The organism is Streptomyces sp. NPDC050546 (assembly GCF_044457425.1).
Classification (GTDB): Bacteria; Actinomycetota; Actinomycetes; order Streptomycetales; family Streptomycetaceae; genus Streptomyces.
This window is the reverse complement of record NZ_JBITGX010000002.1, coordinates 565,265-621,638: the sequence shown is the minus strand read 5'-3', so window position 1 is coordinate 621,638 and position 56,374 is coordinate 565,265. Positions and strand designations below refer to the sequence as shown.

50 protein-coding genes (2 of these 50 cut by a window edge) are annotated in these 56,374 nt (G+C 71.7%); 18 read left to right on the top strand and 32 right to left on the bottom strand.

Annotated features, from left to right (window positions below):
• Together ACIBK5_RS07480 and ACIBK5_RS07475 are read right to left on the bottom strand one after the other, a co-directional pair.
• Positions 1-1,039, bottom strand: the 5' portion of a protein-coding gene (locus ACIBK5_RS07480; protein ID WP_399017133.1) for a fumarate reductase/succinate dehydrogenase flavoprotein subunit. Its footprint begins 911 nt before the window's first position; 1,039 of the gene's 1,950 nt are visible here — the first part of the coding sequence; the start codon lies at positions 1,037-1,039; its stop codon lies beyond the left edge, outside the window.
• 1 nt (position 1,040) lies between these two features.
• Positions 1,041-1,712: a succinate dehydrogenase gene (locus ACIBK5_RS07475; protein ID WP_399017321.1), complete on the bottom strand. Its 672-nt coding sequence runs from the start codon at positions 1,710-1,712 to the stop codon at positions 1,041-1,043.
• 118 nt (positions 1,713-1,830) lie between these two features.
• On the opposite strand from ACIBK5_RS07475, the gene ACIBK5_RS07470 reads away from it, so the two are divergent.
• A complete protein-coding gene (locus ACIBK5_RS07470; RefSeq protein WP_399017131.1) occupies positions 1,831-2,715 on the top strand; it encodes a LysR family transcriptional regulator in 885 nt (294 codons plus the stop codon).
• A 101-nt stretch (positions 2,716-2,816) separates the two neighbouring features.
• Here ACIBK5_RS07470 and ACIBK5_RS07465 read toward each other — a convergent pair whose 3' ends face one another.
• The 3 genes from ACIBK5_RS07465 to ACIBK5_RS07455 all read right to left on the bottom strand — a co-directional run bounded on the left by ACIBK5_RS07465 (position 2,817) and on the right by ACIBK5_RS07455 (position 7,088).
• Positions 2,817-4,961: a putative bifunctional diguanylate cyclase/phosphodiesterase gene (locus ACIBK5_RS07465; RefSeq protein ID WP_399017129.1), complete on the bottom strand. Its 2,145-nt coding sequence runs from the start codon at positions 4,959-4,961 to the stop codon at positions 2,817-2,819.
• Positions 4,958-5,770: an SAM-dependent methyltransferase gene (locus ACIBK5_RS07460; RefSeq protein WP_399017128.1), complete on the bottom strand. Its 813-nt coding sequence runs from the start codon at positions 5,768-5,770 to the stop codon at positions 4,958-4,960. The genes ACIBK5_RS07465 and ACIBK5_RS07460 overlap by 4 nt, the downstream gene beginning before the upstream one ends.
• Positions 5,771-6,101: 331 nt before the next feature.
• Positions 6,102-7,088 carry an SCO0930 family lipoprotein gene (locus tag ACIBK5_RS07455; protein WP_399017127.1) on the bottom strand — a complete coding sequence of 329 codons (987 nt, stop codon included), beginning with the start codon at positions 7,086-7,088 and terminating at the stop codon, positions 6,102-6,104.
• 767 nt (positions 7,089-7,855) lie between these two features.
• Here ACIBK5_RS07455 and ACIBK5_RS07450 point away from each other — a divergent pair.
• From ACIBK5_RS07450 to ACIBK5_RS07440, 3 genes are all read left to right on the top strand, one after another.
• Entirely contained in the window at positions 7,856-7,984 is a 129-nt protein-coding gene (locus tag ACIBK5_RS07450; RefSeq protein WP_399017125.1) for a hypothetical protein, read from the top strand.
• Between the two features lie 54 nt (positions 7,985-8,038).
• Complete coding sequence (locus ACIBK5_RS07445) at positions 8,039-8,773, top strand: hypothetical protein (RefSeq protein ID WP_399017319.1); 735 nt, start codon at positions 8,039-8,041, stop codon at positions 8,771-8,773.
• 222 nt (positions 8,774-8,995) lie between these two features.
• Positions 8,996-9,556: a hypothetical protein gene (locus tag ACIBK5_RS07440; protein WP_399017318.1), complete on the top strand. Its 561-nt coding sequence runs from the start codon at positions 8,996-8,998 to the stop codon at positions 9,554-9,556.
• Between the two features lie 117 nt (positions 9,557-9,673).
• Here the strand turns inward: ACIBK5_RS07440 and ACIBK5_RS07435 are convergent, their stop codons facing one another.
• Positions 9,674-10,162, bottom strand: a complete 489-nt coding sequence (locus ACIBK5_RS07435; protein ID WP_399017123.1) for a hypothetical protein — start codon at positions 10,160-10,162, stop codon at positions 9,674-9,676.
• Between the two features lie 351 nt (positions 10,163-10,513).
• Between ACIBK5_RS07435 and ACIBK5_RS07430 the strand changes: the two genes are divergently transcribed.
• Positions 10,514-11,182 (top strand): class F sortase, encoded by a 669-nt coding sequence (locus ACIBK5_RS07430; RefSeq protein WP_399017121.1) that lies wholly within the window; start codon positions 10,514-10,516, stop codon positions 11,180-11,182.
• A gap of 39 nt (positions 11,183-11,221) precedes the next feature.
• On the opposite strand, the gene ACIBK5_RS07425 is transcribed toward ACIBK5_RS07430, so the two are convergent.
• On the bottom strand, positions 11,222-12,055 hold the full coding sequence (locus ACIBK5_RS07425; protein WP_399017119.1) for a polysaccharide deacetylase family protein: 834 nt from the start codon (positions 12,053-12,055) through the stop codon (positions 11,222-11,224).
• 89 nt (positions 12,056-12,144) lie between these two features.
• A complete protein-coding gene (gene lysX / locus ACIBK5_RS07420) occupies positions 12,145-15,435 on the bottom strand; it encodes a bifunctional lysylphosphatidylglycerol synthetase/lysine--tRNA ligase LysX (protein ID WP_399017117.1) in 3,291 nt (1,096 codons plus the stop codon).
• 89 nt (positions 15,436-15,524) lie between these two features.
• On the opposite strand from lysX, the gene ACIBK5_RS07415 reads away from it, so the two are divergent.
• Positions 15,525-15,986: a universal stress protein gene (locus ACIBK5_RS07415; RefSeq protein WP_399017116.1), complete on the top strand. Its 462-nt coding sequence runs from the start codon at positions 15,525-15,527 to the stop codon at positions 15,984-15,986.
• 237 nt (positions 15,987-16,223) lie between these two features.
• On the opposite strand, the gene ACIBK5_RS07410 is transcribed toward ACIBK5_RS07415, so the two are convergent.
• Entirely contained in the window at positions 16,224-17,381 is a 1,158-nt protein-coding gene (locus tag ACIBK5_RS07410; protein ID WP_399017114.1) for a CapA family protein, read from the bottom strand.
• A 223-nt stretch (positions 17,382-17,604) separates the two neighbouring features.
• Here ACIBK5_RS07410 and ACIBK5_RS07405 point away from each other — a divergent pair, with 223 nt between their 5' ends.
• The 4 genes from ACIBK5_RS07405 to ACIBK5_RS07390 all read left to right on the top strand — a co-directional run bounded on the left by ACIBK5_RS07405 (position 17,605) and on the right by ACIBK5_RS07390 (position 20,923).
• Positions 17,605-18,150 carry a sigma-70 family RNA polymerase sigma factor gene (locus tag ACIBK5_RS07405; protein ID WP_306960889.1) on the top strand — a complete coding sequence of 182 codons (546 nt, stop codon included), beginning with the start codon at positions 17,605-17,607 and terminating at the stop codon, positions 18,148-18,150.
• Positions 18,151-18,302: 152 nt separating this feature from the next.
• The gene (locus tag ACIBK5_RS07400) at positions 18,303-18,815 is read left to right on the top strand and encodes a hypothetical protein (protein ID WP_399017112.1); all 513 of its coding nucleotides are present in this window, start codon (positions 18,303-18,305) and stop codon (positions 18,813-18,815) included.
• 150 nt (positions 18,816-18,965) lie between these two features.
• Positions 18,966-19,625, top strand: a complete 660-nt coding sequence (locus ACIBK5_RS07395; protein ID WP_399017110.1) for a zf-HC2 domain-containing protein — start codon at positions 18,966-18,968, stop codon at positions 19,623-19,625.
• 116 nt (positions 19,626-19,741) lie between these two features.
• The gene (locus tag ACIBK5_RS07390; protein ID WP_399017108.1) at positions 19,742-20,923 is read left to right on the top strand and encodes a PP2C family protein-serine/threonine phosphatase; all 1,182 of its coding nucleotides are present in this window, start codon (positions 19,742-19,744) and stop codon (positions 20,921-20,923) included.
• Between the two features lie 7 nt (positions 20,924-20,930).
• Here ACIBK5_RS07390 and ACIBK5_RS07385 read toward each other — a convergent pair whose 3' ends face one another.
• From ACIBK5_RS07385 to ACIBK5_RS07375, 3 genes are all read right to left on the bottom strand, one after another.
• The gene (locus ACIBK5_RS07385; RefSeq protein ID WP_399017106.1) at positions 20,931-21,794 is read right to left on the bottom strand and encodes an Fpg/Nei family DNA glycosylase; all 864 of its coding nucleotides are present in this window, start codon (positions 21,792-21,794) and stop codon (positions 20,931-20,933) included.
• Positions 21,795-21,816: 22 nt separating this feature from the next.
• The gene (locus ACIBK5_RS07380; RefSeq protein WP_399017104.1) at positions 21,817-23,904 is read right to left on the bottom strand and encodes a SpoIIE family protein phosphatase; all 2,088 of its coding nucleotides are present in this window, start codon (positions 23,902-23,904) and stop codon (positions 21,817-21,819) included.
• A 76-nt stretch (positions 23,905-23,980) separates the two neighbouring features.
• The gene (locus tag ACIBK5_RS07375) at positions 23,981-25,099 is read right to left on the bottom strand and encodes a DUF6777 domain-containing protein (RefSeq protein WP_399017102.1); all 1,119 of its coding nucleotides are present in this window, start codon (positions 25,097-25,099) and stop codon (positions 23,981-23,983) included.
• Between the two features lie 132 nt (positions 25,100-25,231).
• Between ACIBK5_RS07375 and ACIBK5_RS07370 the strand changes: the two genes are divergently transcribed.
• Positions 25,232-26,653 carry a lipase maturation factor family protein gene (locus tag ACIBK5_RS07370; RefSeq protein ID WP_399017101.1) on the top strand — a complete coding sequence of 474 codons (1,422 nt, stop codon included), beginning with the start codon at positions 25,232-25,234 and terminating at the stop codon, positions 26,651-26,653.
• Here ACIBK5_RS07370 and ACIBK5_RS07365 read toward each other — a convergent pair.
• The 8 genes from ACIBK5_RS07365 to ACIBK5_RS07330 are packed head-to-tail and all read right to left on the bottom strand — an operon-like array spanning position 26,641 to position 34,513.
• Entirely contained in the window at positions 26,641-27,474 is an 834-nt protein-coding gene (locus tag ACIBK5_RS07365; protein WP_399017099.1) for an amidohydrolase family protein, read from the bottom strand. The genes ACIBK5_RS07370 and ACIBK5_RS07365 overlap by 13 nt on opposite strands.
• Positions 27,471-27,788 (bottom strand): L-rhamnose mutarotase, encoded by a 318-nt coding sequence (locus tag ACIBK5_RS07360; RefSeq protein ID WP_189722496.1) that lies wholly within the window; start codon positions 27,786-27,788, stop codon positions 27,471-27,473. The genes ACIBK5_RS07365 and ACIBK5_RS07360 overlap by 4 nt, the downstream gene beginning before the upstream one ends.
• The gene (locus ACIBK5_RS07355; protein ID WP_399017096.1) at positions 27,785-28,807 is read right to left on the bottom strand and encodes an aldo/keto reductase; all 1,023 of its coding nucleotides are present in this window, start codon (positions 28,805-28,807) and stop codon (positions 27,785-27,787) included. The genes ACIBK5_RS07360 and ACIBK5_RS07355 overlap by 4 nt, the downstream gene beginning before the upstream one ends.
• Positions 28,804-29,559 carry an SDR family NAD(P)-dependent oxidoreductase gene (locus ACIBK5_RS07350; RefSeq protein WP_399017094.1) on the bottom strand — a complete coding sequence of 252 codons (756 nt, stop codon included), beginning with the start codon at positions 29,557-29,559 and terminating at the stop codon, positions 28,804-28,806. Before ACIBK5_RS07350 ends, ACIBK5_RS07355 begins: the two co-directional genes overlap by 4 nt.
• Positions 29,556-30,899 carry an L-fuconate dehydratase gene (locus ACIBK5_RS07345; protein ID WP_399017093.1) on the bottom strand — a complete coding sequence of 448 codons (1,344 nt, stop codon included), beginning with the start codon at positions 30,897-30,899 and terminating at the stop codon, positions 29,556-29,558. The genes ACIBK5_RS07350 and ACIBK5_RS07345 overlap by 4 nt, the downstream gene beginning before the upstream one ends.
• A gap of 32 nt (positions 30,900-30,931) precedes the next feature.
• The gene (locus ACIBK5_RS07340) at positions 30,932-31,960 is read right to left on the bottom strand and encodes an ABC transporter permease (protein WP_399017091.1); all 1,029 of its coding nucleotides are present in this window, start codon (positions 31,958-31,960) and stop codon (positions 30,932-30,934) included.
• Positions 31,953-33,443 carry a sugar ABC transporter ATP-binding protein gene (locus tag ACIBK5_RS07335; protein WP_399017090.1) on the bottom strand — a complete coding sequence of 497 codons (1,491 nt, stop codon included), beginning with the start codon at positions 33,441-33,443 and terminating at the stop codon, positions 31,953-31,955. Before ACIBK5_RS07335 ends, ACIBK5_RS07340 begins: the two co-directional genes overlap by 8 nt.
• A complete protein-coding gene (locus ACIBK5_RS07330; protein WP_399017089.1) occupies positions 33,440-34,513 on the bottom strand; it encodes a sugar ABC transporter substrate-binding protein in 1,074 nt (357 codons plus the stop codon). Before ACIBK5_RS07330 ends, ACIBK5_RS07335 begins: the two co-directional genes overlap by 4 nt.
• A gap of 166 nt (positions 34,514-34,679) precedes the next feature.
• On the opposite strand from ACIBK5_RS07330, the gene ACIBK5_RS07325 reads away from it, so the two are divergent.
• Positions 34,680-35,384, top strand: coding sequence for a FadR/GntR family transcriptional regulator (locus ACIBK5_RS07325; RefSeq protein ID WP_399017087.1), 705 nt, complete (start codon positions 34,680-34,682; stop codon positions 35,382-35,384).
• Positions 35,385-35,412: 28 nt separating this feature from the next.
• Here the strand turns inward: ACIBK5_RS07325 and ACIBK5_RS07320 are convergent, their stop codons facing one another.
• The 7 genes from ACIBK5_RS07320 to ACIBK5_RS07290 all read right to left on the bottom strand — a co-directional run bounded on the left by ACIBK5_RS07320 (position 35,413) and on the right by ACIBK5_RS07290 (position 45,420).
• Complete coding sequence (locus tag ACIBK5_RS07320) at positions 35,413-35,886, bottom strand: carboxymuconolactone decarboxylase family protein (protein WP_399017086.1); 474 nt, start codon at positions 35,884-35,886, stop codon at positions 35,413-35,415.
• Between the two features lie 94 nt (positions 35,887-35,980).
• Positions 35,981-38,998, bottom strand: coding sequence for an alpha-mannosidase (locus tag ACIBK5_RS07315; RefSeq protein ID WP_399017085.1), 3,018 nt, complete (start codon positions 38,996-38,998; stop codon positions 35,981-35,983).
• Between the two features lie 23 nt (positions 38,999-39,021).
• On the bottom strand, positions 39,022-41,028 hold the full coding sequence (locus ACIBK5_RS07310; RefSeq protein WP_399017083.1) for an endo-beta-N-acetylglucosaminidase: 2,007 nt from the start codon (positions 41,026-41,028) through the stop codon (positions 39,022-39,024).
• Entirely contained in the window at positions 41,025-42,269 is a 1,245-nt protein-coding gene (locus ACIBK5_RS07305) for a glycosyl hydrolase (protein WP_399017316.1), read from the bottom strand. Before ACIBK5_RS07305 ends, ACIBK5_RS07310 begins: the two co-directional genes overlap by 4 nt.
• A gap of 60 nt (positions 42,270-42,329) precedes the next feature.
• The gene (locus ACIBK5_RS07300; RefSeq protein ID WP_399017081.1) at positions 42,330-43,235 is read right to left on the bottom strand and encodes a carbohydrate ABC transporter permease; all 906 of its coding nucleotides are present in this window, start codon (positions 43,233-43,235) and stop codon (positions 42,330-42,332) included.
• Positions 43,232-44,125 (bottom strand): carbohydrate ABC transporter permease, encoded by an 894-nt coding sequence (locus ACIBK5_RS07295; RefSeq protein ID WP_399017079.1) that lies wholly within the window; start codon positions 44,123-44,125, stop codon positions 43,232-43,234. Before ACIBK5_RS07295 ends, ACIBK5_RS07300 begins: the two co-directional genes overlap by 4 nt.
• A 5-nt stretch (positions 44,126-44,130) precedes the next feature.
• On the bottom strand, positions 44,131-45,420 hold the full coding sequence (locus ACIBK5_RS07290; protein WP_399017077.1) for an ABC transporter substrate-binding protein: 1,290 nt from the start codon (positions 45,418-45,420) through the stop codon (positions 44,131-44,133).
• 274 nt (positions 45,421-45,694) lie between these two features.
• Between ACIBK5_RS07290 and ACIBK5_RS07285 the strand changes: the two genes are divergently transcribed.
• Positions 45,695-46,705 carry a LacI family DNA-binding transcriptional regulator gene (locus ACIBK5_RS07285; RefSeq protein WP_399017313.1) on the top strand — a complete coding sequence of 337 codons (1,011 nt, stop codon included), beginning with the start codon at positions 45,695-45,697 and terminating at the stop codon, positions 46,703-46,705.
• Between the two features lie 64 nt (positions 46,706-46,769).
• Positions 46,770-47,813, top strand: coding sequence for an alpha/beta hydrolase family protein (locus tag ACIBK5_RS07280; RefSeq protein WP_399017075.1), 1,044 nt, complete (start codon positions 46,770-46,772; stop codon positions 47,811-47,813).
• Positions 47,814-47,819: 6 nt separating this feature from the next.
• Here ACIBK5_RS07280 and ACIBK5_RS07275 read toward each other — a convergent pair whose 3' ends face one another.
• A complete protein-coding gene (locus ACIBK5_RS07275; RefSeq protein WP_399017073.1) occupies positions 47,820-49,358 on the bottom strand; it encodes an alpha-L-fucosidase in 1,539 nt (512 codons plus the stop codon).
• A 12-nt stretch (positions 49,359-49,370) separates the two neighbouring features.
• Entirely contained in the window at positions 49,371-51,224 is a 1,854-nt protein-coding gene (locus ACIBK5_RS07270) for a family 20 glycosylhydrolase (RefSeq protein ID WP_399017071.1), read from the bottom strand.
• Between the two features lie 226 nt (positions 51,225-51,450).
• Between ACIBK5_RS07270 and ACIBK5_RS07265 the strand changes: the two genes are divergently transcribed.
• Both ACIBK5_RS07265 and ACIBK5_RS07260 read left to right on the top strand, forming a co-directional pair.
• The gene (locus ACIBK5_RS07265; RefSeq protein WP_399017311.1) at positions 51,451-52,794 is read left to right on the top strand and encodes an amidase; all 1,344 of its coding nucleotides are present in this window, start codon (positions 51,451-51,453) and stop codon (positions 52,792-52,794) included.
• Between the two features lie 208 nt (positions 52,795-53,002).
• Positions 53,003-53,425, top strand: a complete 423-nt coding sequence (locus ACIBK5_RS07260; protein WP_399017069.1) for a VOC family protein — start codon at positions 53,003-53,005, stop codon at positions 53,423-53,425.
• Positions 53,426-53,440: 15 nt separating this feature from the next.
• Here the strand turns inward: ACIBK5_RS07260 and ACIBK5_RS07255 are convergent, their stop codons facing one another.
• Both ACIBK5_RS07255 and ACIBK5_RS07250 read right to left on the bottom strand, forming a co-directional pair.
• Positions 53,441-53,923, bottom strand: coding sequence for a GNAT family N-acetyltransferase (locus tag ACIBK5_RS07255; RefSeq protein WP_399017067.1), 483 nt, complete (start codon positions 53,921-53,923; stop codon positions 53,441-53,443).
• A 57-nt stretch (positions 53,924-53,980) separates the two neighbouring features.
• Positions 53,981-54,154, bottom strand: a complete 174-nt coding sequence (locus tag ACIBK5_RS07250) for a hypothetical protein (protein ID WP_184587767.1) — start codon at positions 54,152-54,154, stop codon at positions 53,981-53,983.
• 453 nt (positions 54,155-54,607) lie between these two features.
• On the opposite strand from ACIBK5_RS07250, the gene ACIBK5_RS07245 reads away from it, so the two are divergent.
• Together ACIBK5_RS07245 and ACIBK5_RS07240 are read left to right on the top strand one after the other, a co-directional pair.
• Positions 54,608-55,057: a hypothetical protein gene (locus ACIBK5_RS07245; protein ID WP_399017065.1), complete on the top strand. Its 450-nt coding sequence runs from the start codon at positions 54,608-54,610 to the stop codon at positions 55,055-55,057.
• A gap of 25 nt (positions 55,058-55,082) precedes the next feature.
• Positions 55,083-55,919, top strand: a complete 837-nt coding sequence (locus tag ACIBK5_RS07240; RefSeq protein ID WP_399017064.1) for an SDR family oxidoreductase — start codon at positions 55,083-55,085, stop codon at positions 55,917-55,919.
• Here the strand turns inward: ACIBK5_RS07240 and ACIBK5_RS07235 are convergent.
• Positions 55,898-56,374: the 3' end of an SDR family NAD(P)-dependent oxidoreductase gene (locus ACIBK5_RS07235; RefSeq protein ID WP_399017062.1), read on the bottom strand. Its footprint extends 1,026 nt past the window's final position; 477 of the gene's 1,503 nt are visible here — the last part of the coding sequence; its start codon lies beyond the right edge, outside the window; its stop codon occupies positions 55,898-55,900. The genes ACIBK5_RS07240 and ACIBK5_RS07235 overlap by 22 nt on opposite strands.

Sequence of the window (56,374 nt, the reverse complement as noted above, 5' to 3'; positions counted from 1 at the left end):
CACGCGAGGCGATGTCACGCGGCACGAGATTGCCGAAGGACGGGTAGATGCGCTCCAGGTAGTAGTCGCGCTCGTCCTCGGGGATCTCGTTCGGGGGCCGCCGGTCCCCCTTCGCCTTCGGCACCCAGATACGCCCGTCGTTGCGCAGCGACTCGCTCATCAGCGTCAGCTTGGACTGGTGGTCGCCGGTGCGCGGGATGCACGTGGGGTGGATCTGCGTGAAACAGGGGTTGGCGAAGTAGGCGCCCCGCCGGTGGGCCCGCCAGATGGCGGTGGCGTTGGAGTTCATGGCGTTCGTCGACAGGTAGAAGACGTTGCCGTAGCCACCGCTCGCGAGTACGACGGCGTCCGCGAAGTAGGTGTCGATGCGGCCGGTGATGAGATCCCGGGCCACGATCCCGCGCGCCTTGCCGTCGATGACGATCAGGTCGAGCATCTCGGTCCGCGGGTGCATCTCGATGTTGCCGGCGGCGATCTGCCGGCTCAGGGCCTGGTAGGCGCCGAGGAGGAGCTGCTGGCCCGTCTGGCCGCGGGCGTAGAACGTGCGCGAGACCTGGACGCCGCCGAAGGAGCGCGTGTCGAGCAGCCCGCCGTACTCACGGGCGAAGGGCACGCCCTGGGCCACGCACTGGTCGATGATCTCGACGGAGATCTGCGCGAGCCGGTGGACGTTGGACTCACGGGCCCGGAAGTCGCCGCCCTTGACGGTGTCGTAGAACAGCCGGTGGATGGAGTCGCCGTCGTTGCGGTAGTTCTTCGCGGCGTTGATGCCGCCCTGCGCGGCGATGGAGTGGGCGCGGCGCGGGGAGTCCTGGTAGCAGAACTGAACGACGTGGTAGCCCTGTTCGGCGAGGGTGGCACCGGCTGAGCCGCCGGCCAGGCCCGTCCCCACCACGATCACCGTGTGCTTGCGCCGGTTGGCGGGGTTGACCAGCTTGGCCTCGAAGCGGCGCTTGTCCCAGCGCTCGCTCACGGGTCCGGCGGGGGCCTTGGTGTCGACGACCGGTTCGCCGGTCGTGTACTCGGCGTAGGTAGACATGTCAGCTCACCAATCCGGTCATGACGCCCACGGGTACGGCGATGAAGCCGACCGTGAGCAGCAGCGCGAGGATGTCGGCCGTGGCCTTCAGGGCGCGGTCGCGGCTGCGGCTGCCGGCGCCGAGGGTCTGGGCGGCGCTCCAGAAGCCGTGGCGGATGTGCAGGCCGAGGGCGAGCATCGCGACGATGTAGACGACGTTGCCGTACCAGGTGGAGAAGGTGTCCACGACGTTCTGGTACGGACGGCCCTCCTGGAAGCCACCGGGGTGCAGGGTGCCGGTCGTCAGGTCCAGGATGTGCCAGACGATGAACAGCCCGAGGATGATGCCGCCCCAGCGCATGGTGCGCGTGGCGTAGGAGGCCCGCGGCTTCTTGTGCACGTACTTGCTGGGCCGTGCCCTGATGTCGCGGCGGCTGAGCTGGTACGCCGAGGTGGCGTGCGCGACGACGGCGACGACCAGCACGATCCGGACGAGCCAGAGCGTCCACTCGTAGTGCATGAACGGCTCGCCGACGACCCGCAGCCAGTGCGCGTAGTCGTTGAACTCGCCGGCCCCGAAGAAGATCTTCAGGTTTCCGATCATGTGGACGACCAGGTACAGCAGCATGATCAGCCCGCTGACCGCCATCACGGTCTTCTTGCCGAGGGTGGAGTCCCACACGGTGCGTGCCAGGGACGGCCGTCGGTCCGTCCGCGTTGCCAGAGCCATGGCCAGAACGCTACGGACGCTCGACCGATCGGTCCAAGACATGGTCCGGCTTGATTCCATAGGCTGGGGCTATCGTACGAGTATGCAGTTCCAGCAGCTCCAGTACTTCGTGGCGGTCGCCGAGACCCGGCACTTCACCCGGGCCGCCGATCTGGTCCATGTCGCGCAGCCGTCGTTGTCACAGCAGATCAAGGCGCTGGAGCGGGAACTGGGCGCGGACCTGTTCCTGCGGGCGCGCGGCAACATCACGCTCACGGACGCCGGGGAGGCGCTGCTGCCCCTGGCCCGGCGGATCCTGGCCGACGCGGACACGGCGCGGCAGGAGGTGCAGGAGCTGGCGCAGCTGCGGCGGGGGCGGGTGCGGCTGGGGGCGACGCCGAGTGTGTGCACGGGTCTGCTGCCGGATGTGCTGCGCGCGTTCCATGACCGCTACCCGGGGATCCGGCTGCTGATCGAGGAGGGCGGCTCTCATGATCTGGTGCGGGAGCTGGCCCGTGGCGCGCTGGATCTGGCGCTGGTCGTGCTGCCGCTGCCGACGCCGTCACCGGCGCTGACCACGGTGGAGCTGCTGCGGGAGGATCTCGTGGTCGTCTCGTCCCCTGACGCACCGCGGCCCGGGCAGGGCAAACGGACCGTGCATGTAGCGGACCTGGAGGGTGAGCGCCTGGTGATGTTCCGGCACGGCTATGACCTGCGGGAACTGACCGTTGCGGCGTGCCGGGCCGAGGGGTTCGAACCCGACTTCGCCGTGGAGGGCGGGGAGATGGACGCGGTGCTGGGGTTTGTGCGGGCGGGGCTCGGGGTTGCCGTGGTGCCGCGGATGGTGGCGGCGAGGGCCGGGCGCGGGCTGCGGGTTACTCCGCTGGCCCGGCCCGGGCTTCATCGCACGATCGCGCTGGCTCACCGTAGTGATGTGGCTCCGCCTCGGGCCGCTCGGGAGCTGCAGCGGATGCTGCTTGAGCGGTGAGGCGGTTTGGGTCGGAGCGCCGTTTCGTGAGAGCTCCGTGGGGGTGTGCGGGAGCGTCGTGGTTGTTCGCGCAGTTCCCCGCGCCCCTAGGGCGTCACCCTCTAGCCCGTGGCGTCCACCAGGGCCAGTTCGTGCAGGCGCTCCGGGGGGCCCGGCCTCGCGTAGTACCAGCCCTGGGCCGTGTCGCAGCCCAGGATGCGGAGTTGCTCGGCCTGGGCGCCCGTTTCCACGCCCTCGACCGTGACCGCGAGGTCCAGGCTGTGGGCCAGGGAGACGATTCCCTCGACGATCTTGAGGTCGACGGGGTCGGCCGGGAACTGCTGCATGCTCTGGGTGAAGGAGCGGTCCAGTTTCAGGATGCTGACGGGCAGCCGGCGCAGGTTGGCGAGGTTGGAGTAACCCGTGCCGAAGTCGTCCAGGGCGATGTCTACGCCCATCTCCGCCAGCCGGCGCAACGGCTTCAGCAGGTCGTCGTCCGCGCCGATCAGCGCCGACTCCGTGACCTCCAGGCAGAGCGCGTCCGGTTCGATGCCCGTGCGTTCCAGGATGTCGACGGTGTCCTGCACCAGACCGGGGTGGGTCAGCTGGCAGGGCGAGAGGTTGACGTTGATCCGCAGCGGGCCCACGGCCTCGGCGCCGCCGTGCAGTTCCCGCCACTCGCGGGCCTGGCGCACCGACTGTTCCAGGACCCAGCGGCCCAGCGGCACGATCAGTCCGGTGTGCTCGGCGAGCGGGATGAAGCGGTCCGGGCCGAGCACGCCGTGCTGCGGGTGCAGCCAGCGCACCAGGGCCTCGGCTCCCCGGACGCTGCCGTCGCCGAGGTGGACCAGCGGCTGGTACTCGATGAAGAACTCGCCCCGCTCCAGCGCGGTGGGCAGGGCCGTGGTCAGTCCGTGCCGGGTGATGGCGCGGGCGTCGGCCTCGGGGTCGGCGAGTTCGAAGCGGTTGCCGCCCGCGGACTTGGCCCGGTACATGGTGATGTCGGCGCTGCGCAGCACCTCCGCCGGGCTGCGCTCCCCGGCCGGGCCCTCGACGATGCCGATGCTGCCGCGCACGGTCAGCTCCCGGCCGTCGACGCTGATCGGCGCGAGCAGCGCGTTCATGATGCGGCCGGCGAGCTCGTCGACCTCGTGCTGGGTGTCGGAGCCGGTGGTCAGCGCCACGAACTCGTCGCCGCCGAGCCGGGCGACCATCTCGCCGGGCGCGGTGGCGCAGGACTGCAGCCGGTCGGCGACCTCCACCAGCAGCCGGTCGCCGGCCGCGTGGCCCAGGCTGTCGTTGACGGTCTTGAAGCCGTCGAGGTCGAGGTAGCACAGCCCGAACCGCTGGCCTTCCCCGGCGCCCAGTGCCTTCTCCAGGCGCTCGAAGAAGAAGGTGCGGTTCGGCAGGCCGGTCAGCGCGTCGTGCGTGGCCTCGTAGCGCAGCCGCAGGTTGAGCAGCCGCCGCTCGGTGGTGTCCTCCATGAGGGCGAGCTGATACTGCGGGTCGCCGTCGGCGTCGCGCAGCAGGGAGACCGTCAGATTGGTCCACAGGACCGTTCCGTCGGGGCGGTAGAACGCCTTCTCCAGGTGGTAGTGCTCACGCTCGCCGCGTACGAGCTCGTCGTAGAGCCGCCAGGTCTGCGGCGCGTCGTCGGGGTGGGTCCACTCCATGACGTTGCGGCTGCGCAACGCCCCTTCGGAGATCCCGAACATGCGCAGCAGCGCGCCGTTGACCTGGAGGATGTTGCCCTCGAGGTCGGCCATGCCGATGCCTATGGCCGCGCCCTCGAAGACCGCCCGGAAGCGGGCCTCGCTCGCGTGCAGGGCCTGCGCCACCACGCCCTGCGCCTGGAGGGCCGCCTCGGCGATGGCCTCCTGTTCGGCCAGCGTCCGCTCGCGCAGCGCCCGGGCGAAGCCGGCGGACATCGCGTGCTGGAGCCGGGCGCAGCGCGCCCGCAGGTCCTCCTGGTCGCCGTCGCCACCGCAGTACAGCACCAGGTAGGCGTCCACGCAGTCCAGCGTGTGGCTGAGTGCCTCGGGGTCGGTGCAGTGCGCGTCCACGAGGGCGGCGCCCACGGCCCTGCCCTCGTCGGAGTCGAAGGCCCGGGCCACCAGGGCCTCGCTCAGCCGCCGGGCCAGCGGCAGCAGTTGCTCCTCGAACTCCGGGCGGGTCGACGACGTCGAGGTCACCGGGTACACCGCCCGGCTCCAGATCGTCGCGAATCTGCGCAGTCTGTCCTCCGGCCCGTCCGGTTCCGCGATCACGCCGTACGCCCCACGCCCGCGAAACCGGAGAACGCGTACGGATCCTCGTCCTCCGGTGCGGTGTCGGGCCGCCAGCGTGGCATCGCCACCAGTCCGGGTTCCACCATGTCGTACCCCTCGAAGAACCGCGCGATCTCCTCGCGCGAGCGCATGATCAGCGGGCTGCGGATCTCGTCGTACACGTCCACCGCACCCCCGGCCCGCTCCGGCGGCAGCGGGATCCCCTCGTAGGAGGCATGGGTGAGCACGAGCAGGCTGCCGGGCGCGAGCGCGTCCCGCAGCCCGGCCACCGCCCCGTACGGGTCGTCCTCGTCTTCCACGAAGTGAAGTATGGCAACGAGGAGCAGGGCCACTGGCTGATTCAGGTCGATCAGCCGCTCCACCTCGGGGCTGCTCAGGATGTCCTGGGGCTTGCGGAGATCCGCGGCGACGACACCCGCGTCGTCGTTGCCCTCCAGGACCGCCTGGCTGTGCGCCACGGCCACCGGGTCGTGGTCGACGTACACCACGCGCGCGCCCGGGCTGGCGGCCTGGGCCACCTCGTGCACATTGCCGAAGGTGGGGATGCCGGAGCCGATGTCCAGGAACTGGGTGATGCCCTCGGCGGCCGCGTGGCGCACGGCGCGGCGCATGAACGCCCGGTTCGCCTGCATGATCTTGGGGAGTCCCGGCAGGAACCCCATGGCCCTGCGGGCCGCTTCCCGGTCGACCTCGAAGTTGTGCGATCCGCCCAGATAGAAGTCGTACATCCGGGAAACGGAGGGCACCGAGATGTCGATGCTCCGTGGGGCCCAGGCGGGACGCTCCATCTATCTCTCCAAGGCGTAGGCGATCCGGTGTTCGAGCAGAGGCTACTGATCGCCCGCCAATGGAGCGACCCGAAACGGAAATTGACCATCCGTTCCCGGTCACTGCCTGCGGCACGTGCCGAATTGATACCCGCCCGCCTGCCCTTCGAACATATGACGAACCGTGTTCGAGGCATTCCGGAGAGTTCCGGTTCGGAAGGGGAAGAGTGTTGAGAATTCGATGAGTTCAGGTGAAGCACGGCAAAACGGTCCGTCCCTCCGTGGGGCACGGAGGGACGGACCGGGTCAACGCCGCAGGGTGGACGAGATGATCAACCCTGGGGAGGTTTCTCTACTTCTCCGACGAGCCGACCAGCTTTCCGTCGGGGCGCACGGCGAACCAAGTACCGCCCACACCCTGGCCGTTGGTGTCGCCCGGGGCCTTGTCGCCGGCGAAGGTGTAGATCGGCGAGCAGTTGATCGTCTGCTGCTTGCCCTTGCCGTCGGTCCGGTCGAAGATCATGTAGCCCTTCTCCTGGATGCCCTTGGTGTCGGCGAAGTCGACGGGCTCCACGAGCGGCCACTTCTTCAGGCACTCGCCGCTGCAGTTCGAGACGGGCTTGGGCCAGGCCTCGTCCTTCTTGAACCGGTAGACGGTCATGCCGTTCTTGTCGACGACGATCTCGCCGAGCTTGGGGTCTTCACGGGTGGACAGCCCCGCCTGCGCCTCGGCCCCGCCGCCGCCGGCGGCGCCCGCACCGCCCTCCTGGGCCTTCTTGCCGTCGGGGGCCAGCGCGTACCACTTGCCGCCCACGCCCTGGCCCTTGACGTCACCCGCGTTGACGTCCTTGGCGTAGCGGTAGGCCGGCCAGCCGCCGACGGTCAGCTGCTTGGTGCCGTCGGCCCGGGTGACCGAGCCGAGCAGCGCCTTGTCGATGCCCTCGCCCGCCTCGGCGTCGTCCGCGGGGACCGGCGGCCAGGTCTTGGCGCAGTCGCCGTCGCAGTTCGACTTGGGCGGCTGCTCGGTGTCCTGGTCGAACCGGTACAGGGTGAGGCCGAGGCTGTCGGTCACCACCTTGCCGATCTCGTCGGCGGTGGAGACGGACAGCTTGCCCGCGGGGTTGGACGGGCTGGAAGCGCTCGGCACGGCAGCCGGGCTGCTCGCGGTGCCGCCCGCACCGGCGGTCCCGGAGCCGATGTTTCCGTAATCCCCGGGTGCCGCCGTGGCACCCACGTTCTGGCTGGCCGCCGGTGGGCTGTCCTGACCGCACGCCGTCGTCAGCGCCAGGACCGCCGCGGCGCTCGCCACGAGTGAGGCGCTCCGCCAGGAGGTCTTCATCGTCAACTCCCCATAATCGCAAGGGTGTTGCAGCGCCCTGCTGCGCCGCCGCACGGTCATGAGTACGCATGGGAGCAGCGATTGTGTTCAACGACCGGCCAAATTTCTTTCCGGAAGCTGTGAGGAGCGCCGTCCACCGTCGTACGCATGTGCGTGCCGGGCTCCCTGCGGGCGACCGCTGATCAAACCGACGACACCCGGATATCCCTCTTTCGGGGCAATCCCCTTGCGCTCCGGCACATCCCGGCGGAACAGGGCTCATGATCTTCGTCGTGTATGGACCCCTCTCGATCCAACCCGCCGTCGCCGTACGGGCCTTGGCGGTGGCGGCGCTGACATGGGCGCTCGTCGGCGCACCGGGTTCAGTGGCGGTGGCCACCGCCTGCGCGTACGCCTCGACGGGGCCGGACGGCACGAAGGCGGTGGCGTACGCCGGGAGCAAGACCTGGCCGACCAAGCCGCCGTGCCCGACACCCACACCCACGCCCACGCCCACACCGACGCCCACGCCGACTCCGACTCCGACACCCCCGCCGCCGAAACCGACGCCGACGCCGAGTCCGTCTCCGGACCCGACTCCACCTCCTCCGAAGCCCACGCCCACGGCCAGGCCCGAGCCGCCGCCTCCGCCGCCTCCGCCGCCCGCTCCACGCCCGGCGGCGCCCCGGCCCGAGCCGACCCTCAGGCCCGTGCCACCGCCGCCCCCTCCCCCGGCTCCGGCACCGAAGCCGTCGGCCACACCCACCCCGCGTCCGTCCGCCTCGCCCGTGCACTACCCGCGGTATCGCACCGCGCCGCGGCCACGCCGGACCAGCAACGCGATGTCGCCGCTCACCTTCGTCCTGCTCGTCACGGTGCCCGCGGTGGTCGCCGTCGCCGCGCTGCGCGCGCGCTGATTCCCGAAGCCCTGGAGGTATCTCTTGCCGGAATGGCTTGTTCTCACCCTCGCGATGCTGGCCGCCTGCGCCGTGGTGGTCATCATCACCCTCGTACGCCACCGCACGGCGTCCGACGACGAGGACCCCAGTGAGACCCCGGACGTCATCGAGTACATGACGATGTGGATCGGCGTGGTGTACGCCATCGTGCTGGGCCTGGCGATCGCCGGTGTCTGGGAGGGGCGCAGCGCCGCCCAGGACCACGTCCAGGCCGAGGCCACCGCGCTGCACGAGATCTCGGAGCGGGTCCGGGTCTACCCGGCCGACGCGCGCGACCGGATCCGGGACGACATCGAGGCCTACGTGGGATACGTCGTCACCACCGAGTGGGACACCATGGCCGACGAGGGCCGGGTCACCGAGCGCGGTCACCGGCTCTTCGAGCGTGTCCGGCAGGACGTCACCGACTACGAGCCTAAGACGGACTTCCAGGCCCAGGCCTACCAGCCGCTCCTCGACCAGGTGACCGCGGCCAACCAGGCCCGGATCGCCCGCGCGGAGTCGACCGGGGAGACCATGCCGGGCGTGGTGTGGTTCGGGCTGATCGCGGGAGCCGTGGTCACGATCGGGATGATCTTCGCCCTGCAGATCCGCAGAACGACACGGGAAATGGTCCTCGCCGGGCTGTTCTCGGCGCTGATCGCCTTCCTGCTGTTCCTGATCTGGGACTTCGACTCGCCGTACAGCAGGGGCGTGACCGCGTCGGCGGACCCGTTCCTCAATCTCTTCCCGGGCGCCGGGGACTGACGGCGTTCGCACCACGGATCAGGGCCGGGGGGCGCGCGACACGCCGTCGCCGTCCCCCGGCCGCGGTACCGGAGTTCCCCCGGGCGGCCCACACGCGTGCCCCATTCGCGCTACTGCGATCGCGCCACAGCGCGCCCTTTCCTAGCGTTTCGGGCATCGAGGTGCATGTCTGACGTGAGCGGAACAGGTCCGCGGCTGCTCCTCGGGGACCCGGAGGTCACCATGCGCGCGATACGCGTCGCTTCGGCCGTACTGCTGGGCGCAGGCGCCCTCGCCTCCTGCATGCCGACCGCCTACGCGGCGGTCCGGACCGATTTCGGCTTCAGCGTCGAGCCCTCCACCGTCGCGGCGGGTGAACGGGTCACCCTGCGGGTGGTCCGCAACGCGGCGTGCCGTGGAGAGGCGGTGGTCTCCTCACGGGTCTTCGACCTGGTCGCCATCCCGCCCCGGGAGTCGTCGGCGCGGGCCGTGGTCGACTGGGACGCCAAGCCCGGCGCCGTGTACGACGTGGAGTTCGTCTGTGACGAGTCGAGCGGCACCGCGCGCCTGACCATCGCGGGCGGCCGTCCGACGCACCACCCCACCCACCAGCCGACGCACCACTCCCCGCACCACCCGGCGGACCACCACCGTCACCCGTCGAAGGGCGCGCACGCCGGAGAGGGCGGCACCCTCGCGGGCTTCGACCTCAAGGAGATCGGCCTCGGCGCCGCGCTGATCGCCGGCGCGCTGGGGACGACGTACCACATCGCACGCCGCCGCACCGACGAGGACACCGGCTGACCGGCCCGGAGCGGTTGCCGCCCGCGGGTCCGGTCCTCGCCCCGGGCCCTCAAGGGAACCGGGGCGAGGACCGTTTCAGGCGCGATGCGACGCGTCGTACGAGCCGGAAGCGAGGCGTCAGACGCGCCGCTCGGCCCGGCGGCGCATCCAGAACACGCCGCCGCCGACGGCCGCCGCGGTCACGAGGCCGCCGCCGATGGCCACGTCGGTCGGTGTCGCACCGGTGGTGCTGCTGCCGCCGATGCCGCCGCGGACACCACCGATGACGGTGAAGGCCTGCGGCTTGGTCAGGGTCCTGCCGTCGCACCTGACCGTGATGTCGTACGGACCCGGGCGGGCGTTGTTCCTGATCGTGGCGGTGCCCCTCGCCGTCTCGTTGGCGCCGCGGATGGGCGAGAGCGTCGCCGGCATCGTGAACGCGCTGGAGGTCGCCGTGCCGCCGCGGCGGCAGCCGTCGACCGTGATGGTCAGCTGACCGCCGCGGGCGATCACGCTGGGCAGGGCGACGATGTTGCTCGGTCTGTCCCACGCGACGGCCGCGGGGGCGGCGAGCCCGAGGGCGGCGACCGCCGCGCCGGCGACCGCCAGAGCACGAGTGTTACGCATGTGAACCTCCGCGGAAGACGCCCCGGGACCCGTCCCCGGTCGATCGGCGAGAAAGCGCCTCCCAGAAAGACAGTCAGTTGCCCTCCCCGGACCCGCATTTCGGGAATGGTCCGTCCTGGTGAGAGCGGATACCGCGGGAAAACCACGCAATCGGATATCGCCGCAGGTCACAGACCGTCAGAAATTTCCTCGCGGCGGCAACTCGGATGGCGCACCTGAAATACCCGGGCCATCGAACGCGGGCCCTGGCCACCCGTTCGCCCCCGTCCCGTCGCCGGTTCCGTGCGCGGCACTTAGCGTTCTGATATGCGCGAAAGACACGGCGACGGCCGCGTCGAGAGGGGATGGCGAATGTCTGCGTCCGAGCTGGCCCAGGCCGAAGAGGAGGCGCGGCCGAAGAAGCGCGCCCCGTGGGGCGTGATAGCGCTGGTTCTGCTGACCGGCCTCGCCCTCATCCGGAATGGTTCGGGGGAATTCGACGAGGGTCCGCCGCAGCCGGCGACGGCGGCCGCGACGGACGGCCGGGTGCCCGGCGCCACCTTCGCCGGGACCGTGCAGCCCCTGCCCTACTCGCTCCCGGACCGGGTCAGGATCCCGGCGATCCAGGTGGACACGCCGATCATTCCCGTGGGCCTTGACGCGGACGGCTGGGTCGGAGCGCCCCCGCCGGAGGACCCGAATCTGGCGGGCTGGTTCACCGGGGCCGTCACTCCCGGCGAGAAGGGCACCGCGGTCGTCGTCGGCCATGTCGACAACCAGCTGGGCCCCGCCGTGTTCTACGCGCTCGGCGCCCTGAAGAAGGGAAACCGAGTCGAGGTCGCCCGGCAGGACGGAAAGACCGTCGTGTTCGAGATCTACGGCGTCGAGGTGTTCGAGAAGGACAACTTCCCGGGCGACCGTGTGTACGCGTCCAAGGGCGCGGCGGAACTGCGGGTCATCACCTGCGGCGGCGGTTTCTCCCAGCAGAACGGCTACGCGGGCAACGTCGTGGCCTTCGCCCGCGCGGTCGAGGTGCGCTGAGCGTTCCCTTCCGGGCGGGCGAAAGCCTGACGGCTCCCTTCACGCGTAGTGCCGCCGGGGGACGGTGACGTGGTAGCCGGCGTCCAGCAGTTCGGGCAGATAGCGCCGCAGGGCCCGCACACTCTGCGAGCGGTCGCCCCCGGCGTCGTGGGAGAGCACCACGACGCCGGGGGCGGCGCCGTTCTCCACCCGGCGGACGATGGACCGGGTGCCGGGGGTGGTCCAGTCGAGGGTGTCGATCGTCCAGGCGAGGGGTTCCATACCGAGTTGGGCGCCGAGCCGGAACGCGGTGCGGTTCCAGGCGCCGTAGGGGGCGCGGAACCACTCGGGGCGCTCGCCGTAGCCGTCCTCGATGACGTCGCAGGTGCGTTCCATCTCGGAGCGGATCTCCCGGCGGGTGAGGCGGGTGAGCAGCGGGTGGGACCAGGTGTGGTTCCCGACGACGTGGCCCTCTTCGGCCATCCGCGCCAGCAGTTCCCTGTTGCCGGCGACCATGCCGCCGCACACGAAGAACATCGCGCGCACGTCGTACTTGGCGAGGGTGTCAAGGACGGCCGGGGTGTAGCGGGGGTCGGGGCCGTCGTCGAAGGTCAGCACCATGTGGCGGCCGCGTTCGGAGAAGCGCAGCAGCGGTGCGCGCCGTACCAGGGTCCGGCGGGGCGCGGCATGCGGCGGGCCGTATCCGGTCAGGGGCTGGAGCCGGTACGCGGAGGAGCTGATTGGGCGGCGGGCCTGGGGCCCGGCGGCCGGGACGGTCCCGGCGGAGCCGCCCCCGGTGACCCCCGCGAACACACCGGCCGTGGCGGCGACGCCCACGAAGCCGGAGCCGGCGAGCAACACCCGGCGACGGGTGAGCAACTGATCCTTCTTCATGACTCATGAGTCGCCCGGCGGGAGACCGGCGCACCTGAGCAACACCGGTGCGGCGGCGCGGTTTCACCCGGACGGCTCACGCAGACGGGTCAGCGGCGGCGCACCAGGGGGAAGGGCAGGGTCTCCCGGATCGTCAGGCCGGTGAGGAACATGACCAGCCGGTCGACGCCGATACCGAGGCCGCCGGTGGGCGGCATGGCGTACTCGAGGGCGTCGAGGAAGTCCTCGTCGAGTTCCATCGCCTCGGGGTCGCCGCCGGCGGCGAGCAGGGACTGGGCGGTGAGGCGGCGGCGCTGCTCGACGGGGTCGGTCAGCTCCGAGTAGGCGGTGCCCAGTTCGGTGCCGAAGGCGACGAGGTCCCAGCGTTCGGCGAGGCGCGGGTCGGTGCGGTGCTGCCGGGTCAGCGGGGAGACGTCGGTCGGGAAGTCCTTGTAGAAGGTGGGCAGCTGGGTCCGTTCCTCGACGAGCCGTTCGTACATCTCCAGGACGACGTCGCCGGGGCCGTCGTCGGCGGTGTACGGCACGCCCACGCGGTCGCACAGCCGGAGCAGCTCGGGCAGGCCGGTGCCGGCATGGATCTCCTCGCCGAGGGCCTCGCTGATGGCGCCGTGGACGGTCTTGACGGGCCACTGCCCGGAGATGTCGTACTCCTTGCCGTCCTTGTGGGCCACGGGGGTGCCGAACGCGGCGGTCGCGGCGCCCTGGATCAGTTCGCGGACGAGGTCGAGCATCACGTCGTAGTCGGCGAAGGCCTGGTAGGCCTCCAGCATCGTGAACTCGGGGTTGTGCTTGTAGGAGACGCCCTCGTTGCGGAAGGTGCGGCCCAGTTCGAAGACCTTCTCCAGGCCGCCGACGCACAGCCGCTTCAGGTACAGCTCGGGGGCGATGCGCAGATACAGGTCGAGGTCGTAGGCGTTGATGTGGGTGGTGAAGGGGCGGGCGTTGGCGCCGCCGTGGATCTGCTGGAGCATCGGCGTCTCGACCTCGAGGTAGCCGCGTTCCAGCAGGCCCTGGCGCAGGGCCTGGACGGCGGTGGAGCGGGCCCGGATCACCTCGCGGGCGTCGGGGCTGGCGACCAGGTCGAGATAGCGGCGGCGGACCTTGGCCTCCGGGTCGGCGAGGCCCCGGCGTTTGTCGGGCAGGGGGCGCAGGCACTTGCCGGTGAGCTGCCAGGAGGTGACGAACACGGTCGGCTCGCCCCGGTCGCTGACGCCCGCACGGCCGGTGGCGGTGATGTGGTCGCCGATGTCGGTGTCGGCGGTGAAGCGGTCGAGGGCGTCGCCGGAGCGGTCGCGGGTGAGGGCGAGCTGGTGGTCGCCCGACCAGTCGCGCAGCACGACGAAGACGATGCCGCCGAAGTCGCGGACCAGCATGATCCGGCCGGCGACGGTGACCTCCTCGCCCTTGGCGACCTCGGCGAGGGTGTGGGTGCGGGGCCGGAGGCCCACCGGGTAGGGGTCGGTGCCGGCGGCGCGCAGCCGGTCGAGCTTGCGGTGCCGGACACGGACCTGGTCGGAGAGGCCGGAGAGGGGGTCGGCGGGCCCGGTCCCGTCCCCTCCGGCGAGGCCGAGCGCCGCCAACGACGGCAGCCCCTCGGTGGTGACGGGCCGCTGTCCGCCCTTCGGGTGCCCTCTTCCCCACAACTTGCGCATCGACGGTACGGAGACGAAGCCCTCGGCGATGCCGGAGGCGAGACCGACCTTGGCGAGGGAGGCCGCCTCCGCGTAGCAGAGGAAGCGGGGGTACCACTCGGGGCGGTACTTGGCGTTGGACCGGTACAGGGCCTCCAGTTGCCACCACTTGGAGAAGAACAGCAGCAGACGGCGCCAGAGGCGGAGCACCGGTCCGGCGCCGATGCGGGCACCCTCCTCGAACACGGAGCGGAACACGGCGAAGTTCAGCGAGACCTTGCGCACGCCGAGTTTCGGGGCGGCGTGGCACAGTTCGGCGACCATGAACTCCATGACGCCGTTGGGGGCGGTGCGGTCACGGCGCATCAGGTCCAGGGAGACGCCGTCCTTGCCCCAGGGCACGAAGGACTGGATCGCGAGGAGCCGGCCGTCCTTGTCGTGGGCCTCGACGAGGAGGCAGTCGCCGTCGGCCGGGTCGCCGAGCCGGTCCAGGGCCATGGAGAAGCCGCGTTCGGTCTCGGTATCGCGCCAGGCGTCGGCCCGTTCGACGAGCTGCCGCATCTCCTCCTCGCTCAGGGTGGAGTGGCGGCGGACCCGGCAGCCGGCGCCGGTGCGGCGGACCCGGTTGACGGCCTGGCGGGTGACGCGCATGTCGCGGCCGTCGAGGTCGAAGTCGAGGACGTGCAGGATCGCCTCGTCGCCGAGCTGGAGCGCGCCGAGTCCGGCGCGCACGTACGCCCTGGCGCCTTCTTCGGAGGCGCCCATCACGGCCGGAATCCAGGCGTAGCGGCGGGCCACGTCCTGCCAGGCGGCGATCGCGTGCGGCCAGGCCTCCCGGTCGCCGACCGGGTCGCCGCTGGCCAGGCACACCCCGGCCTCGACGCGGTAGGTGACGGCGGCCTTGCCGCTGGGTGAGAAGACGACGGCCTTGTCGCGGCGGGTGGCGAAGTAGCCGAGGGAGTCCTGGTCGCCGTAGCGGCCGAGGAGGGCGCGGATGCGGGTCTCCTCGTCGTCGTGGAGGGCGGCTTCCAGGCGCTGGGAGCGGAAGAGGGTGGCGGTGGCGTTCAGCAGGGCGAGCGCGCCGAACAGACCGAGCAGGAAGTACAGGGCGTGCGGCGGGCGGCCGTCGAAGCTGCCCGCGGGCACCAGGCCGCCCAGGACCCGGTTCGCGGCCCAGGCCAGTCGCTGGTCGCCGGGCAGGGTGCCGGGGAAGGCCGCCACCAGGGCCCAGCCGGCCAGGATCGCCACGACCAGACCGGCCACCAGGACGGCGAGGGCACGGCGTACGGCGGCGCGGCGGGAGGCGGCGTAGAACTCTCCGCGGGCGACGATCAGCAGGGCGAGGGCGAGGCCGCACACCACGAAGGACGGGACGGACTCGGCGAACTGGCCCACGGCCATGCCGAGGATGTCGGACAGGACCAGCAGGCCCAGGTACACGACGACCAGCCACCAGGCGATCTTCTTGCGGGCTCCGGTCGCGGCGGCGAGCAGGAACAGGAAGACCGCGTAGGCGAGGTTGGCGCTGACGGGGACGAGCAGCAGGTCCAGGAAGCGGACGAGCGGGCGCAGTCCGGTGCGCAGTGGCGGGATGAGCGCCAGCAGGGCGCAGAGCAGGCCGAGGACGCCGAAGAAGACCGCGAAGCCCTCGGGTACCCGGCCCAGGAGCCCGTGGGCCCGGCCGCGGGGCGGCCGTATCGGACCTCCGGTGTCCTTCTCGGCCGTCCCGGTGTCCGCGATGGCACTCATGCTTTCGACTCTAGGAACACCCGCCTCTTCTCGCCCGTCGAGCGCTCCCGGCCGGCGGCCGGACCGGAGGGCTCCGATAGCCTCGCGGCGTGACGGAACAGCACGCCCATCAGTTCGAGCGGGGCACGGACGGGCCGAAGGTGATCGTGGTCGGAGTGGACGGCTCCGACTCCTCCCTGCGGGCCGCGGCCTACGCCGGTGGCCTGGCCCGGCGGCAGCACGCGCTGCTCGCCGTGGTGTACGTGCAGCCGGTACTGGCGGCGGGGGCTGCGCTGGGGGCGCCGGTGGCCGGGACGACCGACGAGATAGCCGAGGAGCTGGTGGCGCAGATCCGGGACGCGGCCGAGCGCCTCAAGGGGATCTTCGAGGTCCGCTGGGAGTTCCACACGTTCCCCGGCGATCCGTACAACGGCCTGGTGCAGGCGGCCGACGAACTCAAGGCGGACGCCGTGGTCGTGGGCGCGTCCGAGCAGGCCGGCCACCGGATCGTCGGCTCGGTGGCGGTACGGCTGGTGAAGGCCGGTCGGTGGCCGGTGACGGTGGTGCCGTAGGAGGACCCTGGTCCCTGGGCCCGCCTCCTCGACCGGGTGCGGGCCGGTCCCCGGGTCGCGCTGGTGGTGGACGAGTGCGCCCCGGCGACCGGTCTGGTCCGGCAGGTGACCGCCCGGGGACGGGCCGAGCGTTCACGCACCACCGGCTGCGGCCCGCGTCCCTCGTCGCGCACGACCTGAGTCACGCCGTCGCGCCCTGGGGCGGCCACGGGCGCACGGCCGGGCGGGTGCTCCGGGCTACTCCCCCATCACCAGTCCGTCCTTGGCCGCGCCCCTGCCGAGTACGACGTCCCGGATGCGGTCGCGGACGGCCTGTCCGTCGGCGCCCTGGGCGATGGCACGGTTGAGGTTCACGACGCGGCCGGCGTCGACGTCGAACAGCTGCGGCACGAACTCGGCCTTCGTCACCTCCCAGCGGCCGCCCGGCCGTGCGGGCGGGGCGAAGGTGAAGCGGCCGAGGGTGGACTGGTTGCCGCGCGGGTCCTTGGCGCCCTGGTGGTTGGTCATCTCTCCGGCGATCTGGTCGCCCATGCCGTAGATCACCCAGGTGCCGTTGACCTTCTCGTAGGCCTGCGGGACGTGCGCGTGGGTGCCGAGGATCAGGTCGATGTCGGGGCGTGAGCCGCTGCGCGCGGCGGTGAGGTTCCGGGACAGGCTCAGCTGCTGGTCGTCGGGCGCGTCCTGCCACTCGGTGCCCCAGTGCAGGGAGACGACGACCACGTCGGCGCCCGCCCGGCGTGCGGCCCGGGCGTCCGCGAGGATCGTGCCCTCGTCGATGAGGTTCACGGCCCAGGGCTGTCCGGCCGGGAGCGGGATGCCGTTGGTGTCGTAGGTGTAGGCGAGATGGGCGATCTTCGCCGAGCCCGCCTGGAGGACGGTCACCGCGCGCGCCTCCTCCTCGGCGCGTGCCGAGCCGGCGTGCCGTACGCCCGCGCGGTCGAGGGCGTCGAGGGTGCGCCGGATGCCGTCGGCGCCGTCGTCCAGGGTGTGGTTGGAGGCGGTGGAGCAGCCGTCGTAGCCGGTGACGGCGAGGGCCTGGGCCACCTCGGGCGGGGACTTGAAGGTGGGGTAGCCGGTGTAGGCGCCGTTCTCGCCGTAGACGGTCTCCATGTGGCACAGGGCCACGTCGGCGCGGGAGACGACGGGGCGGATCCCTTCGAACATCGGCCGGAAGTCGTAGCCGGTGCCGCCGGCGTCGAAGCGGGCCCGGTCGATGATCGAGCTGTGCGGGAGGACATCGCCGGAGGCGACGAGTGTGAAGCCGCGGAGCACTGCGGAGGACGGTGCCGGGCGTCCCGGGCCGCGCGGTTCATGGCTGCCGCGGGCCTGGCAGGCCGCGCCCGCGGCGAGGACGACGGTCAGGGCCAGGGCCACCTGTCGACTGCGAGCGATCATCCATTCACCCCTTTGTGGGCGTTGTGGTCGTATTTACGCACCATCAGGAAAGAAGGCTCGTGCCGTCCCACGCGGCTCCGACACGCTCATTAGCCCGTCCGGAACACACCGGTCCGGGCGCGGTGACCGTTCGTCGAACCGTTCGTCGACGCGATCGACCGTCCGCCGCACGGGCGGGTACGTGCCCTGTCCCCCCGGCTGCGCCCTGGGGTGGCATACGGCCATGACGGCCGGATCCACCCTCACGAACGGGACGACCGCCGAGCACGAGCTCGCCGCACTGCAGCGGGAGCACGGCCGGCCCCTCTTCGCGCTCCTGCTCCGGCTCTGCGACGGTGACCGGCAGCGCGCGGAGGACCTGGTGCAGGAGACGCTCGTACGCGCCTGGCAGCACCCCGAGGCCCTGCGCGCCGACGACTTCGACTCCGTACGGCCCTGGCTGATGACCGTCGGGCGGCGCCTCGCGATCGACGCCCGGCGGGCCCGGCAGGCGCGTCCGGCCGAGGTCGGCGACGCGGTGCTGGAGAACGCGCGGGTCATCTCCGACCACGCCGAGCGGGCCGCGGCGATGCTCGACGTCCGTCAGGCTGTGAAGACACTCACTCCGGAGCACCGTGAAGTCCTGGTGCTCGTGTACTTCCAGGGGGCGAGTGTGGCGGAAGCCGCGGCGACCCTCGGGATCCCGCCCGGTACCGTGAAGTCCCGCGCGTACTACGCGCTGCGCGCCCTGCGCCGGGTGCTTCCCGGATACGCCGCCGACCTGCGCTGAAACCAATGCTCGGGTCAAGCCTCCGTAAAGCGCCTTGCTGAACACCCCGGTTGAGTAATCGGCTGTTCTCATCCGTGTTCCGGAGAGGGCCGACAGCGCCCCCGGGGCCCGGTGTCGGGCTACGCGCACGTACCGGAGGAAGGCGGGAAGGGATGCTGCACAGAGGTGAAGAGAGCACGGACGGCGCCGGCGGGGAACTGACCGTCCCCATGGCGTGGTTGTACGCCGAGTACATCGCCGACGAGCTGCTGCGGACCGGCGATCTGATGCCGCCGACGTCCTTCGAGTTCCGGGCGGGGCGGGACGCCCTGGCGCTGACCATCTTCCTCTCGGACACCGACGGGGAGCTGTCCGGCATCCGGGTCGTCACCCAGCTGGAGACGTGGCTGTCACTGACCGCGTACGACCAGCCGTGGCAGGAGTGGGTGCGCGAGCGGCTCGCCGAGCTGGCCGTCGCGGCCGCGCGGGAGGGGCGGCCCGCCCCGGACCTGGACCTGGCGGACGAGGCCTGGCGCTGGCTGCAGGAGACGGAGCTGCTCGCGCCCGATCTGAACGCGGTGCCGGGCGGTGCACCGGTCGTCGGGGAGGACGAGGGGCCGAAGGTCTGGACGCCCGCCTGGCAGCTCGGACTGCCGCTGGGACACCTCGCGATCCATCTTTTTTAGATTTCTGCGCCCCCGACCAATCCGCCGGACGGAGGGCTCCGAATCCATAGGTTGCGATTGTGTCACCGCCTTGAGTGATTCCGCTGCCTGGTCCGTACCGGTGGGAGCAAGGAGTAACCCCACCCGCACCCAACGGCACGAGGATTCGGCATGAGGTCCCTGGAACGGCATCGCGACGTCGGCGCCTACGCGCTCGGCGTGCTGGACGAGGCGGAGGCCTTCCGCTTCGAGGACCACCTCATGGAGTGCCCTCGGTGCGCTGCAGAGGTGACGGAATTTGGCGCCACGACACGGCAGTTGATGCTGTACCGGCGGGCGACACCACGGTTCGTGCACCCGATGGCGCAGCCCGGACCGCGCATGCTGGACCGGCTGCTGGCCGAGGTGGCGACGAAGCGCCGGGCCGGACGCAGACGCCTGCTGTTCGCCCTGGCCGCCTCGGTGGTGTTCGCGGTGTCCGTACCCGGCGTCGCGATGATGGCCGAGGGCAGCAGCGAGGGCGAGGCGCCCCTGACGGTCGCGGCGACCGACGCGCGCTCGGGCGTCTGGGCCCAGGTCACGGTCGAGGACAAGGCCTCGGGCAGCCAGGTCGAGCTGAAGGTCAAGGACGCGGCCGGTCCGCGCTCCTGCCACCTGGTGATCGTCGGCCGCGACGGCTCCGAGGAGACCGCGACCAGCTGGCACGGCCCCGGCCACGACACCCATCCCAACACGATGATGGCCAGCTCGTCCAAGCACCCGGCCGAGACCGCCCGCTACGAGGTCCGCTCGGCGTCCGGAGAGGTCCTCGTGAAGCTTCAGCCGCGCTAGCGGGTGTCGTCCGTCCGCCCCTGTCGCCGGGCGTCCCGCGTGCCCCGGTGTGAGACTGCTGGTCGGCGCACCCGGAGACAGCCTGGTGTCCGAGGCCGGCGACGAGGGGAGACGAGGTGGCGGCGTCACAGGTCGGCGACGGCCACCTGGAGGAGTACCTCGCCGACCCGGGTAACAGGGCGCTGGACCTGACCACCGCGGTGGCCCGTTGCACCGAGGCCCTGGGGCTCCAGGACTCCGCTGTGTACCTCGCCGACATCCAGCAGCGCCGGCTCGTGCCGCTCACCGACGTGGCCTCGCCCCTGCTCGTCGACGACTCGCTCGCCGGCTGGACCTACCGCACCCAGTCCCTGCGCGTGGAGGAGTCCGCGTCGGGCGGCATGACGGCCTGGGTCCCCCTCGTGGACGGCGCGGAACGCCTCGGAGTCCTCGCCGTGCACTCGGCCTCGCTGACCCCGGCCGTGCTGCGCCGCGGCAAGGCCCTCGCCGCGCTCCTCGCCATGGTGATCACGTCCGCGCGGGCGTACCAGGACTCCTTCGTCCGGCGTACGCGCACCGAACCGATGCGGCTGCCCGCCGAGATGCTGCGGGCCTTTCTGCCGCCGCGCACGATCGGCACCGCGCACGTCGTGTCCACGGCCGTGCTGGAGCCGGCCTACGAGCTCGGCGGTGACGCCTTCGACCACTCCCTCACCGAGACGGCCCTGCACGCCACGGTCCTCGACGCCATGGGACACGACCTGGCCTCCGGGCTCACCACGGCCGTGTGCCTGGCCGCGAGCCGCAATGCCCGGCGGGCCGGGGCGGACCTGCCCGACCTGGTGCAGAGCGTCGACGACGCGCTGGCGCAGTGGCTCCCCGACCAGTTCTGCACGGGGGTCCTGGCCCAGCTGGACCTGGCCACCGGGGTGCTGCGGTGGTGCAACTGCGGGCATCCCACGCCACTGCTCATCCGTGACAGACGGCCGGACGTCGGTGCCATGCGGCGCGAGCCGGAACCGCCGATGGGTCTGCCGTCCCGGCTGGCCGGGCTGAAGCGGCGGACGCACGAGATCGCTCTGAAGCCCGGCGACCGGGTGCTGATGTACAGCGACGGGGTCACCGAGGCCAGGGCCGGCGACGGCGCGGAGTTCGGTCTCGAGCAGTTCGCCGACTACATCATCCGGGCGACGGCGGCGGGCGAGCTGGCCTCCGAGACGCTGCGGCGGCTCATCCACTCCATCCTCGACTCGTCCGGCAGCCGGCTGCGGGACGACGCGACCATCCTCATGTTCGAGTGGTCACCCCCGGCCCGGTGACGGCGCGTCACTTCAGCAGCCGGGACATCCTGCGGTCCGCCAGCGGCTTGCCGCCCGTCTGGCAGGTCGGGCAGTACTGGAGCGAGGAGTCGCTGAAGGACACCTCCCGCACGGTGTCGCCGCACACCGGGCACGGCTCGCCGGTGCGGCCGTGGACGCGCAGACCGCTCTTCTTCTCGGCCTTCAGCCGCCCGGCCGCCACGCCCCGGGAGCGTTCGACGGCCTCGGTGAGCGTGTCGCGCAGGGCCTCGTACAGCCGGTGGGTCTCCTCCGGACTCAGGGACGCGGCCAGTTTGAAGGGCGACATCCTCGCCGCGTGCAGGATCTCGTCGCTGTAGGCGTTGCCCACGCCCGCGATCAGGCTCTGGTCACGCAACGCGCCCTTGAGCTGCCGCCGTTCACCGGCCAGGAGTTCCGCGAAGCGCCGCTCGTCGAAGTCGCCCGCGAGGGGGTCCGGGCCGAGCCGGGCGACGCCCGGGACCTCCTGCGGGTCCCCCACGACGTACACGGCGAGCCGCTTCTGGGTGCCGGCCTCGGTCAGGTCGAAGCCGGAGCCGGTCTCCAGGGCCACACGCAGCGCGAGGGGGCCCTTGCCGGGGCGGGGCGGGCCGTCGGGCAGGCGGTCCTTCCAGTGCAGCCAGCCCGCGCGGGCCAGGTGCGTCACGAAGTGCGGGCCGTCCGAGGTCGCGATGTCGAGGAACTTGCCGTACCGGCGTACGGCGGCGACCTCGTGCCCCTCCAGCGCGGACAGGGGCGGGTCGTACGTCTTCAGGACGCTGATCGCGACGGGCAGCACCCGGACGATCTCATGGCCGACGAGGTGCTCGGCCAGGAAGTCCTTGAGCGCCTCGACCTCGGGGAGTTCCGGCATGAGTCCAGAGTGCCATGCGTGGTCAGTGCTGGTCGGGCACCACGAACTCGCACCACACGGCCTTGCCGCCGCCGCGCGCCTCCACGCCCCAGGCGTCGGTGAGCAGCTCCACCAGCAGCAGGCCCCGTCCGGAGACGCCCGACTCGCCGGCCTCGCGGCGGCGCGGCAGGGCGCTGGAGGAGTCCTCGACCTCGACGCGCAGCCGGGGCCCGGAGCCGGTGAGGGCCCTCAGGGTGACGATCGCGGAGCCCTCGGTGTGCATCAGGGCGTTGGTGATCAGCTCGTCGGCGACCAGTTCGATCTCGTCGGCGCGGTCCCGGGCTCCCCAGACGCCGACCGCGGTGCGGATCATGTGCCGGGCCTCGGTCAGGGCCGTCGGGTCGCCCGGGGCCACGTGCCGCTGGAGCCGACGGCCGGACTGCGGGCCCTCCGGGCCGCGCCGGCGCAGCAGGAGCAGCGCCACGTCGTCGTCGCCGCAGCGCTCGGCGGCCACGTCGATGAGCCGGTCGGCGAGGTCGCGTACGTCGTCGGGGCCGGTGGCGACGAGCGCGGTGAGGGTGCGCATCCCGTCGTCGAGGTCGGCGCCGGGCTGCTCCACCAGGCCGTCGGTGCACAGCAGCAGGGTGTCCCCGGGGTCGAGCTCCACGGTGCCCACCGGGTACTCCAGGCGGCCGAACTCGGCGGACAGACCGAGCGGCAGACCGCCCGGGACGGTGACGCGGCGGCAGGACCCGTCGGGCCGGCGCACGAGCGGGTCGATGTGGCCGGCCCGGACCATCTGGAGCACGCCGGTGGACAGGTCGGCCTCGGCGTAGAGGCAGGTCGCGGAGCGGTCGGTGTCGAGTTCGTGCAGGAAGACGGAGGCGCGGGCCATGACGGTGGCCGGGGTGTGCCCCTCGGCGGCGTAGGCGCGCAGCACGATGCGCAGCTGGCCCATGACGGCGGCCGCGTGTGTGTCGTGGCCCTGGACGTCGCCGATGACGGCGCCGACCCGGCCGCCGGGCAGCGGGATGAGGTCGTACCAGTCGCCGCCGATGTCACGGCCGACGGAGCCGCCGATGGTGGCGGCGCGGTAGCGGACGGCGACGTCGGCCCCGGGCACGCTCGGGATGCTCCGGGGCAGCATGGCCTGCTGGAGGCCCTGTGCGAGGTCCATCTCCTGCTCGTAGAACATGGCCCGCTGCAGGCTCTGCGCGATGCTGCTGCCGAGGGCGACGAGGATGTTGCGCTCCTCGGGTGTGAAGCCGTGCCGGTCGCTGTAGAGCAGGCCCATCGCGCCGATGGGCTGGGCCTGGACGATGAGCGGCAGATAGGCGGCCGAGGTGATGTTCAGGCCGGTGATGTGCGGCCACAGGATCGGGTAGCGCTCGGCGAACTCCTCCGGCGATTCGATGAAGCGGGGGCCGAGGGTCCGCACGGCCTCGCTCATCGGGTAGGGCTCGTCGATCCGGGTGACGCGGGTGCCCGGCACGAAGCTGTCCGAGGGCCCCTCGGCGACCAGGCGGATGCGCCCGGCCTCCACCAGGCCCATGACCAGGCTGGTGGCGCCCAGGTGGACGAGGCCGTGGGTGTCCTTCAGGACGTCGATGACGTCCTGAACGGTGCGTGCGTGGGCGAGGGCGGCCGTGGTGAGTTCGACGACGCTGGTCTGCTCCCGGCGGGCCTCGTCCCGGGCGGCCTGGTCGAGGCGGGCCTCGCTCTCGCCGAGTTCCTGGGTGGCGTCCCGGACGATGCCGATGATGCGGCGGGGCCGTCCGGTGTCGTCGCGCCGGATGTAGCCCTGGGTGTGCGTCCAGCGCAGGGTGCCGTCGCGGCGGCGCATGCGGAAGTAGGCGCCGTAGTTCTCGCTGCCGTCCTTCAGGGCCTGGGAGACCGCGGTGTCCAGGCGCCGTGCCTCGCCGGGCGGGACGCGCTTGGAGAGGGTCGCGGGGCGGTCGTCGTACTCGTCGGGGCGCACGTCGAAGATGTCGTGGGCCTGGGCGTCCATCTGCATGAGGCCGGTGTCGAGATCCCAGTCGAAACTGCCCATCCGGTTGAGCGCGAGGATCGGATCCGGGTGGGCGGGCCAGTCGTCCGGGAGTGACAGGGCGCTCCCTCCCCGATCAGCCATGGGCCCACCTTGCCAGTAATCATCCGATTCTTCGACCGATGTGCCGAGCGTAGAGGCCTCCCGGCCCGAGCGTCCCTCAGTCGCCATCGGGGATCAGACCGGCTCCGTCGGGCAGGTCGGGGCTGTCCGGCACGGTGTCGGGGCCGACCTCACCGGAGCCGCCTGGGTCCGGCGGAGCCGGTTCGTCGGGAAGCGGGGCGGTCTCCTCGGGCGGTGCCACGGGCGGTGGAACCTCGTCTGCCGGGGAGCCCGGGTCCCGGGGAGCCGTACTGTCCACGCCCGGGGAGAGGCCGGGCTCAGGCGGAGCGACCCGGGGCTCACGCGAAGTGGCCTCGGGTTCGACCGGGGGGAAGGACGAGGGCGCGGTCGACGCCGGCGGCCGCTTCGCCCAGAGCGGTGGCGGCAGGGACCGGTCGTGGCGTACGTCGTGGCCGGTCGGCCGTTCGATCCAGGTGCGGGCGGCGAGGTCGATGATCGTGAAGTCGGTGATCACCTGCGGGGCCGGGGTCACGACGATCACCTCCTCGGGCCGGTAGCCGGGCCAGGGGCTGCCGTGGCCGCGCGGCGTGCCCCGGATAGCCAGCGGCGGACGCAGCGGGTTGCCGCAGGCGCAGCGGACGCGCGGCACGCCCCGGTCGTCGACCAGGACGGCGGTGCCCGCCTGGAGGACGGACTGGTAGCCGCTCGCCCGTCCGGCCCGGAAACCGTGGTTCGTGACGCGGGTGTCGGCGCGCAGCACCAGCGGGGTCAGCCGGCGCACGTAGTCCGGGACGGCCGCCGGGGAGACGCCCGCGACCCGGGCGAAGGCGCGGATCCTGGCCCGGTCGCGGGTGAGGTGGCCGATCTGCCGCGCGATGTCGCAACTGCCGGTCCGCTCGATGCCGCCGTACAGGCCGGGTGTCCCGCCGGAGAGCGAGCGCGGTCCGCCGAGGCCTGCGGAGATCCGGGACGGGCCGTCCGGGCCGGCTCTCCCCGGCGTTCGCGGGGCGCCGGACGGGGTAGCCGTCGTGGTGGCCGTGGAGTCCGTGAAGGGGTCCGGACCCCGGGCCGCGGCCGGCTGGAGGAAGAGCTCTCCGCCGGCGTCCGCGTCGTCGCCGTCGCCGTCGCCGTCGGTGCCGCAGCCCGAGAGGAGGAGCGCCGTCGAGAGCACACAGGCCATGGCGAAGGTCCCGGTGTGTGTCCGCACCGTCCGCACCCGGTCCTCCTGCCTCGTTTCCGGCCATTCGCCCCTATTGTTTGCTTCACTCGCTTGGGTTACGCAACCGGAGCGGCGCCGCACGGAGCGTGACACTGGGGTCCGGCGCGGCATCGGGAGGAGCGCACGGCCGTGGACTGGTTCACCACATCCGACTACTGGCTGAGCCGGCTGGTCTTCCAGCGGGCGCTGGCCGCCGTGTATCTGGCCGCGTTCCTGACGGCGGCGCTCCAGTTCCGCGCGCTGATCGGGCGGCACGGGATGCTGCCGGTGCCGGAGTTCGTCGAGCGGGTGCCGTTCAAGCGTGCGCCGAGCCTGTTCCAGCTGCACTACTCGGACCGCTTCTTCGCGCTCTGCGCCTGGGCGGGCTGCGCGGTGTCGGCGGCGCTGCTGGCCGGGCTCGACTCGCTGCTGCCGCTGTGGGGCGGGATGCTGCTGTGGCTGGTGCCGTGGGTGCTGTATCTGTCGATCGTGAACGTCGGGCAGACCTGGTACTCGTTCGGCTGGGAGTCGCTGCTGCTGGAGGTCGGCTTCCTCGCCGTGTTCCTCGGCAACGACGAGGTGGCGCCGCCGGTCGTCGTGCTGTTCCTGCTGCGGTGGATCCTGTTCCGTGTGGAGTTCGGCGCGGGACTGATCAAGATGCGCGGCGACGAGTGCTGGCGGAAGCTGACCTGTCTGGACCACCATCACGAGACCCAGCCGATGCCGGGCCCGCTGAGCTGGTTCTTCCACCGGCTGCCCCAACCCCTGCACCGGGCCGAGGTGGCCGCGAACCATGTCACCCAACTCGTGGTGCCGTTCCTGCTGTTCACCCCGCAGCCGGTCGCGACGGCCGCCGCCGCGCTGATGATCGTCACCCAGCTGTGGCTGGTGCTGTCGGGCAACTTCTCCTGGCTGAACTGGATCACGATCGTGCTGGCCCTGTCGGCGGTACGGTTCCCGGCCGATCCGCCGGACGTGCCCGGTGCCCCGCTCTGGTACGTGGTCGTGGTGCTGGCGGTGGCCGCGCTGCTCGTGGGCCTCAGCTATCAGCCGGTCCGGAACATGATCTCCCGCGGCCAGGTGATGAACCGCTCCTTCGACCCGGTCCATCTGGTCAACACCTACGGGGCGTTCGGCAGTGTGAGCCGGGTCCGCTACGAGGTGGTGGTCGAGGGGACGGCGGACGACGTGCCGCGCCCGGACTCGGACTGGCGGGAGTACGAGTTCAAGGGCAAGCCGGGCGATCCGCGGCGCTGGCCGCGCCAGTTCGCGCCCTACCATCTGCGGCTGGACTGGATGATGTGGTTCGCGGCCCTCTCCCCCGCGTACGCCGGTTCCTGGTTCGGCACGCTGGTGGAGCGGCTGCTGGAGAACGACCGGGCGACACTGAAGCTGCTGCGCCGCTCGCCGTTCCCGCCGGACGTACCCCCGCGGTACGTGCGCGCCCGCCTGTTCCGCTACCGCTACACGACATGGCGCGAGCTGCGGGAGACGGGCGCGTGCTGGGAACGGACGTATGTAAGGGAGTACCTGCCGCCGACGCGGCTGGCGGAGCCGGCTCAGAGGCCGTAGACGCGGATGGCGGTGGTCGCGAGGATCTGCTCGTGATCGTGCTCGGGGGTCAGACGGCGTACGAGGTCGAGGGTGTCGCCGTACGAGGCGGCGAGCGTGCACACCGGCCAGTCCGAGCCGTACATCAGACGGTCCGGCCCGAAGGCCTCCAGCGCCACGTCGGCGTACGGGCGCAGGTCCTCGACGGTCCAGGAGGCGAGGTCGGCCTCGGTGACCAGGCCGGACAGCTTGGCGACCGTGTTGGGCAGGGCGGCGAGGGCGCGCAGGCCGGCTGCCCAGGGTTCGAGGGCGCCGGAGGCGACGGGCGGTTTGCCCAGGTGGTCGAGGACGAAGGTGAGGCCGGGCAGGTCCGCGGCGGCCCGCGCGCAGGCCGGGAGCTGATGCGGCAGGACCACGAGGTCGTAGACCAGCCCGGCGTCGGCGACGGCGGCCAGTCCCCGGGTGACGTCCGGGCGCAGCAGCCATTCCGGGTCGGGTTCGCCCTGGATCTGGTGGCGGATGCCCTTGAGGTGGCGGCCGCCGGGGAGTTCCCGCAGCCGGGCCAGTTCCTCCGCGACGTCGGGGCGGGTGAGATCGGTCCAGCCGACGACGCCCGCGATCAGGTCGTGCTCCTCGGCCAGAGCCAGGAACTCCGGGGTCTCCTCGGGCACGGTGATCGTCTGGACGAGGACCGTGCGGTCCACTCCGGCCGCTCTCGCCCCGGGTTCGAGGTCCTTCATGGTGAAGTCGCGGCGCAGGGGCGCGAGTTCGGGGCCGGTGATCCAGTCCTGGTCCCGTACGGACAGGTCCCACACGTGGTGGTGGGCGTCGACCACGGTCATGACGGCAGCTCCCAGACGACCGGCAGGCCGGCGTCGGCGCCCTCGCCGGAGTAGTCGTGCACGACGTCCAGCAGCTCGGCCATGCGGGCCTGCCAGGCGACGTTGACCGGGAGTTTCTCCAGTTCGGCGAGGAGACGGGCGTAGTCCTCGCACTCCAGGACGTGGAACAGGTCGGTGCCGCTGCGCCAGATCGTCCAGGAGGTGGCGCCGGCGGCCCGGATGGCGTCGGTGAGTTCCTCCGGGACCTCCCTGTGGGCTGCCTCGTACGCGGCGATGCGATCGGCGCGGACCTTGGTGTGCAGGGCGACTCTCATGACGGCTCCTCGGACGGCTCCTTGGACGGCTCCTCGGACGGCTCCTCGGTGGGGACGGGGGCGTCGGCGGGCAGCAGGCCCCCCGCGCGCAGGTCCTGCCAGAACGCGAGCGGCACGCGCGCGGCGAACTGGTGGGCACAGTCGCGGACCTCGTGCGCCGAGCGGGCCCCGACGAGGACACTGGCGACGACCGGGTGGGCGGCGCAGAAGGCCAGGGCGGCGGCGCGCAGCGTGGTGCCGTGGCGGTCGGCGACGGACTTCAGCCGCAGGGCGCGTTCGACCAGCTCGGAGGGTGCGACGGTGTAGTTGTACGTCGCGCCCGGCCGCGGGTTCGCCAGCAGGCCGGAGTTGAAGGCGCCGCCGATGACGACGGACGTGCCGCGTTCCCGGGCCGCGGGCAGCAGGTCGGTGAGGGCGCTCTGGTCGAGCAGGGTGTAGCGGCCGGCGCAGAGCACCACGTCGACGTCGGTGTCGCGGACGAAGCGGGTGAGCATCTCCGCCTGGTTCATGCCGGCGCCGATCGCGCCGACCACGCCCTCGGAGCGGAGTTTCTCCAGGGCCGGATAGCCCTCCCGGAAGGCCTCTTCGGCGTGCTCGTCGGGGTCGTGGAGGTAGACGACGTCGACCCGGTCGAGGCCGAGCCGTTCCAGGCTGGCCTCCAGGGTGCGTCGTACGCCGTCGGCGCTGAAGTCCCACACGCGGCGGTGGGTGGCGGGCACGGCGAACCCGTGGGCCAGGTCGTCGCCGGTGCCGTCCGAGGGCTCCAGGCGGCGGCCCACCTTGGTGGAGATCGTGTACTGGCGCCGGGGGCGGTCGCGCAGGGCGGCGCCGAGGCGGCGTTCGGAGAGGCCGAGGCCGTAGTGCGGGGCGGTGTCGAAGTAGCGGATGCCCCGCTGCCAGGCGGCCTCCACGGCGTCGTGCGCCTGCGCCTCGCCGACTTCGGAATAGAGGTTGGCGATCGCGGCGGCGCCGAAGGACAGGGCGCTGACCTCGACGTCGCTGCCGCCGAGCCGGTTCACCGGGCCACCGGGCGCAGCCGCAGGCCCTGCATGCCGCCGTCGACGGCGAGGGCGGTGCCGGTGGTGGCACCGGAGAGGGGACCGGCCAGATAGGCGATGGCACCCGCGACCTCGGCCGCGGAGACCAGGCGGCCGGTGGGCTGGCGGGCCTCCAGGGCGGCGCGTTCGGCGGCCGGTTCGGGCGCGGCGTCGAGGAGCCGGCCGACCCAGGGCGTGTCGACCGTGCCCGGGTTGACGCAGTTGACGCGGATGCCCTCGCGGACGTGGTCGGCGGCCATGGCGAGGGTGAGGGAGTACACGGCGCCCTTGGTGGCGCTGTACAGGGCGCGCTGCGGCAGGCCCGCGGTGGCGGCGATGGAGCAGGTGTTGACGATCGCGGCGTGCGCGGAGGCGCGCAGGTGGGGCAGGCAGGCGCGGGCGGTGCGGACCATGCCGACGACGTTGACGTCCAGGACGCGGTGCCATTCGTCGTCGGGGTTGTCCTCGACGGTGCCCTGGGCGCCGATGCCCGCGTTGTTGACCAGGACGTCAAGACCGCCGAGGTCGGCGACCGCCGACGCCACCGCCTCGCGCACGGACGCGTCGTCGGTGACGTCCGCGCGATAGGCGAGCAGCGGCTTGTCGACCGGCGACGGGTCCAGGTCGAGGACGGCGACCCGGGCGCCGCGCTCGGCCAGGAGGTCGGCGGTGGCCCGGCCGATGCCGGAGGCGCCGCCCGTCACCAGGGCTGTGACGCCCTCGAAGTCGCTCATACGGCCTGACCCTTCTTCCGCTCGTCGAGGTCGGCGGCCCAGAACTCGCCGCCCGGGTAGGTGAATCGCGCCAGTGACTCGGGCCGCATGGCGGCCGAGAAGCCCGGCGCGGTAGGTGCCCTGTAGTGAGCCTCGCGGATCACCACCGGGTCGAGGAAGTGGTCGTGCAGATGGTCGACGTACTCGATGACGCGGTCCTCGGTGGTGCCGGACAGGGCCACGTAGTCGAACATCGACAGGTGCTGGACCAGTTCGCACAGGCCGACGCCGCCCGCGTGCGGGCAGACCGGCACGCCGAACTTGGCGGCGAGCAGCAGGATCGCGAGGTTCTCGGGGACGCCGCCGACGCGTGCCGCGTCGATCTGGACGACGTCGAGCGCGCCGGCCTGGAGGAGCTGCTTGAAGACGATCCGGTTGTGCACGTGCTCACCGGTGGCGACCTTCACGGGGGCGACGGCCCTGCGGACGGCCGCGTGGCCGAGGATGTCGTCGGGGCTGGTGGGCTCCTCGATCCAGTACGGGTCGAACTCGGCGAGGGCCTTGGTCCAGCGGATCGCCTCGTCGACGTCCCAGCGCTGGTTGGCGTCGACGGCCATGCGGACGTCCGGGCCGATGACGGAACGGGCGACACGGCAGCGGCGGATGTCGTCCTCGAGGTCGGCGCCGACCTTGAGCTTGATCTGCCGGAAGCCGTCGGCGACCGCCTGGGACGCCAGCCGGGTGAGTTTCTCGTCGTCGTAGCCGAGCCAGCCGGGTGAGGTGGTGTAGGCGGGGTAGCCGTGCTCCAGCAGCCGGGCCGTGCGCTCCTCGGCGCCCTGTCGGCCCCGGCGCAGCAGGGTCAGGGCCTCCTCGGGGGTGAGGGCGTCGGTGAGGTAACGGAAGTCGATCTGGCGCACCAGCCATGCGGGCTCGGCCTCGGCGAGCAGCCGCCACAGCGGCAGTCCTGCGCGCTTGGCGGCCAGGTCCCACACGGCGTTGACGACCGCGCCGATCGCCATGTGCATCACGCCCTTCTCGGGCCCGAGCCAGCGCAGCTGGCTGTCGCCGATCAGGTCGCGGTTCAGGGTGGACGGGTCGGCGCACAGCTCGTCGGCCGAGCGGCCGATCAGGTGCCCGCGCAGCGCGTCGATCGCGGCGACCTGCACCTCGTTGCCCCGCCCGATGGTGAAGGCGAATCCGTGTCCCTCGTGCCCGTCGGCCGCGTCCGTGCGCAGGACGACGTAGGCCGCCGAGTAGTCGGGGTCCGGGTTCATCGCGTCGGAGCCGTCGAGCTCGCGCGAGGTGGGGAAGCGGATGTCGTGGGTGTCGACCGCGATGATGCGGGCGGGCGTCGGGGACACGGAGGGCCTTTCGGTTGCAGGGGGCGGGGGCGTCAGTCCTGGGCCCGGCCGGTGGTGACCCGGGCGATCATGAGGGCGACCAGGATGATCCCGCCGTAGATGGCCTGGATCCAGAACGACGGCACCTGCGCGAGGGTGAGCAGGTTCTGCACGACCCCCAGAAGGAGTACGCCGGTCAGGGCGCCGAACATGGTGCCCTTGCCGCCGTCGAGGGCGATGCCGCCGATCACCGCGGCCGCGAACACCGTGAAGATCATGTTCTGGCCCTGGTTGGCGCTGATCGCGCCGACGTAGCCGGTCTGCATGATGCCGCCGACCGCGGCGAGGACGCCCGCGACGACGAACACGCCGAGCATGACGCGCTCCACCCGGATGCCCGCCGCCCGGGCCGCGTCCGCGTTGCCGCCGATGGCGTAGAGGGCGCGCCCGACCCGGTGGTACTTCAGCACAAGACCGGCGGCCGCGAAGGAGACCGCGGCGAGCCACACGGACAGCGGGACGCCGAGGAAAGTGGTCGTCGCCAGCGAGTAGAAGCTGTCGGGCATCCCGAACAGTGTCTTGCCCTTGGTCGCGCCGACCAGCAGGCCGCGCAGCACGATCAGCATCGCCAGCGTCACGATGAACGCGTTGAGCTTGAACTTCACGACCAGGATGCCGTTGAAGGCACCCACGGCCGCACCCGTGACGAGGATCGCCAGCAGGGCGAGGGCCGCGGGGAGTTCGGTGCCCCAGCCGGACTGGGCCGCGGGCAGGACGAGCAGCGCGCCCACGGCGGGCGCGATACCGACGACCGATTCCAGGGACAGATCGAACTTGCCGGTGATCAGCACGAGCGACTCGGCGAGCACCACCATCGCGAGGGCGGCGGAGGCGCCGAGGATCGAGACGATGTTGCGCTCGGTGAGGAACGAGTCGTTGACGACGGCGCCGAGCACCAGGAGCAGCAACAGGGCGGGTACCAGGGCGAGTTCGCGGGCCCGGCGGAGCAGGACGGCCTTGGCGGCGCGCGGGTCGGTGACTCGCGCGGGCGCGAGCGGCGGGGCCGCCTTGGTGTCAGCCATGGTCCACTCCTTCGATGGAGGCGATGAGCTCGTGGTCGCGCCAACCCGCCGGGTGCTCGGCGACGACACGGCCGTGGAAGAGGACGAGGACCCGGTCGCAGCGCCTGAGGTCGTCGAGTTCGTCGGAGACCACGAGTACGGCGCTGCCGTCCTCGCGGGCGGTGTCGACACGGGCGAGCAGGGACTCCTTGGACTTCACGTCGACGCCCGCGGTCGGGTTGACGAGGACCAGGAGCCGGGGGTCGGAGGCGAGGGCCCGGGCCATGACGACCTTCTGCGCGTTGCCGCCGGACAGGTCGGAGACGGGCTGCTCGGGGCCCGCCGCGTGGATGTCGAGGCGTTCGATCAGCGCGGTGGCGACATCGCGCCTGCTGTCGGTGCCGACGAAGCCGAAGCGGCCGAGCCGGTCCAGGACGCTGAGGGTGGCGTTGTCGCCGATGGACATGCCGAACACCAGGCCCTGCTCGTGCCGGTCGCGGGGCACGAAGCCGACGCCGGCCTCCAGGGCCTTGCGGACGTCGCCGAACGGCAGCGGCTGTCCGTCCAGCCGGACCGTTCCGCCCGTGGGGGTGTGCAGTCCCGTGAAGGACTCGGCGAGTTCGATCTTGCCGCTGGCGCTGGAGCCGGCGAGTCCGACGACCTCGCCACGCCGGACGGTGAGGCCGACGTCCTCGTACGCGGCCGAGGTGAGGCCGTGGACGTCGAGCAGGACGGGGCCCGACGCTCCCTGGGCCGCTTGCCGCTCGGCCTGTTCGGCGATCGTCTCCCCCGCCATGGCCTCCACCAGGGCCTGGCGGGGCAGGTCGGCGACCGGCGCCGTGGTGATCCAGCGGGCGTCGCGCAGGACCGTGACGGTCTGGCAGACCTCGTACACCTCCTGGAGGTGGTGCGAGATGAACAGGAAGGTGACGCCCGAGTCCTGAAGGGCGCGCATGCGTGTGAAGAGCCGCTCGATCTCCCGGTTGTCGAGCTGGGCGGTGGGTTCGTCGAGGATGATGAAGCGGGCGCCGAAGCTCAGCGCCCGGGCGATCTCCACCATCTGCCGGTCCTCGACCTTGAGGTCGGCGGTGCGGGCCTCCGGGTCGACGCGCACATCCCAGGTGTCGAGGAGCCGGGCCGCCTCGGACTTCAGGCGGCGCCAGCTGATGAACCCGCGCCGGAGCGGCTGCCGGTTGATGAACAGGTTCTCGGCGACGGTCAGTTCGGGGACGACCGTCGGGTGCTGGTAGACGCAGGCGACCTTGCGGCGCCAGGCGTCCCGGTCGGTGAGCGGGGGCGCTGGGTCGGCGTCGAAGCGGACGGATCCCTCGTCCGGGGCCTCCAGGCCGGTGAGGATCCTGACCAGCGTCGACTTGCCGGCGCCGTTGCGTCCGACGAGGGCATGGGACTCACCCGGCAGGACGGAGAGCCGGCCGTCGGCGAGGGCGGTGGTGGGGCCGTACCTTTTGACGATGCCCCGTGCTTCGACCAGTGGGCTGCTCATTCGACCGTGTTGCCCCAGAGCTTGGGGTCGTCGACGTTGTCCTTGGTGACCAGCGGCGCGGGCAACTGGTCCTCCAGGATGCCGCTGGGCAGCTTCACGATCGTCGAGTCGTGGTCGGTCGGGCCGGGCTTGAACGTCTTCCCCTGCATCGCCGCCTTGATGTAGTACATGCCGTACTTGGCGTAGGCGTCGGCGGGCTGGGAGACGGTCGCGTCGATCTCGCCCTTGCGGATCGCGTCGAACTCCTGCGGGATGCCGTCGTTCGAGACGATGGTGATGTGGCCCGGCTGCCCGGCCTTCTTCAGCATTCCCTTGGACTTGAGGGTCTGGAGCGTGGGCGCGAGATAGACGCCGCCCGCCTGCATGTAGATGCCCTTGATGTCGGGGTTGGCGTTGAGGAGGGTGTCGAGCTTCGAGGCCGCCGCGTCGGACTCCCACTTGGCGGGGATCTCCAGGACCTCGAGCTTCGGGAAGTTCTTCTTCACGCAGGCGCGGAACGCCTCGGAGCGGTCACGGCCGTTGACCGAGGCGAGGTCGCCCATGATCTGCACGACCTTGCCGGAGGTGATGTGCTCGCCGAGGTACTGGCAGGCCTTGTCGCCGTACGCCACGTTGTTCGCGCGGACCACCATCGCGACCTTGCCCTTGTCGGGCGCCACGTCCACGGCGACGACCGGCACGCCCTTGCGCTCGGCCTGGTCGAGGCCCGCCTCGATGGCGGCGCTGTCCAGCGGGGCGACGACCAGGCCCTCGACGCCCTGGTTGAGCTGGTTGTTGATGTCGGTGATCTGCTGCGAGGGATCGCTGTTGGAGTTGACGGTCTTCATCGCGTCCACGCTCTCGGACTTCGCCATCTTCGGCACGTAGTCGTTGTACGACTGCCAGAACGGCGAGGTCAGCAGGGGCAGGACGACCCCGACCTTGCCGCTGCCGTCACCGCCGCCGGCACCCGAGGCGCCGGTGTCCTTGGTACTGCCGCACGCGGCGAGCACCAGGGAGGCACCGGCGGCCAGCGCCATCGCGCCGACGGTCCGTGACCTGTTTCGCTTCCGCACTGTGCTTCCGGGCATCTGAGGGGGCTCCCATCGACCGGGGTTCGAGCAGATGCCCGCATACTTATCAGACCACTCCCCCGCCAGAACACCCTGCGACGGCATATTTTCCCGCTCCGGGCTCATAGTGGTCCGACCACCTCGCTGGTTAGACTGCGCCGGAGCCTGTGATCGGAGGAACGGCGTGGACGACGAGACGGCCCCGCAGAAGGGCACCGTGACGCAGCGCGCCATCGAGCGGATCAAGGCGATGATCGGCGAGGGCAGGCTGGAGCCGGGCCAGCGACTGCCGACCGAGCGTGACCTGGCCGCCCAGCTCGGCATCTCCCGCAGCTCGATGCGGGAGGCGATCCGCGCGCTCACGGTTCTGGGTGTGCTGGAGGCCCGGCACGGGTCGGGCATCTACGTCACCCAGCTGGAGGCCGGGGACCTGCTGGAGACGTTCGGTGTCGTGGCGGACCTGTCGCGCGGTCCGCGTCTGGTGGAGCTGCTGGAGATCCGGCGGATCCTGGAGTCGACGGCGACCGCGCTGGCCGCCGCCCGGATCACCGACGACCGGCTGGCCGAGGTCGAGAAGCATCTGGCGGCGATGAACGCCACGGACGATCCGGAGGAGATCCTCGCCCACGACCTGGCCTTCCACCGGGAGATCGCGGCGGCGGCGGGCAACGAGACCATGGCCGCGATCCTGGAGGGCCTGTCCTCGCGGACGTTCCGGGCCCGGGTCTGGCGCGGCTACCAGGAGGAGGGCGCCTTCGAACGCACCCGCCGTGAGCACGCCGCGATCCACCGCGCCCTGGCCGCCCACGACCCGGAGGCGGCCCGCGCGGCGGCGGCCGCGCACGTGGGCGAGGTGGAGGAGTGGCTGCGAGCGCAGCTCGGGCCCTAGGAGGGTCCCAGGGCCCGGTGCTCCGCGGTTACTTGAACTGACCGGCCTGGTAGCTGCCCGCCGGCTGTTCGAGCATGACGTTCAGCCGGCTGGCCGTGTTCATGAAGCCGATCAGGGTCACGAGGGCCGCGAGCTGCTCCTCGTCATAGTGCTTGGCGGCCCGCTCCCAGACCTCGTCCGGGACACCGCCGGCCCCGTCCGCGATGCGGGTCCCCTGCTCCGCCAGTTCCAGCGCGGCCCGCTCGGCCTCGGTGAACACCGTGGCCTCCCGCCAGGCCGCGACCAGATGGAGCCGTACGGAGCTCTCGCCCGCGGCGGTCGCCTCCTTGGTGTGCATGTCGATGCAGACCGCGCAGCCGTTGATCTGGCTCACGCGGAGCGAGACCAGTTCCCGGGTGGCGGCCGGCAGCGGTGATTCCACGACCAGCCGCCCCAGGGCGGTGAACTGCTTGATGACCTTGCCGGCGCCGGGGAGGGCGAAGACGTCCAGACGCGCGCTCATGGTGAGCTCCTCTGTCGTTGTCGTTTCGCGTACACCCCTATGAGTCAGCGGCTCACCACGATGTGACATCGGCAGTTGTGACCTGCGCCACCGACTATCGGGTGCGCCGCAGCCGCAGCGTCATCAGCTCGAACGGGCGCAGCCGCACCGCGATCCGCCCGTCCCGGACCTCAGGTGGCGTCGTGTCGGTCAGCGGTCGTTCCAGCAGGTCCGTGACCGAGACGCCCGCGACCTCGAACCCGGCCGTGAGCGTGGCGCGCGTTCGGCCGCCCAAGGCCTCGTGGAACCGGACGACGACGTCCCCGCTGCCGTCGTCGGCGAGCTTCACCGCCGTGACGACCACGGCGTCCCGGTCGGCCGTCACCAGCGGCGCCACCTCTTCGGCACCGGTGAGCCGCCGCTCCGGCACGTTGATGCGCCAGCCCTCGCGCACCGCGTCGGCGATGCCCGCGCCCGGCACGAGCGCGTGCCGGAAGCGATGGACGCCCTGGTCGGTCTCGGGGTCGGGGAAACGCGGGGCGCGCAGCAGGGAGACGCGGACGGTGGTGGTCGTACCGCCGTCGCCTTCGGTGCGGACCGTGCGGGTCACGTCGTGGCCGTACGTCGAGTCGTTGACGAGGGCGACGCCCCAGCCGGGTTCCTCCAGGTGGACGAAGCGGTGGTTGCACGCCTCGAACTTGGCGGCCTCCCAGGAGGTGTTGGTGTGGGTGGGCCGGTGGAAGTGCCCGAACTGGGTCTCGGAGGCGTACCGTTCGGCGTGCACGTCGAGCGGGAAGGCCAGCTTGAGGAACTTCTCCGTCTCGTGCCAGTCGACCTCCGTGTCCACCGTCAGCCGCCGCTCCCCCGGCGCGAGGGACAGCAGCTGGGTCACACGGGAGGCGCCGAAGGTCCGGACGATCCGCACGCCGTCCCCGTCCGGGGCGACCTCGTCCGCGTCGGTGAGGTCGGTGACCGTGTTGCGGTAGAACGCGTCGACGTCCCAGGCGTCCCACATGTTCGGGAAGTCGGGATGGAGCTGGAGGAGGTTCGCGGCCCGGCCCGGGGCGACGGTCTCGCGGTCGGCTTCGATGTCGTACACCGACGTCACGAGTCCCCGGGCGTCGATCTCGACCCGGAGGAGGCCGTTCACCAGGACGAACCCGCCCTCGTCACGCGGGGACGGCTCCGCCGGGCTCGGCAGGTGCGCGGCACCGGCACCACCGGCGGGGATCCCGGCCCGGCTGTGGGGTGCCGAGTTGAACACGAGGTCCCGCGTCCCGTCCCCCGCGAGTGCCCGCTGCGCCGCGTCGATGATCCCGGTCAGCTCCTCGGCCACCCTCTCGTACGTCCGCCGGGCCTCCCGGTGCACCCAGGCGATGGACGAGCCGGGCAGGATGTCGTGGAACTGGTGCAGCAGCACCGTCTTCCAGATCCGGTCCAGGTCCTCGTACGGGTAGGGGAACCCGGTGCGCACGGCCGCCGTGGCCGCCCACAGTTCGGCCTCCCTGAGCAGGTGCTCGCTGCGGCGGTTGCCCTGCTTGGTCTTGGCCTGGCTGGTGAGGGTGGCGCGGTGGAGTTCGAGGTAGAGCTCGCCGACCCACACCGGCGGTTCGGGATACTCGGCCGCGGCCTTCTCGAAGAAGGCCTGCGGGGTCTCCCAGGTCACCGTCGCCGCGCCTTCGAGGTCGCGCAGACGCGCCGCCTTGGCGACCATCTCGCGGGTCGTGCCGCCGCCTCCGTCGCCCCAGCCGGTGGGGGCGAGGGAGTGCCGAGCGACGCCCTTGTCCTTGAAGTTACGTGCCGCGTGGGCGATCTCGCTGCCCTTCATGGAGCAGTTGTAGGTGTCGACGGGCGGGAAGTGCGTGAAGATCCGCGTGCCGTCGATGCCCTCCCACCGGAACGTGTGGTGGGGGAACTTGTTCGTCTGGGACCAGCTGATCTTCTGCGTCAGCAGGTACTTGGAGCCCGCCGCCTTGATGATCTGCGGCAGTCCGGCGGCGAAGCCGAAGGTGTCGGGCAGCCAGGCCTCGTCGTTCTCGATGCCGAACTCGTCGAGGAAGAACCGCTTGCCGTGGACGAACTGCCGGGCCATCGCCTCCGAGCCCGGCATGTTGGTGTCCGACTCCACCCACATGCCGCCGGCCGGCACGAACCGCCCGTCGGCCACGGCCTTCTTCACCCGGGCCCACACCTCGGGCCGGTGGTCGCGCACCCACGCCCACTGCTGCGCCTGCGACATGGCGAAGACGAAGTCGGGCTCGTCGTCGAGCAGCGCGGTCATGTTGGAGGTCGTCCGGGCCACCTTGCGCACGGTCTCGCGCAGCGGCCACAGCCACGCCGAGTCGATGTGGGCGTGGCCGACCGCGCTGACGCGGTGGGCGGAGGGAGCGGCGGGCGTGGCGAGCACGCCGGCGAGGCGGGTCCGGGCCCGTTCCGCGGTGCCGCCGATGTCCTGGAGGTCGAGGGCGTCGAGTGCCGTGTCGACCGCCCGGAGGATCTCCCAGCGGCGAGCCGACTCCACCGGAAGCTCGGCCATCAGCTCGCCGAGCACCTCCAGATCGATCACGAGCTGCCACACGGTCTCGTCGAACACCGCGAGATCCATGCGGGCGAGGGTGTACTGCGGTTCGGTGCCCGCGGTCTCCTTGTCGCCCAGCTGGGTGGGCAGGAAGGGGTGGTAGTCGAGGATGACGGGGTTGGAGGCGGCCTCGATGTGCAGGCGCACCTGCTCACCGCCCTCGACGGGGGCGCCGACGCGCACCCACTGGTTGCGCGGGTTGAGGCCCTTCACCGGGGTGCCGTCGGGCCGGTAGACCAGGCCCTCGCACTGGAAGCCGGGCATGTTCTCGTCGAAGCCGAGGTCGAGGATCGCCTCGACGGTCCTCCCGGCCCAGGCCTCGGGGACGGTCCCGGTGACGCGGAACCAGCTGGTGCCCCAGGGAGCACCCCATCGGGCGCCCGCCTCGATGGGCTCGGGCTCGGCCGCGAGTCCCTCGTCGACCGGCACCGGTTCGCCGGGTGCGTGCCACACCGCCACCTCCAGCGGCACGGACTCGGGGTACACGGCGGGGCGGACTCGCTCGTCGAGGACGCGCTTGAGGCGGGCTTCGACCAGGCTGCGGTCGTCATGCATGCGGAGTGCTCCCTAGGGGGTCGTTACCAGGGGTGGATCAGGGAATCGGGGGCCGACGAGGTGTAGAGCTCCCCCACGGCACGCAGTTCGAACCGCGCCGCCCGCTCGCCCTGTTCGGGCTTCAGCCCGGCCACGAAGAACGCGTGCTGGCAGGTGCCGCCGAGGAAGCGCCGGGTGCCGTCGGGGAGGAGGCGGTGCAGCGTGTAGTGGCGTACGGCCCCCGCTGTGGGGCTCCAGGCGAAGCGCAGGTCACCGCCGGACGCGGCGCTCACGCGCAGCCCCGTGGGGGCGGCCGGAGTGGCCTGGGACGCGGTGCGGACGGCGAGTCCACCGATCCGCCATCGCACCGGGCCGCCACCGTCCGCCGGTGTGATCCGCACGCCGACCGCGTGGGCGGTGCCGGTCAGGCCGGTGAGCCGCACGGCCGAGGTCTGCCAGGTGCCGGCCGGGTCGACGGGGAAGTACGTGTACGGCGGTGTCGCCCCCGGTGTGTCCGGATCGGCGGTGGCGACGGCCAGTTCGACGTGCACACGGCCGGAGTCGGTCCGGTGCGTCAGCTCGACGACCGTGTCCGCGGTGAGCGGCAGCCGGGTCGCGTACAGGTCCAGGACGGTGGGTTCGTCGAGTTCACCGTCGACGAGCACACTGCTCCCGCCCCGCCAGGCGTCCTCGAAGTCGAAGGTCACGGCAGGGCGGCTGCCCTCGGTGTGCACGACCCAGCGCCGGGACGGCAGGCGGTCCTGCAACCCCAGGTGGTTCCAGGGTGTGTCCGACGTGGCCTCGCCGTCCTCGTACCACCGCAGCCCGTGCCCGGTGTTGAACACGCTCGCGAACGGGACCGCCGTCACCGTCGAACGGTCGGCGACGGACACGGCGGGCGCCCGCCAGCCGTCCGTGCCGTCGGGCCGGGACGGGTCGAGGGAGCGGCCGGTCCAGAAGCGGTCGTCGGCGGTGTGGAAGGCGGCCGGGCCGCGCTGGCCGGAGGGCAGGTGGTTGCGGGTCCACTCGGGCCGGTAGAGGCCGACCGACGCGATGTGCGCCTTGTCCTTCGGCACGATCGCGTCCCAGCGCACGGAGGAGTTCCAGCCGTTCGCCTCGACGTCGACGCCGGCCCACAACTCGTGTCGGCTGCGGCCGAGTTGCTCGGCCCGGCTGCCCGACGAGACCAGGCTGTTCGCCGACCAGCGGAAGTCGACGAACATGTCGTCCGAAGTCCGGAAGAACGGCTCGTTCTGCCCGTTGAGCGCTCCCTGCCAGCTCACCGTGCCGTTCACGGTCATCGCGTCGTACCAGGTCACCCGCTGCCCCTTGGCCGCCGCGAGCGACTTCAGCTCCCGCATGAAGCTCAGCATGTCCCGGCCGAGCGCGGCGTCCCCTCCCCCGGTCTCGGCGTTGACGAACCACCCGTCGAACCCGTACGCCTCGGCGACCTCGACCAGCCGGGCGGCGAGCGGATGACGCCCGGCGGTGTCCTTCCGCACCAGGTCGCGGGTCCAGCGCAGTTGTCCGCCGTAGGCGACGGGCGGCAGGAAGACGTTGCCGAGGACGGGCACGCCGTGCCGGTGGGCGGCGTCGACGATCGGCGCGTTCGGCGCGAGGATCAGGCCTTCGCCCGACGAGCCGCCCCAGAACACCAGCTCGTCGATGTAGGCCCAGTGGGTGAGGGCGTAGTAGTCGGCGGTGGCCGAGCCCTGGGACGGGTTGCCCGCCGTCGGCCCGAAGGAGACCAGGGACTGGATGCGGGCCTGGCCGGCGCGGGCGGTCGGGTTGGCGGGGGCCGGGGTGAAGCGGGCGGCCAGCGGCACGGACGCGGCGTTGCAGGCGAGGTCCGGGTCGGTCTCGGCACGCCAGGACTTCAGGCTGCGCCAGGTGATACCGGGGCCCGGGGCGCCCGAGGGAAGGGAGTCCGGGTACCAGTAGGACGCGTAGGGCTGGGTCGCGGCGGCTTTCGGTGCTGCCGTGGCCGGCACCGGGGGGAACAGGGCGGCCGCGGCGCCGGCCAGCAGGACGGTGCGTCTGGTGGGTGTCACGAGCGGGTGCCTCCTGGTGGGTGGGGAAGTACCTGGTCGGGAGTGACGGCCTCGGTGATGCCGCGCGCGGCCAGGTGTTCCCGGTCGGCGGCGCGCACATCGAGGACGGTGGTGGGGCGGGCTCCGTCCGCGACCAGCCGGAAGAAGGCGTCGAAGACGGGACCGCCGGGGGCGCAGAGCGAGCGGACGGCGGGGTCGGCGGGGACGACCAGCGCCGTCGTACGGGCCGGGGGCGCCTGCGACGGTTCCCGCGCCGCCCGTTCCAGCGCCCGGGCCATGTCCTTGGGCTTGCGGTCGTTGGTCAGCAGGCCGAGTCCGTACTCCAGTTCCGGGAAGTCGGCGAGGTCGCGGGACACGTCGTGGGAGCACCACCAGGTGATGCCCCACAAGCCGGGACAGTCCAGGGCGTTCGCCACGGTGGCCTCGGTGAAGGCGGCGGCGTGCTCGGCCGGGACCAGGGGCGCGGGCGCGCCCACCTCCTGGAGCCAGACCGGCCGGTGCGGGTCATCGGCCCAGGCCTTGCTCAGCTCGACGAGGTACGCGGCATGGTGCTCGGCCGGGACGGAGGTACGGCCGTGACGCTGGGCCGTGCCGTTGAAGACCCAGGAGTGCACGGCCGTGACGGCGCCGTGCCGGGCGGCCTGGCCCGGGGTGAAGGGCTGGTCGTCCTGGTACCAGGTGGCGTCGTACTCGGCGTGCAGGTGCAGCCGGCCCGGGGCGCCCTCCTCGCAGGCGGCGAGCATGCGCGTGAGCCAGGTGTCGATCTCGCCGGACGTGGCCCGGTCGGGGTCCGGATGGGGCCCGGACGAGAACTGGTTGACCTCGTTGCCGAGGGTCATGCCGATGAAGTTGGGCCGGTCGGCGAGGGCGGCGGCGAGCGTGCGCAGGAGGTTCTCCTGGCCGTCGAGCACCTCCGGGTCGGTGAAGAGGTTGCGCCGGTGCCAGGTCCGGGTCCAGGCGGGCAGGAAGTCGAAGCTGCTCAGGTGCCCCTGGAGGCCGTCCACGTTGACGTCGAGGCCGCGTTCGGCGGCGGCGTCGGCCAGCGCGACGAGCTGTTCGACGGCGCGGGGCCTGATCAGTGTGCGGTTGGGCTGGAAGTACGGCCACAGCGGGAACACCCGGACGTGGTCGAGGCCGAGTGCGGCGATCGAGTCGAGGTCGGCGCGGACGGAGTCCAGGTCGAAGTCGAGCCAGTGGTGGAACCACCCTTCGCTGGGGGTGTAGTTGACGCCGAAGCGCACGGCAGGAGGCATGCGGTGTCCTTGCGTTGCGGTGGGGGGCGGCTCTTCGGCCCCGGACTCTCAGCCCTTCACCGCGCCCTCGCCCACCCCGCGGAAGAAGTACCGCTGGAGACAGGCGAAGAGGGCGATCAGCGGTGCGACGGCGATGATCGTGCCCGCGGCGACGAGGCGCTCGTCGTTGGCGAAGGTGCCGTGCAGATAGTTGAGGCCGATGGTCAGCGTGAACCTGGACGGGTCGCTCAGCACGATGAGCGGCCAGAGGAAGTCGTCCCAGGCGCCCATGAAAGCGAAGATCGCGACGACCGCGAGGGTCCCCTTGACCGACGGCAGGGCGATACGCAGGAACCGCTGCCAGACGTTGGCGCCGTCGACGAAGGCCGCTTCCTCGATCTCGTAGGGCAGGTTGAGGAAGGCGTTGCGCATCAGCAGGACGTTCATCGCGCCGATGCAGCCCGGCAGGACCACGCCGATCAGGGTGTTGTTGAGGCCGAGCTCCCGCATGGTGGTGAACTGGGCGATGATGATGCCCTCGACGGGCACGAGCATCGCCAGGATGAAGGCCAGGGTGGCGGCACGGCGGCCGCGGTAGCGCAGCCGGGCCAGGGCGTAGCCGGCGAGGGCCGCGCCGACGCAGTTGGTGACGACGTTGGCGGTGGCGACCTTCAGGGAGTTGAGGGCGTAGTCCCAGACGGGGATGGTGTCGGCGACCCGCTCGTAGTTGTGCAGGGTCGGATCGCCCGGCAGGAACGTCGGCGGAGAGCTGTAGATGTCCTCCGTCGGGCCCTTCAGAGACGTGGACAGCTGCCACAGGAACGGGCCGATGGTCAGGGCCAGCACGGCGAGCAGCAGGACATAGCGCAGGGCGAGTTCCCACACCCGGACGCGGCGGCCGTGCTCGTCGGTGATCCGGGGTTCGCGGACGGCGGCGGGCTTCTCGACGGGAGGTGCCTTCTCCAGGACGCTCACGACTCCTCCTTCCGGTCGGCGCGCAGCACCAGCAGCATCAGGACGACGGTGACGGCGAAGACGACGACGGAGATCGCGGAGGCGTAGCCGACGCGGCCGGTCAGGCCGGTGCCGGTGCGCTGGACGAGCATGACGAGGGTGGTGTCCTCGCCCGCCGGTCCGCCGCTCGGGCCCGCCAGCAGGTACACCTCGGAGAACACCTTGAACGCGGCGACCGAGGAGAGCGCGGCGACCAGCACCATGGTGGATCGGACGGCGGGCACGGTGACGCTCATGAAGCGGCGCACCGCGCCCGCCCCGTCCACGGCGGCGGCCTCGTGCAGTTCGCGCGGCACGTTCCCCAGCGCGGCCAGATAAATGATCATGTAGTAGCCGAGGCCCTTCCACACCGTGACGGCCATGGCGCTCAGCAGGAGCAGCCACTGGTCGCTGAGGAAGCCGACCCGGCCCGCACCGACCGCTTCCAGCAGCGCGTTGACCAGTCCGCGGTCGTCGAGCAGCCACACCCAGATCAGCCCGACCACGACGATCGAGGCGACGACCGGGGTGTAGAAGGCGGACCGGAAGAAGGTGATGCCGGGGATGTTCTTCTGCACGAGCAGGGCGAGCAGCAGCGGCAGGACGACGAGCGGGGGCACGACCCCGAGGACATAGAGCGTGCTGTTGCGCAGGCCGGTCCAGAACATGTCGTCCTGGAGCAGTTCCCGGAAGTTGGCGAGCCCCACGAACTGCCCGGGGATCAGGGTGCGGCGGTCGGTGAAGGCGTTGACCAGCGTGGAGACGAACGGGTACAGGACGAAGGCGCCGGTGACGAGCAGGCCGGGTGCGGCGAACAGCCAGGGACTGGTGGGCAGTTGGCGCCGCACCCGGGAGATGCCGGAGAGAGCCATCCGGGTCAGCCCTGCTGCTGCAGGAGCCGGTCGCACTCCTTGACAGCGTTGTCGAGAGCTTCCTTCGGGCTCTGCTTGCCCTGCAGCGCCTTGGCGACCTCGTTGCGCAGCGCGATCTTCATCTGCTCGCTGAACAGCACCGGCGTGTAGTTGACGGCCGTCTTCAGGGACTTGGCGGCGGCCACCCGCACGCGTGTCTCGTCGGTCCCGTCTTCCTTGGTGAAGTACGGGTCGTCCAGGGAGTCTGCGGTGCTCGGGAAGATGGCGACCTTCTTGGCGAACGACATCTGGTGCGCCGCGTCGGTGACGAAGTGCGCGAAGGCGACGGCCGCGGGCTTCCGCTTCGACTGGGAGTTGACCATCACGCCCATCACGTACATGTTGACGTGCCCGGTGCTGGTGATCTGGTCGGTGATTCCGATGTTCTCGTACAGGCTCGGCGCCTGCTTCTTGAAGTTGCCGAGGTCGAGGGCGCTGCCGGGGTTCATGGCGACGGCGCCGGTGAGGAACTTCTTGCCGGACGACTCCGGGGTGGCGGTCAGCGCCTGCGGGTCGAGGGCCTTCGCGTCGTACAGCTCCTTGTACTTGGCGAGGAGTCGCACGCCCTTGTCGTCGTTGAAGGAGAAGGCGGTGCCTTCCTTGTTCATCAGCGGCACGCCGTAGCGGCCGAAGTCCTCGATGGTGGGCACGTTGGCGAGGGTGGCGACCTTGCCGCCGCTCTTCTCCGCCATCTTCAGGCCGGCGGCGAAGAGTTCGTCGTACGTCTTCGGCGGCTGGTCCGGGTCGAGCCCGGCCTCCTTGAACAGGGTCTTGTTGTAGAAGAGCGGGCCGGTGTTGAGGTACCAGGGGAAGGCGTATGTGCCGGTCATGCCCGGTATCCGATGGCCCGCCCAGGCGCCCGGCAGATACTCCTTCTCGTACTGCGGGGCGGCCTTGTCCAGGTCGAGCGCGAGTCCGGCCTTGGCGAGCGGGGCGACGAGGTCCGGGGAGACGTTGACGACATCGGGCAGGGTGCCGCCGGCCGCGTCGGCGCTGATCTTGTCGGCGTAGCCCTCGGCGGGCTGGTCGACCCACTTCACCTTGGTGCCGGGGTGCTTCTTCTCGAACTCGGCGATCAGACCCTCGAAGTAGGGCTTGAAGTTGGCTCGCAGATTCCACGTCTGGAAGGTGATGTCGCCCTCGACCTTGCCCGAGGCGTCACTCGAACCGCCTCCGCCACCCCCGGAACCGCAGGCGCTCAGGGGCAGCAGGACAGCGACGGCAGCGGCGGCGGAGGCTCTGCGGGGGATGCGCACGGTGACCGGCTCCTTCGAAGGCAGGGCGGGAGAGGGCGGCGGGAATGGCGCCGGGCCAGACCTTGCATCGTTCTCTTCGGGGAAGTCAATGGATTCTGCTCAGCTAAAGTCTTTAGTTGCACATAAACGCAGGTCAGAGACGTGTCATGCGACTTCTTGTGTTCGATCACTAATGCGCTTTAGGCTAGGGAAGCTCAAGCGCATTAGTGCGCGGCGCGAGTCGAATGGAGAAGCAAGCGTGACGGGAAAGCGCTCACCGGCACGCCGGCCGACGATGAAGGACATCGCGCGGCGGGCCGGGGTCTCCGAGAGCGCGGTCTCCTTCGCGCTCAACGGCAGGCCCGGGGTCTCCGAGGTGACCCGGGACCGGGTGCGCCGGGTCGCCGAGCAACTGGGCTGGCGGCCCAGCACGGCGGCGCGCGCCCTGTCCGGGGAGGGCGCGGCTACGGTCGGCTTCGTGCTGGCCCGTCCGGCGGGCACGCTGGGCGTGGACTCGTTCTTCCTGCAACTGGTCTCGGGTATCCAGGAGGTGCTGGCGGAGCGTCATCTCGGTCTGCTGTTCCAGATCGCCGAGGACATCGACGACGAGTGCGCGGTGTACCGGCGGTGGTGGGCCGAGCACCGGGTGGACGGTGTGCTGGTCGTCGACCCGCGCACCGACGACCCCCGGCCCGGCCTCCTCGACGAACTCGGGCTGCCCGCCGTGGTGATCGGCGGTGCCCCGGACGAACGGCACCCGGGTCTTTCGACGGTGTGGGCGGACGACGCGGGCGCGATGGCCGCGGTGGTGGACGAGCTGTACGCGCTCGGCCATCGGCGGATCGCGCACATCGCCGGACTGCCCGGGCTGGCCCACACCGAGCGCCGCATCCGTACCCTGCGCGCCGAGGCCGGGCGCCGGGGCCTGTCGGAGGTGCAGTCGGTGCCGACCGACTACTCGGACGAGGCGGGCGCGGCCGCCACCCGCCGCGTCCTGGACGGCCCTGCCGCCCCGACCGCCCTGATCTACGACAACGACGTGATGGCCGTCGCCGGGGTCGCCGCCGCGACCGAGCTGGGCTACGCGGTGCCGGCCGACGTGTCGGTGGTGGCCTGGGAGGACTCCGCCCTGTGCCGCCTGGTCAAGCCGTGGCTGTCCGCGCTCTCCCGGGACAGCGTCGAGTTCGGCCGCACGGCGGCCCGGGAACTGACCGCCCTGCTCGACGGCGGCCCGGCCCGGGCGGTACGGGTGCCGGTACCGCGGCTGATCGAGCGGGACAGTACGGGGACGGTGCGGCGCACATGACCGTGCCCGGATCCGGGCGGCACGGACCTGCCCTCCTTGGTCCGGCGGAGTCACAATGGACCGTATGCGGCTACGGGGCACCGCCTGGGCCGCCGCCGGGCTGCTGCTGACCGTCACGATCGGCTGCACCGGCGGTGGGGGCGACGGCGCGCCCGGGACCGAAGGCGCGCCCGGGACCGCTCCGGCCTCGGCCCCCGCCACGAGCGAGCGACCTCGCGGCACCCCCTCCCCCACCCCGGCCGACCCCGTCTCTCTCCCGGCCCTGATGCGGCGCGAGCACACCGGCTCCGGGCTGCGCCTCGGGGCCGTGCTCGACCGGACCTCCGCCTACACCCGGTACGCCGTCACGTACGAGGCGAACGGCCTGACGATCTCGGGGATCATGAACATCCCGGAGGGCGAGGGCCCCTTCCCGGCGCTGGTGCTGGCGCACGGGTACATCGACCCGGACACCTACTTCAGCGGCCAGGGCATGCCACGCGAACAGGACCGCCTGGCCCGCGACGGCTATGTCGTCCTGCACACCGACTACCGCAACCACGCCCGCTCCGACAAGGATCCCGACAACGATGTGAACCTGCGGCTCGGCTACACCGAGGACGTCATCGGCGCCGCCCTGGCCCTGCGCGACTCGGGGCGCCCGGAGATCGACGGCGACCGCCTGGGCCTGTTCGGCCGGTCGATGGGCGGCGGGGTCGTGTACAACACGCTGGTCGTGGCGCCCGGTCTGTTCGACGCGGCCGTGGCGTACGCACCCGTGAGCGCCCGCCCGCAGGAGAACATCGACCACTTCCAGCGGCCCGACGGCGACCCCCTCGTGGCCGAGATCGAGGAGAAGCACGGCACCCCCGGGGAGGATCCGGCCTTCTGGCGCGGCGTCTCGCCCCTCACCTACGCCGACCGCGTGAGCGAACCCCTGCTGATCCAGCACGGCACCGCGGACGACACCTGCCCCCTCGCCTGGTCACGGGAGGTCTCCGCCACGTTCGAGGGGGCGGGCAAGGACGTCGAGCTCCGCACCGTCGCAGGCGAGGGCCACACGTTCGGGGCGCGATGGGCAGCCGAGATGGACGTCACCGAGGCCTTCTTCGCACGCCACCTGCGCTGACCCCGGTCACACCCGGGACCGGTACAGCCCGAACTCCGCGATCCGTACGGCCCCTCGCGCCCCGGTCACCCGCACTCGCCACCGCCGGGCCCGTACGGCGCCGGGCAGCAGCAGGATCCGGCTCGCTCCGACGACTCCCGCCCGGGCTGCCTCCCTCCAGCCGCCGTCGCGATACGCCTCCACCACGAAGCTCTCCACCTGCTGGCCGTACCGGATGTCCTCCGCCAGCCGGACCCGGTCCACCTCCCGCTCCCGGCCGAGGTCGACGGTGACCCCGCCCGGGGAGGTACTGGTCCGGGCGCCGTGCGCCAGGTCCTCGGGCAGTTCGCGGTCGATCCGCTCGCGGAACTCCCGCAGGCGTGTGACGTCGGCGGCGGGCAGCAACCCCTGAGTGTCCGGCGGGATGTTGAGGAGCAGTACCGAGTTCCGGCCGACGGACCGGAAGTAGATGTCCGTCAACTGCTCGACGCTCTTGGGCTGCTGGTCGGCGTGGTAGAACCAGCCGTCCCGGATCGACACATCGCACTCGGCGGGCCACCACTGGAGGTAGTCGGCGACCGGCCGGGCCGCGACCAGCGCGTCCCGGCTGCCCATGTCGGGGGCGTCGTAGGAGAGGGCGTAGTCGGTCCGCCCGTAGTCCTTCTCCTGGACGGGGACGACGCTCCACTCGTCCTCCCGGGCCAGTCCGCCCTCGTTGCCGACCCAGCGGACGTCCGGTCCGGTCACGGCGACGACGGCGTCCGGGGCGAGGGAGCGCACGAGGCCGTACCAGCTGTCCCAGTCGTACTTCTCGACCTTGTCCGGCGGAATGTGCCCCTGGGCCCCGTCGAACCACACCTCGTCGACCGGGCCGTACTCGGTGAGCACCTCGTAGAGCTGGTTGAGCATATGGGCGCCGTAGTCGGTGGCGGGGAGCGTGTACGAGCGGGGCGGGGTGCGGTCGTCGCCGTCGACGAGCGTGGGAACGGTGCGCGGGGAGCGGGCGCTGCCGTTGGCGTACACGCCGTGCAGGTACTGGTTCTCGTCGGCGGGCGAGATGTAGACGCCGACCTTGATGCCGTGCCGTCGCATGGAGTCGGCGAAGTCGCGCAGGACGTCACCCCGGCCGTCGCGCCAGCTGCTCGACGCCACCGTGTGGCCGGTGTAGCGGGAGGGGAAGAGGACGAAGCCGTCGTGGTGCTTGACGGTGAGGATGGCCAGCTTGAAGCCGCCTTCGCGCAGGGCGCGGGCCCACTGGTCGGTGTCGAGGCCGGTCGGCTGGAAGACGTCAGGGTCCTCGTCGCCGGTGCCCCATTCCAGGCCGGTGAAGGTGTTGACGCCGAAGTGCAGGAAGGCGGTGCGCTCCAGGCGCTGCCAGGCGATCTGTCCTGCGGTGGGGCGCACTTGGGAGGCCTTGCGGACCAGGTCCTCCGGAGTGTCGTCGGGGCCGACGGGGATGCGGCTGCGACGAGGATCCGGCGGGGCCGCGAGTGCGGGTGCCGTCATGCCGGCGGTCGCGGCGAGGACGGCGGCTGATGCGACGAACACGCGTCGGGACACGGCCATGGCGACGACTCCTCAGGTCAGATGCCAGACGGCGGGGGTGCGCTGGTCGGGCGGGTACTGCGCGATCCGGCCGTCGTCCGTCACGCTCACCGTCATCCGGGTGATGGCGTTGACGAGCCGGTGGCCGCCTTCGCCGGACGGCTCCAGCGCCCAGCGCTGGAGGGTGGAGGCGGGGTCGCAGGTCCCCGGCGTCACCTCGACGCCCGGCTGGAGGGGCACGTTGAGCGTGAGCTTCCCGCCCCGCACCTCCAGGCAGCCGTCCTGGGTCCGCAGGGTGACGTAGCCGTCGGCCGTGCGCCGGACGGCGGCGGTGAACGAACTGCCGGATGCCCGGAACGTGTACGTCCCGTCCGCGACCGGCACCCGGGTCAGGTCACGGAAGCCGGGTGCGTGGCCCACGGCCGTACCGCGCGCGGTGAACCCGTCGTACGTGGCGTCGGGACGCGGTTCGCCCCAGGTGGCCTGGGCGATGTGCCGCAGTGCGGGCCACAGGGCGACGGCCACCTCGTTCTCGGTCTCCCCGCGGCCGTTGTCGGGCCAGAGGCTGATCTTCGCGCCGGTGATGCCTGCGCTGGAGGTGAGTTTCTCGCCCTCGAAGCTGCGCGGGTCCCAGCTCTGGTCGTACAGCGCCTCGGTGTCGGAGTGGAAGCCGCCGCGGACGAGGTAGAGCGCGTACGCCGCGTTCATCAGGGGGTAGCCGTCGGCGATGAGCCGGCTGGGCTTGACCGCCACGTTCAGCCAGTGCTCGACCGTCGTACCGGCCGCGACCGGCACGGTGTTGGCGCCGGTGAGCCCGTCGTTCCAGATGCGCAGCCGCTTGCCCCTGGCGGCCGCGTAGGCGTGGACGCGGTTGACGAAGTCGACGAACGCGTCCTGGGGTGTGGCGTTCGGGCCGTATCTCTCCCGCGCGTACGCGAGGACCTGCGGGTACTTGGCGAAGTCGGAGCCGAGCATGTACTCGTCGGCGCCCATGTGCCAGTCCCGCCCGGGGAAGACCTGGGCGTACTCGTCCATGAGGCTCTTGTAGTAGGCGAAGGCCTCGGGCCGGGTGATGTCCAGCCGGGACGGCTGCCTGGCGCCGTCCGTGTCGGTGAGCTGGAGATCGGGGCGGTCCTCGATCCACGGGTCCATGTGGCCCGGTGAGTTGATCTCGGGAATGATCTCGACGTGGTACTTCTCGCCGAGCGCGACCAGCCGACGGATCTCGTCCTTGGTGTAGTAGCCCCAGGTGTTGGCCTCGGGGTGGGTGTCGCTCTTCACCTTCAGCTCGAGGAGCAGCTGGTTGAGCTTGTGGTACGCCATCTCGCGCACCAGGTTCTCCAGCCAGGGCAGCGAGACATGGACGTAGCAGGCGCAGACGCCGACGCCCCGTTCCTTGTAGCGCGGCACGTCGACGGTGCGCCCGGCGGGGACCCGGTCGCCCTGGGCGAGGAGCTGGAGGAGGGTCCGGGTGCCGTAGAAGGCGCCGGTCTCGGTCGCGCCGGTCACCGACAGCCGTCGGCTCGCGTGGAGTTCGTATCCTTCCGGGCCCAGCGAGGATCTGCCGGGCCGGATGTCGATGACGATGTCACCGGCCCGGGCTCCGCCCCCGACGACGGGGACCGTGCCGTGACCGGCCGCCCGGAGGTCGGCGGCGAGGGTGCCGGCGACCCGGCGCTCGGCCCCGGTGCCGGCCACCAGCCGGGTGCCCCGGCCGTAGGCGTAACTCCCGGCTTCCGGGGACCAGTCGGTGAGTGCGGGCACGGTGACCGGTGTCCGCGCCTCCTCGCGCGCGACCGCGGGCGTCCCCGGTGCCGCCGTGACGAGCAGCGCCAGTGCCGCCAGGACTCCGGGCCACCACGTTCGCCGTCTTCTGCGCTCAGTCATACGGCTCCCCATTCATCGGACGTCTGATCATTGAGCTGGCGTCGACGGCTGTCAATGGGGCGTGCAGGCGTGAAAGTTGAGCCATTGATCGGATGTCAAGGGGCGCATGAGGCGTACCGAAGAGCGCTATCCGGCCGGTGACCTCGACGTGCGCCCCCTGCCGGTGCACAGTTCTCCCTACGTACTCGCCAGTAAGCCCGTCCCTCTCCCCTCCGAGGAGTTCTCTGTGACCAGTTGGGCCGGCCGCACCGCCGCCGAGACAGCCGCCGCCGTCCGCGAGAAGCGGGTCACTCCTCGCGAGGTGGTCGCCGAGCACCTCGACCGGATCGGGCGGCTCGACGGCCGGGTCGGGGCCTTCCGCACGGTGCGCGCCGAGGCGGCGCTGGCCGAGGCCGAGGAGGTGGCCGCGCGCGGCGACTTCGCGGAGCTGCCCCTGGCCGGGGTGCCCGTGGCGGTCAAGGACAACCTCACGGTGCGCGGCGAGTCCCGGCGCGTCGGCTCGGCCGCCACCCCCGGCACACCGGCGGCCGAGGACCATGTGACGGTGGCCCGGCTTCGGGCGGCGGGCGCGGTGGTGGTGGGACTGACGAACGTCCCGGAACTGTGTGTCTTCGGCACGACGGACGGCGTGCTGGGCATCTCCCGCAACCCGTGGGACCCGACGCGTTCGGCGGGCGGTTCGTCGGGTGGCAGTGCCGCCGCGGTCGCCGCAGGGATGGTGCCGATCGCCCTCGGCAACGACGGCATGGGCTCACTGCGCATACCGGCCGCCAACTGCGGCCTCGTCACCATCAAGCCGGGCCACGGGGTGGTCCCGACCGGCGTCGGGGACAGCGACTGGTTCGGCATGTCGGAGAACGGGCCGCTCGCCACGACGGTCGAGGACGCCCGTCTGATGCTCTCGGTCCTCGCGGGCACCGAGCCCGGGCCCCGGTCCGAGCCGGGCGGCCTCCGGGTCGCCGTGTCGCTGCGCAGCCCCCTGGCCGGGGTCACGATCAGCCGGCCGTACACGACCGCCGCCCGGGAGGCCTCCGAGGTGCTGATGAAGGCCGGCCATCAGGTCCGGCGCGCCGACCCGCCCTACCCGATGTCGCTCCCCCTGACCTCGCTGATCCACTGGACGGCGGGCACGGCCGCGGACGCCCGGCACCTCGACCGACGTCTGCTCACGCGCCGTACCCGGATCCACTCCGCGCTCGGCCGGCCCTTCGTGGGCACGGCGCGCGCCGGGACGAGCCGGGAACAACTGCGCCGGCGGCTGGAGCCCTTCTTCGCCGAGTACGACGTGCTGCTCACCCCCGCGCTCGCCCGCCGCTCCCCGAAGGCCGCGCCCTGGCACGAGCGGGGCTGGCTGCGCAATGTGCTGGCGAACACGAACTACTCGCCGCTGACGCCCGCGTGGAACCTGACCGGCTGGCCCGCCATGTCCGTCCCCTGCGGAACCCTCCCCTCCGGCGCTCCCTGCGCCGTGCAGCTGGTGGGACGCCCCGGCACGGAGTCCCGACTCCTGTCCCTGGCCGGGCAGTTGGAGGAAAGAATGCCATGGCAGCGCACGGCGCCGGTGAGCTAGAGTCGGCCGGGTGACTGCCGGGTCGGCCGTAGGCCATGCACGAGTGAGGCGCCCGGCCTCGACGTGAGCGCGGCGGGGGTGACCCCGCCCGGGCCCGTCCGAGAGCCGGAGAGGGCACGAGCCCCGCCTCTCGTCTCCGTTTCCCCGTCCCCCGCGCCGCTGCGGCGCGCTTCACCACGGATACCGGAACCCGGAGACGAACCCACTCATGTCCCACGCTCAGCACACGCCGCCCGCGCTGCCGACCACCGTCGCCCACCTCAACCACACCGCCGTGTTCGCCTCGGACCGCCAGTTGTCGGCGGAGTTCCTGGCGGCCGTCCTCGGTCTGGAGGTCGGGGCCCCCTTCGGACCGTTCCTGCCCCTCGACCTGGGCAACGGCGTGACCCTCGACTACTACGAGAAGCGCGACGAGCCGATCCAGGCCCAGCACTACGCGTTCCTCGTGCCCGAGGAGCGGTTCGACGCCATGATCGACCGCCTGGAGGCGCTCGGAGTCACCTACTACGCCGACCCCAGCCACACCGAACCCGGCCGCGTCAACGACCTCTTCGGCGGACGCGGCGCCTACTTCGACGACCCGGACGGGCACAACATGGAGATCATGACCCGGCCGTACGTCCGCCCCTGAGCGGGACCCGCAGCTCTACAGCGCCCGGTACATGATGTGCAGCCCCACCCGGCCGTCCCGGGGATGGTCGAAGGCCTCCGGCACCGTCCCGAGGATCGTGAAGCCGAGGGAGGTCCACAGCTTCACGGCCGGGTTGGTCTCGACGACGGCGTTGAACACCATGCCCCGGTAGCCGGCGGCCCTGGCTTCGGTCAGGAGGTGTTCGGCGAGGGCGCGTCCGTAGCCGCGGCCGCCCTGGCCGGGGTCGACCATGAAGCCCGCGTTGGCGATACGGGCGGCGGGGCCACCGTAGTTGGGGGTGAGATAGGCGGAGGCGACGACAGTGCCGCTGTCGTCCTCGACGGCATAGACCTGTTTCGCCGGATTCATCCACAGGACCCGGGCCTCCTCCTCGGAGGTACCCGGGTCCCATGCGTAGGTCTCGCCCGCGGCGACGATGTGGTGCCAGAACGGCCAGATACGCGGCCAGTCGTCAGCCGTTGCTTCCCTGATCAGCATGGGCGTGAGTCTGGCACGCCCATGCGCTCGGCGAACGTGGAGGGGGTGCGCCCGCGGTCAGTCGACGCTGGGCAGGATGTGGGGCTCCGCGAGGTCCTCCTCGTAGCCCGCGAGGCGGATCGGGGCCGACCTGGCCCACACGTCAAGGCTCCCGAGCTCGTCGGCCCGCCGGCCGGCGCGCTCGCTGCGTTCCTTGGGGCGCTGATCTCGATTCGTCTTCTCCGGTGTCACCGCGCACTCCTTATGTGTCGGTCACCCTCGGGACGCACGCGCTGGTCCTGCTGCGCCTGACGCCCCTATGGGTCTGATGTCAAAAGCAGTTCGGACGCGGTGGCGCCGGTCGACTCACGGGAGAGGCCGTGGTGAACCGGCTTGTCCCATGACGGACCGTGGGTGTGGGTAGGACCCCGTACTGCTGTCCGTCCGGACCAGATTAACCAAATGAGCGGGACCCCGCTCGATGGGGCTGAAAACGACCGGTAACAATCGCGCGTCATCTGGTGTTCAACTCGGGTTTAGACAACGATTTGTTCACTCACGGGCGTTTTGAGTACCACCCGAACGGCGTACAAGGGCGTAGGCGCTTTCGACGCGGTTGCGCAGTTCAAGTGCCGTTGGCTGAGTCGAAAGCTCGCCATGATCTGCTGCCGCACGGCAACGGCTGTCTCGCAGGAGGACTGACGCATGGAGCTGCGCAGCGTCGAGGAGCTGATGGATCTGCTGTACACCTGCCGGGGCACCAGGGACGCCCCGGACCGCGACCGCCCGCCGGTCGACCTCCACGACCACGCGCTGCGGACCGCCGCGCTGCTGCGCCGCGGCCGCCCGGCGGACAAGGAGCTCCAAGTGGCGGGCCTGGTGCAGCCCGTCGGCGGGCTGCTGTGGCCCGGCGACCCGGCCGCGCGCGCCGATCACGCGGCCCACGCGGTGCGCGCCCTGCTGGGCGAGCGGGTCTCCCGCCTCGTCCGCCGGTGCCCTCGCCGGGACGCCGCCGCCGACGACGACCTCCTCACCCTGCGCCAGGCGACGGAGGAGGGCCGCACGGCCGGCTTCGACGCCGGGGTCCTGGAGGACTGGCGCACGGTGCTGGACCTCTTGGCGGCGCGCAACTCCCGTCTCGGGGCTGTCGACTGACGGAGTGTCATGAGACGGTACGTCGATGGGGTCCTCGTCGTACGGGCTGGAGGGCAGAGCCGCCGTGGTCACGGGGGCGACGCGCGGAATCGGGCTGGCCGTCGCCCGGCACCTGGTGGACGCCGGAGCATCGGTGTGCGTGACCGCGCGGGACGCCGACGAGGTACGGCGCACCGCTGAGGACCTGGGCGGGGTCGGACTCGCGGGCAGTGTCGCCGACCCCGGCCACCCCCGGCGCCTGACCGAGCTGGCCCTGCGCGAGTTCGGCCGCCTCGACATCCTGGTCAACAACGCGGCGACCAACCAGCCCTACGGGCCGCTCATGGACGCCGCCCCCGAGGCCTGGAGCGAGGCCTTCACCGTCAACGTCGAGGCACCGCTACGGCTCGTGCAGTGCGCGTGGCGGTCCTGGATGTCGGAACACGGCGGCTCGGTGGTCAACGTGTGCACGGAGGGTGCCGGACACGTCGGCCCGAACGTGGGCGCGTACGGCACGAGCAAGGCCGCCCTGCTGCATCTCACCCGGCAACTGGCGGGCGAACTGGGCCCCCGGGTCCGGGTGAACTCCGTCTCCCCCGGCCTGGTTCGCACCGAGATGGCCCGGTTCGTATGGGAACCGGGCGAGGAACAGGTGGCCGCCGGGTTGCCTCTCGGCCGGATCGGGGAGCCGGAGGACGTCGCGAGGGCAGTCGTGTGGCTGGCCTCGGACGCGGCGGAGTGGGTGACCGGCGCGGATCTGCTGGTGGACGGCGGCACCCGAGCAAGGGCAGCGCGCACCCCGGCCTTTCAGGGGCGCGGGGAACTGCGCGACGAGCCACACTCAGCCCGCGGACACATCCCCTACCACTTCCCAGGCGCGTAATCCTTCAAGAACACCCCGTACAGATCCTCCCCCGCCTCACCCCGCACGATCGGGTCATAGACCCGAGCCGCACCGTCGACCAGATCCAGGGGCGCGTGGAACCCCTCCTCAGCGAGCCGCAGCTTGTCGTAGTGCGGCCGCTCGTCCGTGATCCACCCCGTGTCGACCGAGGTCATCAGAATCCCGTCGGCCTGGAACATCTCCTGCGCACTGGTCCGCGTCACCATGTTCATCGCGGCCTTCGCGGCGTTCGTGTTCGGATGCCCCGCCCCCTTGTACCCGCGGCCGAAGACCCCCTCCATCGCCGAGACGTTCACGACGTACGCCCGCCCGCTCGCCGCCTTCTTCGCGGCCTCGGCCATCGCGGGACGCAAGGCGCTGATCAGGATGAACGGCGCCGTGTAGTTGCACAGCTGGGTCTCCAGCAGTTCCACCGGGGAGATCTGCTCGATGGT

Bases quoted from the DNA above. Each gene is read 5' to 3' on its own strand.
- ACIBK5_RS07380 (WP_399017104.1), bottom strand. From the start codon at position 23,904: ATGGCTGATCGGGGAGGGAGCGCCCTGTCACTCCCGGACGACTGGCCC.
- ACIBK5_RS07405 (WP_306960889.1), top strand. From the start codon at position 17,605: ATGACGGCCGGATCCACCCTCACGAACGGGACGACCGCCGAGCACGAG.
- ACIBK5_RS07255 (WP_399017067.1), bottom strand. From the start codon at position 53,923: ATGCTGATCAGGGAAGCAACGGCTGACGACTGGCCGCGTATCTGGCCG.
- ACIBK5_RS07350 (WP_399017094.1), bottom strand. From the start codon at position 29,559: ATGAGCGACTTCGAGGGCGTCACAGCCCTGGTGACGGGCGGCGCCTCC.
- ACIBK5_RS07435 (WP_399017123.1), bottom strand. From the start codon at position 10,162: ATGCGTAACACTCGTGCTCTGGCGGTCGCCGGCGCGGCGGTCGCCGCC.
- ACIBK5_RS07295 (WP_399017079.1), bottom strand. From the start codon at position 44,125: ATGGCTCTCTCCGGCATCTCCCGGGTGCGGCGCCAACTGCCCACCAGT.
- ACIBK5_RS07240 (WP_399017064.1), top strand. From the start codon at position 55,083: ATGGGGTCCTCGTCGTACGGGCTGGAGGGCAGAGCCGCCGTGGTCACG.
- ACIBK5_RS07270 (WP_399017071.1), bottom strand. From the start codon at position 51,224: ATGACTGAGCGCAGAAGACGGCGAACGTGGTGGCCCGGAGTCCTGGCG.
- ACIBK5_RS07400 (WP_399017112.1), top strand. From the start codon at position 18,303: ATGCTGCACAGAGGTGAAGAGAGCACGGACGGCGCCGGCGGGGAACTG.
- ACIBK5_RS07360 (WP_189722496.1), bottom strand. From the start codon at position 27,788: ATGAGAGTCGCCCTGCACACCAAGGTCCGCGCCGATCGCATCGCCGCG.
- ACIBK5_RS07330 (WP_399017089.1), bottom strand. From the start codon at position 34,513: ATGCCCGGAAGCACAGTGCGGAAGCGAAACAGGTCACGGACCGTCGGC.
- ACIBK5_RS07320 (WP_399017086.1), bottom strand. From the start codon at position 35,886: ATGAGCGCGCGTCTGGACGTCTTCGCCCTCCCCGGCGCCGGCAAGGTC.
- ACIBK5_RS07260 (WP_399017069.1), top strand. From the start codon at position 53,003: ATGTCCCACGCTCAGCACACGCCGCCCGCGCTGCCGACCACCGTCGCC.
- ACIBK5_RS07315 (WP_399017085.1), bottom strand. From the start codon at position 38,998: ATGCATGACGACCGCAGCCTGGTCGAAGCCCGCCTCAAGCGCGTCCTC.
- ACIBK5_RS07410 (WP_399017114.1), bottom strand. From the start codon at position 17,381: ATGATCGCTCGCAGTCGACAGGTGGCCCTGGCCCTGACCGTCGTCCTC.
- ACIBK5_RS07275 (WP_399017073.1), bottom strand. From the start codon at position 49,358: ATGGCCGTGTCCCGACGCGTGTTCGTCGCATCAGCCGCCGTCCTCGCC.
- ACIBK5_RS07425 (WP_399017119.1), bottom strand. From the start codon at position 12,055: ATGAAGAAGGATCAGTTGCTCACCCGTCGCCGGGTGTTGCTCGCCGGC.
- ACIBK5_RS07285 (WP_399017313.1), top strand. From the start codon at position 45,695: ATGAAGGACATCGCGCGGCGGGCCGGGGTCTCCGAGAGCGCGGTCTCC.
- ACIBK5_RS07245 (WP_399017065.1), top strand. From the start codon at position 54,608: ATGGAGCTGCGCAGCGTCGAGGAGCTGATGGATCTGCTGTACACCTGC.
- ACIBK5_RS07445 (WP_399017319.1), top strand. From the start codon at position 8,039: ATGCTGGCCGCCTGCGCCGTGGTGGTCATCATCACCCTCGTACGCCAC.
- ACIBK5_RS07460 (WP_399017128.1), bottom strand. From the start codon at position 5,770: ATGGAGCGTCCCGCCTGGGCCCCACGGAGCATCGACATCTCGGTGCCC.
- ACIBK5_RS07385 (WP_399017106.1), bottom strand. From the start codon at position 21,794: ATGCCGGAACTCCCCGAGGTCGAGGCGCTCAAGGACTTCCTGGCCGAG.
- ACIBK5_RS07455 (WP_399017127.1), bottom strand. From the start codon at position 7,088: ATGAAGACCTCCTGGCGGAGCGCCTCACTCGTGGCGAGCGCCGCGGCG.
- ACIBK5_RS07365 (WP_399017099.1), bottom strand. From the start codon at position 27,474: ATGACCGTGGTCGACGCCCACCACCACGTGTGGGACCTGTCCGTACGG.
- ACIBK5_RS07430 (WP_399017121.1), top strand. From the start codon at position 10,514: ATGTCTGCGTCCGAGCTGGCCCAGGCCGAAGAGGAGGCGCGGCCGAAG.
- ACIBK5_RS07280 (WP_399017075.1), top strand. From the start codon at position 46,770: ATGCGGCTACGGGGCACCGCCTGGGCCGCCGCCGGGCTGCTGCTGACC.
- ACIBK5_RS07395 (WP_399017110.1), top strand. From the start codon at position 18,966: ATGAGGTCCCTGGAACGGCATCGCGACGTCGGCGCCTACGCGCTCGGC.
- ACIBK5_RS07440 (WP_399017318.1), top strand. From the start codon at position 8,996: ATGCGCGCGATACGCGTCGCTTCGGCCGTACTGCTGGGCGCAGGCGCC.
- lysX (WP_399017117.1), bottom strand. From the start codon at position 15,435: ATGAGTGCCATCGCGGACACCGGGACGGCCGAGAAGGACACCGGAGGT.
- ACIBK5_RS07470 (WP_399017131.1), top strand. From the start codon at position 1,831: ATGCAGTTCCAGCAGCTCCAGTACTTCGTGGCGGTCGCCGAGACCCGG.
- ACIBK5_RS07335 (WP_399017090.1), bottom strand. From the start codon at position 33,443: ATGAGCAGCCCACTGGTCGAAGCACGGGGCATCGTCAAAAGGTACGGC.
- ACIBK5_RS07340 (WP_399017091.1), bottom strand. From the start codon at position 31,960: ATGGCTGACACCAAGGCGGCCCCGCCGCTCGCGCCCGCGCGAGTCACC.